The sequence below is a fragment of the Rhizobium sp. BK316 genome (assembly GCF_014193695.1).
Classification (GTDB): Bacteria; Pseudomonadota; Alphaproteobacteria; order Rhizobiales; family Rhizobiaceae; genus Rhizobium.
In genome coordinates, this window is record NZ_JACHZR010000001.1 from 37,309 (window position 1) to 94,979 (window position 57,671).

Genomic DNA, 57,671 nt, shown 5'->3' on the forward strand with positions numbered 1-57,671 from the left:
ACCGGTTCTTGCCGTCCAGACGGCCAGCCAGAACGCCACCGTCGGCTCGGCCTTCTCCTTCACGCTGCCGACGACCACCTTCACCGATGTCGACAGTGGCGAGACGCTGACCTATTCGGCAACGGCTGCCGATGGCACGGCACTTCCGGCCTGGCTGAGCTTCAACGCTTCGACGCGGACCTTCTCCGGCACCCCGACGACCGCCGGGACCTATGGCGTCAAGGTCACGGCAACCGATCTCGGCGGTCTGGCCGCCAACGAGACCTTCAGCATCGTCGCCGCGACAGCGCCTGTGACCTACAGCCTGTTTTCCGCCTCCAGCACGCCGGCCCAGACGAACCTCAATGACGGTCAGCAGCTTGAGCTCGGCGTCAAGTTCCAGTCGAACGTTGCCGGCGACATTACCGGCATCAAGTTCTATCGCAGCGCCAACGACAACGGCCAGAACGTCGTCGACCTGTGGACCTCCACGGGCACCAAGCTCGCCACCGCCACCTTCACCAACACCACGGCAAGCGGCTGGCAGACGGTGAACTTCGCAACACCCGTCACCATCACCGCCAACACCACCTATGTCGCCTCCTACCACACGACCGGTGCCTATGTGGCGACCGATGGTTTCTTCACCAACGGTGTCAGCAACGGTCCGCTGTCGGCACTGTCCAGTGCCGCCGCCGGTGGCAACGGCGTCTATGCATATGGCGGATCGGCTACTACGGGGCTCTTCCCGACCAGTACCTATGATTCAGCCAACTACTATGCCGATGTGGTCTTCCGGCCGCAGCTCGCGGCGTGAAGCATCGGACGAGGTCAGGGGCGGGTTTCGAATGAGGCCAAGATGAAGCAAATGCCGCTCGCGGCGGAGGGCCATATCAAAAGGATGCCGACAACCAAGATCGATCGGCTCCCGGTAACAGTGCTCGCCGGCTTTCTGGGAGCCGGCAAGACGACGCTTCTCAGCCACGTCCTGAACAATCGCGAGGGTCTGCGGGTCGCCGTCATCATCAACGATATGAGCGAAGTGAATATCGACGCCAGTCTCATTCGAGATGGCGGCTGCAACCTGTCGCATACGACGGAGACACTGGTTGAGCTCAGCAATGGCTGCATCTGCTGTACCCTGCGCAACGACCTGCTGACGGAAGTGCGGCGACTGGCCGAAGAGGGGCGATACGACTATCTGCTGATCGAAGGGACGGGTATCGCCGAGCCCCGCCCGATTGCGGCAACTTTTTCTTTCTGTGACGAAAACGGCGTTTCGCTCTCCGATTTTGCCAGACTCGACACGATGGTCACTGTGGTCGATGCCGCGAACCTGTTAGCCGACTACAGTAGCGTCGATCTACTTGCCGACCGTGGCCTGCAACGCGACGGTGAAGACCGGCGCACCCTCATCGATCTGCTGGTCGACCAGATCGAGTTTGCCGATGTCGTCGTGATCAACAAGATCTCGGACGCGACGGAAGAAGTCCGCGCGGAGATCCGCAAGATAGTCGCGTCTCTCAACCCGGATGCGCGTCAGGTGGAGACGGATCTCGGCAGGGTTTCTCTGGCAACTGTCCTCGATACCGGTCTCTTCGACGAAGAAAAGGCGGCCGCGCATCCTTTGTGGCATAAGGAATTGTACAGCCCGGGCCAACATGTTCCGGAGACGGAGGAATACGGGGTATCGAGCTTTGTCTACCGCACGAGGCGTCCCTTCGACCCCAAGCGGTTTCGCGCGTTCCTGGACGAGCCCTGGCCAGGGGTGCTGCGCGCCAAGGGCCATTTCTGGCTTGCCACGCGCCCGCGTCATGTGGGTCTGATGTCGGCTGCCGGGGTACAACGGCGCTGCGAACCGATGGGGCTCTGGTGGGCGGCCGTTCCGCGGCAAGACTGGCCGAGCCATCAGCAGTTTCATCAGCACCTGCAGAGCCGGTGGGACAGCGCCTGGGGCGACCGCCGGCAAGAACTGGTGTTCATTGGCGTTGGGATGGACGAGACAGGTGTACGAGCCGCATTGGACGACTGCCTCGCCAGCGCGGACCCACGCGACTGGTCAGCTCTCGAAGATCCGTTCCCGGCCTGGTAGCGCGGGGGTGCAATGTTTGCGCCACGAACGCAGTGAGGCGGTAGCTCACTACCTGCTGCCGAACGCTCTCAGTCGTCGAGATAGCGTTCGGTCAAGCGCGCCCACATCGCGGCACCCACCGTCAGGGATTTGTCGGCAAAGTCGTATTTGGCGCTGTGCAGGATCGCCGATTCCACACCGTTGCCGAGCCGCAGGAAGCTGCCGGGCTTGTGCTCGAGGAAATGCGAGAAGTCTTCACTGCCGGGGATGAGGTTGCAGAGGGTTACCTTGTCGGCACCGACGAGCTCTTCTGCGACCGCGCGGGCGAATTCGGTTTCCGCCTCCGAATTGACGACCACGGGGTGTCCGCGCGTGTATTCGATCTCCGCCGTTGCGTCGTAACCATCGGCAATCGTTTCGGTGAGCCTGCGGATCCTGGCCTCCAGCGTGTCGCGCACCTTTGGATCGAAGGAGCGGATGCTGAGCAGCAGTTTTGCGCTTTCGGGGATGACGTTCGCGGCCTCGCCGGCATGGATCGCCCCGACCGTGACGACGGCGGTCTGTGTCGGATCGATGCTGCGGGAGACGACCGACTGCAGGCTGACGACGAGGTTGCAGGCAACGACCACCGGATCGACGGTGAGGTGCGGCCGCGAAGCGTGGCCGCCCTTGCCCCTGATCATGATCTCGGCGCTGTCGGCAGCCGCCATCAGCGCTCCCGACCGCATCAGCCAGGTGCCTTCGGGCGCGCCGGGATGATTGTGCAGACCAAAGATAACGTCGAAGGGAAAGCGTTCGAACAGCCCGTCGGCAATCATGGCGGGCGCACCGCTGAGCGCACCCGCCTCCTCGGCCGGCTGGAAAATGAGATTGACGGTTCCGTTGAAGCGGCGCGTGCGTGCCAGATATTCGGCGGCACCGAGAAGGATCGTCGTGTGGCCGTCATGCCCGCAGGCATGCATCTTGCCTGCCACCGTGCTGGCATAGGGGCGACCGGTTTCCTCGGTGATCGGCAGGGCATCCATATCGGCGCGGATGGCGATGCTCTTCTTTCCGGCGCCGACCGTCATGCGCGCAACCACGCCATGGCCGCCGACATTGCGGGCCACCTCATAACCCCAGGATTCCAGCTTTTCGGCAACGAAACGCGCGGTCTCGGCCTCTTCGAAGGAGAGCTCGGGATGGGCGTGGAGATGCCGGCGGATGGCTGTCAGCTCCGCTTCCATCGGTTCGAAATCGGAGAGGCGGGCAAAATCATTGTCGAGGGACATGGCAATTCCAGTTTCATGGGCGCGGTATCGCCGGCTGGCTCACGGTAGAGCGAGCCCGCAGGGCAAGAGCATGGGGAGCCGCCGCGCTAGATGAAGCGCGACAGGAAGCTTCTGGTGCGGGGGTGCTGCGGGTTGCCGATTACATCCTCCGGCCTGCCCTGTTCCACGACCTTGCCGCCATCCATGAAGACGACGCGGTCGGCCGCTTCCCGCGCGAAGCCGATCTCGTGGGTGACGACGATCATTGTCAGACCCTGGTTTGCCAGATCCCGCATGGTGGCGAGAACCTCGCCGACCAGTTCGGGGTCAAGTGCCGAGGTCGGTTCGTCGAAGAGCATCAGCTTCGGCTTGATGGCCAGCGCGCGGGCAATCGCCACACGCTGCTGCTGGCCGCCGGAAAGCTGGCGCGGGTAGCTGTCGGCCTTGGCCGAAAGCCCGACCCGTTCCAGGAGCTTCAGCGCATTTTCGGTCGCGACTTTTCGGCTTTCGCCGTGGATGCCGACCGGCGCCTCGATGATGTTCTGCAGCGCGGTCATATGCGGGTAGAGATTGAACTGCTGGAACACCATGCCGATCTTTCGCCGCTGCAGGGCGATCGCATGGTTCGACAGCTGCAGCAGCCGGTCCTTGTGCAGGCGGTAGCCGATCTGTTCGCCGTCCACCTCGATCGAACCCTGATTGATGGATTCGAGGTGGTTGATACAGCGCAGGAATGTCGACTTGCCGGAGCCGGAGGGTCCAAGGACGACGACGACCTCACCAGGCGCGACGTCGAGATCTATCCCCTTCAGCACTTCCAGATCCGCGAAGGACTTATGGACATTGCGGGCCTTGACGAGGGGCTCGATGGTGGAGATCGCGTTCATTCGCCTGCCTCCGTTGCCTGTGCCATGACAGCTTCTTCTTTTGCCGGTTTGGCGGCGCCCGTGCGGCGATCGCTGCGGCTGTAATAGCGCTCGATATAGGTCTGGCCGATATTCAGGACCGACGTGATGAGCAGGTACCAGAGAACGGCGACGAGCAGCATCGGCACGATCTCGAATGTGCGGTTGTAGATGGACTGCACCGAATAGAGGAGATCAGCCATGGCGATGACGCTGACGATCGAGGTTGCCTTGATCATGCTGATCAGCTGGTTTCCTGTCGGCGGGACGATCGAGCGCATGGCCTGCGGAATGATGATACGGCGAAGCGCGCGAATGCGCGTCATGCCGAAGGCTTCTGCCGTCTCGAATTGGCCCTTGTCCACCGAAAGCAGCCCGCCGCGGATGACTTCCGCCATATAGGCGGACTCATTGAGCGCGAGACCGGCGATCGCGGCCGTCATCGGGCTGATCACCGAATTCGTATCCCAGCTCATGAAGGTCGGGCCGAAGGGAATGCCAAGAGACAAAGTCGGAAACAGCGTTGAAAGATTGTACCAGAAGATCAGCTGCACCAGCAGCGGGGTTCCGCGAAAGAACCAGATGAACAGCGAGGCGAGCGAGCTTGCCAGCCGATCCCTAGACATTCTCGCGACAGCCAGCACGAGGCCGAGCGCGATGCCGATGATCATTGCCACGACCGTGAGGCCTAGCGAGACGTAAAGGCCACTGATGACGGTCGGGTCGAAGAAATATTGAGCGACGACCGGCCAGCCGAAATTCTCGTTATGCGCGACGGACCAGGCCCAATAGGCGACGATCGCAAGCGTGATGCCCCAGGCCGCGACTCGGCCCTTGGGGAAGGGCCTGTGGGCATGCACCACGTCCCGGCTTCTCGCATCGCCGGAGGGCGATGCGAGTGTTTGCGTTTGTGTGCTCATTTCGGAAGCGTCCCACCGAGGTTGATACCGGGCTCCTTGATCATGTTGTTCTCAAGGCCCCATTTCTTCATGATCGTGGCATAGGTGCCATTGTCCATCAGCACCTTGACTGCATCGCGCAGGACGGGGCCGAGCGGCGAGCCCTTCGCGACGACCGCGCCCTGATAGAGGTTCTCGAAGCCGTTCTTCTGTCCCACACCGGTCAGTTCCAGCTGGCCGTTGGCCTGCGACACGAAATAGGTGAGCGGCGCCTGGGAGGAGAAGAAGGCATCCGACCGCTTGGAACGGACGGCAAGGATTGAGCTCGGCTGGTCGGTGAAGGACTGCACCTCGATCGCGCCCTTGCCATCGGTCTTGCACTTTTCGGCCTGCACCTGGATGACCTTTTCGGCCGAGCCGCCGGCCATGACGGCGATGCGGTTGCCGCAGGCGGTATCGAGCGAGGTGATGCCCTTCGGATTGCCCTTCTGCACCGAGAAAACCACGAATTCCTGCACCCAGTCGACGAAATCGTTGGATTCCTCGCGGCTCTTGAAGTCTCCGACGGGACCGAAGGCAAACTGGTAACGACCGGAATTGACACCGGCCAGCAGCGCCGGCAGGCCACCCACCGTCTCATGCTCGATCTTGACGCCGAGAACCTGACCGAGCGCATCGGTCAGATCGGCGCTGGCGCCGGTCATCTCGGTGCCCGTGACGATTTCATAGGGAGGAAACGAGCCATTGTTGACGGAGATCATCTTGCCGGACGTGCGGATCGCTTCGGGCAACTGCGCATGAAGTGCGTCGTTGACCGAAAGCTTGGGCAGGGTCGCATCTTCAGCGAAGGCCGTTCCCGAGATCACCACGCTCGTCAGAGCAAGGCATGCAATTTTCCTGATCGACATTATTTAGTTCCCCTGTTTGGTTTGAATTTATGCGTTTCGTGTTGCGCTCAACCGATGCGGCTACCGTCCACATCGAAGGAGAAGAGGTCTTCCGGCGTCATCAGCTGCGGCAGGATGCCCTGGACGTGAAGCTCGCTGGCGAAGTCGGCGATCATTTTGCGGTTGACCGCAAAGCCGCTAGCCTCCCAGCCGACTGGAAGCTCGGCCGCCGACTTCAGAAGCTCGTCCAGCATGAAAGGCGAGGTGTCGGCGTATTTGCGGCGTTTGCTCAGCCACATCTGCTGCGATTCATCGATCAGCTTGCTGAGCTCTTCGATCACCCACGGGTTCTCAGCGACGATGCCCGCCTTGATGCCGATCAGATGCATGCCGGGAACATAGCCCACATCATCGAAATATCGACGTTCAGCACCTCTGAAGTCGGAAAGGACCTGCCGGAACGGCGATCCTCCGCCGAAATAGCCGTCAGGCATGAAAGGTGTGAAGATCGCGTCCAGGAAGCCTTCCTTGAGCAGGTCGACCATGGGGCGCTCGCCGGGAGCCGCTTCAATACGGCCGGGCCGGCCGAATCCGTCCAGACGATCGACGATCGGATGCGCGTCCGTCAGGCGGCCCGCATACCACATGGCATCTTCGACGCCGACGCCCTCGCGGCGCAGCGCCGCTCTTGTCCAGGTGTTTCCGGAGTCGCGCCATCCGGTGACGCCGATGCGCTTTCCGGCGAGCTCGCCGAGTTCGGTGATAGGGCCGTCCTTGCGGGTGATGACGCAGCGGTGACGGAAGCCGCGCATAATGAAGTTCGGGATGCCGACGACGCTCTCGTCGCCGTCAATGCACAGCTGCGTATAGCGGCTGAAGGACATTTCTGCGACATCATAGTGGTCGCTCTTGCCGAGATGCGAGAGCAATGTGCCGACGCGGTCGACCGTGATGTCAAGCTTGGGAGAGGAGACATCGCCGAGAACCAGGGGCGTCATGTAGTCCCAGTCACGCAGGGCAAGTCGCAGGCTAAGGGGCATCGGCATTCACTCGCAAAGACCTTGTTTTCGGAACAATTAAATGTTCAAATTTGTCCGATCAAATGTTATTACGTTATTGAACATTAAAAGTGGTGATTAAATGAGCGATGTTGTCGATGCGGTATGGTTTGCCCAAAAATTGACCGATCGGACAATTCGGGGAATTGCAATTGAAACCAGTGCTTTGATCCGGGCCGGGGCACTTCCCGTCGGAACGAAGCTGCCGCCGATCCGCGATCTCGCCTTTGCGCTGGGGATCAGCCCGGCGACAATCTCCGAGGCCTGGAGCGAGCTGAGACGCCAGAAAATCATTACCGGCAAGGGACGGAACGGCACCTGGGTGAGCGGTGATCGTTTCGTGGCGAAACCCGAACGGCTCGGCAGTTCCGGCCGTTATGGAGCCGACGTGCTCGATCTGACATCGGCCGTGCCGGATATCAGGCTTTTGCCGAAGCTTACCGAAGCCATGGCCTACGGAGCGTCGGCGGAAAATCTCAACAGCTACGAGCGAAGCCGCATTCTTCCGGAACTCGAAGAGATTGTCCGAAAGACCTGGCCATACGAACCGGAGGCGTTCCTGGCGACGAACGGGGGCTATAACGCGGTCTACACGCTCATCCAGGCGCTCGTCATGCCCGGCGCGTCCGTTGCAATCGAAGACCCGACCGCGATGCGGCTTCTCGATATCCTGGAGGATCGCGGCGTGCAGATCCTTCCGGTCCAGTGCGATCGGGAAGGGCCTCTGCCTGCGTCTCTCCAAGCCGCAATGAAGCTGCGGCCCGTCGCCTTCATTTTCCAGCCGCGGCTTCACTCGGTAACCGGTCAGCACGTCAGCAGCGAGCGGTTGCAAAGGCTTGGAGACATTCTCGACGGTACCGACACCTTGATCGTCGAGGATGACGGTGTCGCCGATATTTCCACGGCTCCGCGTCATTCGCTCGGCGACCGGTTTGCCGACCGGACCATTCACATTCTCTCCTATTCAAAGACGCATGGTCCGGATCTGAGGCTTGCTGTGCTCTCGAGCTCGCGGGCGATCGTCGAACAGATCCAGTCCTACCGCAGCTTCAGCGCCGGCTGGACAAGCCGCATTCTTCAAGCGGCCACCGCATGGCTCCTGCGGGATCCCGCCACACAAACCTCGCTTGAACGCTCTCGCGAGGTCTATTTCCTGCGTCGGGCCGATCTGGTCGATGCCCTGGGTGAGCGTGGGATCGAGGCGCAGCATGGCAGCGGCCTGTGTGCCTGGGTGCCGGTCGCATCCGAACCCTTCGCGATGGTCACGCTGGCGGCGCGAGGTATTGCGGTTCATCCTGGTGCCAAATTTTCCATCCTTCCAAGCGCACATCTTCGCGTGGCGACGGCCATATTGTCCGATCGGGTAAACGACGTGGCCGACTCGATCGCCCTCGCCGCCAGCCCGGCCTAGTCTTTAGTGTCGCTCCAGTTATTCCAGCACTTCATGGTGTTTGGAGACGTCAGCAGATCCGCGGTACTGCGCGGCGAGCTTCCGGCAGGCGCGCAGGGTCAGGGCCATGACGGTCAAGGTCGTACCCGCTGTGCCGCCACCGGGAAAGGCGCTGGCATCGGTCACGAGAAGATTGGGCACGTCCCAGCTCTGGTTCCAGCCGTTGAGGACGGAATTTTCCGGCGAGGTGCCCATGCGCGCGCCGCCGCTTTCATGGATTGCCGCACCCATGCACATGGTCTTTCGGAACCATTTGCGGAACAGGAAACGGCTTAAGGGGTCGGCATCCGGGAAGGCCCCACGGCCCATTTCCCTCAGGCCAAGCGGCGATCCGATGAAGTCGAGCTCGCCGCCGGCACCTTTCACCATGTCGATCAGGGTCTTTTCCTGTCTGCGGATCAGCTCCTGCTCGGGCTCGTGCATGGTGCAGCGGATGTGCGGCACCGGAATGCCCCAGGCGTCCTTGCGGCTGGCATCAAGGGTAATACGATTGTCGGCATGCGGCAGCATCAGGCCGAAGCCGAAGAAGGCAAGGCTCGACGGCTCGTTGTCGCCCACCGGCGCGCGGCCGACACTGCCCTGATAGGCGAAGTCGCCGCGCGACGTCCTTCCTTCTACATTGTCAAAGCGCGGCACGAAGATCCCGCCTGACGGATTGTAGAATGGGTCCTGCGGCGCCGAATCGTCATGCGACCAGCCACGGGCGGGCGGGAAGGTGCCGAAGGCCAGGCAAGGCAACTGGTCCATGAAGTAGCGGCCGAGCGTGCCCGATCTGTTGCCAAGGCCGTTCGGGTGCTTTGAAGATGCCGAGTTCAGAAGCAGTCGAACGCTTTCGATCGGCGAGGCGCAGAGGACGACGTTTTCGGCACGCACAGCGTGAACGGCGCCGGAATTGCGATCGATATATTCTGCGCCCGTTACCCGGCCCGTCCTCGCATCCGTCGAAATGCGGCGCACGATCGCATCGTGACGGATCGTCAGATTACCGCTTGCGAGCGCCTCGCGCAGCGGGCGCGGCACGCGTTCGGCGTCCGGCGCGATATAGCGCCAGGAGACGACATGCCGCTCGGGCGCCTGGCTTTCGACGGTCTTCTTGAAGAGCTCTTCGGCCGGCGTCAGCTTGGCGGGGCGGGAATAGACGCCGTCCGGCAAGGTGGAGACATGGTCCTGGTTGCCGTAGAGGCCAAGATGGCTTTCTGCCTCGGCATAGAAGGGTGCGAGTTCGTCATAGGAGACGGGCCAGTCGACACCGCGACCACTGCGGCTCTCGATCCTGAAATCGTCGTCGCTCCAGCGCAGCAGCACGCGGCCGAAACTGTGCAGGCGTCCGCCTGCCTGCCTGCCGCGGATCCACAGGAAGGGTTCGCCGCGCGGCGTGGTATAGGGGTTCTTCCGGTCATTGACGAAGAAGCGGCTGAAGCGCTCGGTGAAGAAGGCGGCACGCGCCTGAACCGGCTGGCCCCTGATGGTTGCCCGTACCCGCTCCCAGATGTTGATGGCGCTCGCCGACGGTTTCTTGCGCGTGGGATCGAAGTCTTTCTTGCCGATCTCAGGCCCGGCTTCGAGAAGCAGGACGGATAGACCATTGGCCGTCAATTCCATGGCGGCAAAGGAGCCGGCCGCGCCGGAGCCGATCACCAGCGCATCATACACTTTCTCAGACATGTCGTTCAAAACCTGACTTCATCAATGGAATGGGGCGGCAGCGCGATCTCTCCACTGCCGGGAGAGCACGGCTCAGAGGCGATTGCCGTCCTCTCCGAAAAGAGATGCCTTGGAGAGATCAAGACCGATGCCGATGACATCGTCCGGCTGGAGCCCGAGATCGCCCATCACGCGCAGCGACAGGGTCGTGTCTTTCCAGGTGAGCCAGACGATCGTATCGGAGCCCATCGGCTCCAGGACTGAGACGGTTGCCAGAAGCGCGGCGTCCCCGGCATCCGGGCGAATGCCGAGATGCTCCGGACGCACGCCAAGCGTTGCAGGCCCTGGTTTCGGCGCAGAAGCGAAGCCGTAGTCGGTCATATCGAGGACAAGATCGCCCGCCTTAAACAGCACCTTGTCGCCGTCCCGTTCGATGCTGCCCTGGATGAAATTCATCGAGGGGGCACCGATGAAGCCGGCTACGAAGAGGTTGACCGGCCGATGATAAATCGCTGCAGGCGTGCCCAACTGCTGGATCACGCCGTCCTTCATGATGGCAATGCGGTCGGCAAGGGTCAGTGCCTCCACTTGGTCATGGGTGACGTAGATCATCGTGTTGCCGAGCTGCTGGTGCAGCTTCTTGATCTCGACGCGCAGTTCGTTGCGTAGTTTGGCATCGAGGTTCGACAGTGGTTCGTCGAACAGGAAGACGTCGACTTCGCGTACCAGCGCGCGGCCGATCGCGACACGCTGGCGCTGGCCGCCGGAAAGCTCGGCCGGGCGGCGGTCGAGCAGCTTTTCAAGATGGAGAAGCGATGCCGCCCGCTCGACCCGGCTGTCGATCTCCGGCTTCGGCAGGCCCGCGACCCTGAGGCCGAAGGAGAGGTTCTTGCGCACCGTCATGCGCGGATAGAGCGCATAGGACTGAAACACCATGCCGATGCCGCGATCCTTCGGCTCTTCCCAGGTAACGTTTTCTCCCGAGATCCAGATTTCTCCGTCGGTGATGTCGGAAAGACCGGCGATCGCGTTCAGCAGTGTCGACTTGCCGCAGCCGGACGGACCGAGCAGGACGAGGAATTCCTTCGGCGCGATATCGAGCGACATTTGCTCGATCACCGTATGGTCGCCATAGCTGATCTTCAGGTCTTTGATGGAAACAGCAGAATGCATCGGCTTATCCCTTGACGGCGCCGGCCGCGATCCCGCGGACGAACCAGCGTCCGGACAGGAAATAGATGGCGAGCGGAATGATGGCAGTGAGGATGGTGGCCGCCATGTTGACGTTGTAGTTGCGCTCGCCCATCGTCGTGTTGACGATGTTGTTGAGCTGTACGGTCATCGGCAGATTGTCGCGTCCGGCAAAGACGACGCCGAGCAGGAAGTCGTTCCAGATGCCCGTGAACTGGAACATCGAGGCGACGACGATCATCGGAAGCGCCATTGGCAGCATGATCTCGATGAAGATCCGCCAGAAGCCGGCGCCATCGACGCGCGCTGCCTTGAAAAGCTCTTCCGGGATGGTGACGAAGTAGTTGCGGAAGAGCAGCGTCACCAGCGGCAGACCGAACAGCACATGCACGAGAATGATGCCGCCAAGGCTGTTGTAGAAGCCCATCACCGCCATGGCCCGCACCAGCGGATAGAGAAAGATCTGGTAGGGCACGAGCGCCCCGGCCATCAGCAGGCCGAACATCAGTCGTCCTGCCTTCGGGCGCCAGAAGGACAGTGCATAGCCGTTGACCGCGCCGATCAGCACGGAGATCACGACAGCTGGCACGGTGATCTTCACCGAATTCAGGAAACCCATGCGCACGCCGGTGCATTCGCTGCCGGCACAGGCGCCGGCCCAGGCCGTCTGCCAGGCGGTAAAATCCAGGCGCAGTGGCAGCGCGAAGATCTGTCCCAGCCGAATCTCGTCCATGGTCTTCAGCGACGTGACGATCATCACGTAAAGCGGCACGGCGAAGAACAGCGCAGCGGAGATGAGAAAGGCATAAAGGCCGATGCGCGCTACGGTGATCTGCGTCGGCCTGGGGCCACGAGGATGGGTCATAGCGTACCTGCCTGCCGCCGGGCGCGGATATGTTGGGCATAGCGGAAGGGCGCGACGATGATCAGCACGGTCAGAAGCAGGATCGTCGCCGCGGCCGTCGCAAGGCCGAGATTCTGGCGCTGGAACAGATTGTCCATGATGAATTTCGCGGGTACCTCGGTCGCCGATCCCGGCCCGCCATTGGTGAGCGCCACGACGATATCGTAGGTCTTGATCACGCCCATGGAGAGCAGCGTGCCGGCCGCCGCAAATGCTGGCGTCAGTTGCGGCAGGATGATCGAAACATAGGTGCGCCAGACAGGAATGCCGTCGATGCGGGCTGCGCGCCACTGCTCGCCATCGATGCCGCGCATGCCGGCCAGCACAAGGATCATGACGAGGCCGGCACCCTGCCAGAGGGCCGCGATCACCACCGCATAGATCGCAAGGTCCCGGTTGATGATCCAGTCGAAGGTGAAACTCTGCCAGCCAAGCGCACGCACGCTGGCCTGCACACCGAGCGTCGGGTTCATCATCCATTGCCAGATCAGGCCGGTGACGACGAAGGACATGGCATAGGGATAGAGAAAGATCGTCCGGAAGGCGCTTTCGAAGCGCACCTTGCGATCGAGAGCGGCGGCAAGCAGGAAGCCGACAAACAGGCAGCCGAAGACGTAAAGCACGCCGAAGATGATCAGGTTCTGGAAGGAGACCAGCCATTTGGCGGTCTGAAACAGCTTGGAATATTGTTCGAACCCAACGAAATTCCACGATGGGAACAGCCGCGAATTGGTGAAGGAGAGGGTCACCGACCAGACCATGGTGCCGAGATAGACGACGACCACCGCAGCCCAGGTCGGGATGAGAGCGATGAGCGCCGCCTTAGAGCGGTTATGCTTCCGTTTCATCAGAGCGTCTTTGCAAGAGGCTTCGAAAGCCGCCTGCACCGGTGTTGCGGGGCAGGCGACAGGCTTGTCGATCTTACTCGAAGATCGCCGCGAACTGCGCGACCGATGCATCGATATCGGCGGACGGATTGGCCCAGTACTCGCCGATGAAGTCTGTCAGAGCGCCCACCTGCTCCGGCGTCGTGGTGATGGCGTGTTCGGGAACGATCTTGCCGTCGGCCATGAAGGCCATGCCTTTCTGGGTGCAGGCGTCGAATTTGGACTTGTCGACATCGATGCGGGCGGGGATCGAGCCCTTGTTGAGCGAGAACTCGACCTGAACTGCGGGGTCCATGACGACCTCGGCCAGCAGCTTTTGCGCTGCGTCCTGGTTGGCATCGTTCGTCTTCAGGTAGCCGAAGGCGTCCGCGATATAAATGAGGCCAGGGGAGGCGGGGGAAATGGCGCAGCCAAAATCCTTGTCGGCGACTTTGCCGGCTGCCGTGAACTCGCCCTTGGCCCAATCGCCCATGAACTGCACGCCGGCCTTGCCGGTGATGACCATGGCGGTCGCGTCGTTCCAGTTGCGGCCGGCAGAGCCTTCGTCGACGTATGTGCGCATCTTGCCGAAGATCTCGAGCGCCTTCTTGACACCGTCGGAGGTCAGGGCTGCCTGATCCTTTTCAGCATAGATCTTCATGAAGCCGTCCATGCCCACCTGGGACAGGAGCACCATGTTGAACACCTTCACCTCCTGCCAGCCTTGGCCGCCCCAGGCAATGGGCGTCAGGCCCGCGGCCTTCAGCTTGTCCATGTCGGCGAAGAAGGCGTCCCAGTCTTTGGGCTCTTCGGTGATCGCGGCTTTGCTAAAGGCGTCCTTGGAATAGAACATCCAGCTTTCACCGTGGATACCGGTCGGCGTCAGATAAACTTTGCCGTCATAGGTGATGTAATCATAGAGCGCCTTTGGAAGCGCATCCTTCCACTTGCCGGCTGCCGCCACGTCATCCATCGGGTTCATCAGGCCCTGCTCGATGAATTCGGCCGGGTCCTTACCAACGACGACTTGCTTGGCCGTCGGGGGATCGCCGGCGACGAGGCGGTTCTGGAATGCGGCATTGGCATTTTCGAAGCCTGCAATCGTGGAGCTCTCCCATACGCCGCCGCGCTTTTCGAATTCCTTCTTGATGGCGTCGACGGCGCGGCCTTCGCCACCCGATGTCCAGGAGGTGAAGACCTCGGCCTTCAGTTTGTCGTCAGCATTGGCAAGGCCGGCAGCGCCAAGCAGGATTGTGCCGGCAAGCAGCATCGTCATTCTCTTCATTGTTCCACCTCTTGAATAGGCCCTCTTTGCGGAGCCGTTTGGTTGCAAGGATCGGTTAGCGATAGATCGGCAGCAGCGCCTGCCGTACGAGTGTCAGGCCATTGGCGATGTCGCCGACGGGATCGGCTGCGGCGTCGAGTTCCAGGATTGCCCAGCCGCTGAACTGGCGATCGCGAAGCAGGCGGATCCAGGCCGGCCAGTCGACGCGACCAAGGCCGAAACCACAGAAGAAGGGACGGTGGCGCTCGTGGATGTCTGCGCCGATCGGCGTGTCGGCCGGCATTTTGCCGATCGCATCCTTCCAGTGGGCGATGATGACGCGCTCATGGTGTCGATCGACGAGCTGGATCGGATCGGAGCCCTCGAGAATGATATGAGCCGTGTCCGGGCACATATGTACGTAAGACGGGTCCGTCAGCAGCATCAGAAGATCGACGTCGCGGGCAGCGGCAAAGATGGAATGTGCTTCCGTATGCACGGCGAGCTTGACGCCCTTCTTGTAAAGGATGGCACCTAGCCGATTCAGGAAATCGGCGATGACCTTGGCTTGGTCGAAATCGCGAAAATGCACTGGCTCTTCGCCCGGTGTCTGGCGCATTGGCACACCAATGACCATGACGTCGCCGCCGCAGGCCTTGATGAAATCGGCATATTGTTCGGCCTTGGCGATGATGGCTGCCTGTGCGGCAGCCTCGGTAAAATCGCCGGAAGCCTCCAACTCCGCGAAGAAGCCGGAAGCCAGTTGAAGTCCGCGAGCGGAAAGCTCGGCGCTGAATGCCCCCACAGACCCGTAGGTCTTGATCGCGTCCTGCCAGTTGAAGGGGGAGAAGGTGAGCTCGACGCCGGTCACGCCCGAGGCTTGTACGCTGTCGAGGATCTTGTCCCAGAACTGCCGTGGCTGATCCTTCGCATGTTCGACGATTGCGTCATAGCTGTCGACGCCCCAGAAGCCCGGATGGAAGAAGGTGACCAGGTCGACACCAAAACGCAGATTATCGCTCACGGCCATTATTCAGTCCCTCCATTCAGACATAGCTCATCCGTCACGAGAGGCACCTCCCACGTCGAATTTTATTCAGAGAATTCAATGTATTGGCAATTGGCAATCGATTGCCATGCCTGGATATTAGTCAAGCCGATAAAATATGCAACGCTTTTCTTCGAGTTTTTGGCAATCGTTTGCTATAACGGGACTCGCGAGCCGAACAGGGTTCGGTTGCGCTGGGCTAAGTGGATGGAATGATGAAGAAAACTGTAGAGAGCCTATCCACAGAGGGATCATCTGCCTTGATGGCCGACGTCGCGCGCCTTGCCGGTGTGGCGACGTCCACCGTCAGTCGTGCTCTGGCCAATCCAGGGCGAGTCAACGAAAAGACCAGGGCAAGGATTGCAGCGGCAGCCGAACAGCTTGGCTACACGCCCAATGCCGCGGCCCGCAACCTGCGCATCGGCAAATCCAACGTAATCATGATCATCTTGCCGGGCTCGCTGCATTACGGCGCGTCCCAGATCATCCCCCAGGTTCTGGAGGCTGTAAATCGCACGGTCATCCGCAATGGCTATAATCTGATGATCGCCAACCTCGACCGCGACGAAAGTTCCGAGCGGCATATCCTCGATCTTGCCTTCGGAGGGACGGTGAGGGGGGCGCTGATCCTGTCGTCGCAGTTGCCGGTGGTCGCCAACAGGTCGCTTGCCGAGGCGGGGCTGCCGATCGTCTCGCTTTTGCTCGACATGAGCGACACTTCTGTTCCAAGCATCATCACCAATGACAGGCAGGCTGTGAAAGAGGCGGGCCGGGAGCTTCTGGCGCTCGGGCACCGCCGCTTCTTCTACATCGCCGGTCCGACGGGAAACTATCACGACATCGAACGCTATGCCGGTCTTCTCGAAGCCCTGCACGAGGCAGGACTCTCCGAACAGCATGTAACGCGCTCAGGTGGACAGTTCACCTTCCAGTTCGGTTTCGAGACGGGTCTGCAGGCGGCCGAAGACTTTGCAAGGCTCGATGAAAAGCCGACCGCCGTCGTGGCGACGAGCGACGATATGGCAATCTCCTTCATGAGCAAGGTTCAGAAGATGGGATGGCGTGTGCCTGAAGACCTGTCGATCGTTTCGTTCGACGGGTCTCCGGTCTGCGAATATTGCGCGCCCCCGCTCTCGACGATCAAGCAACCCATGGAGGCTCTCGGAGAGACCGCGACAGAATTCCTGATTGCCAGGATGGAAAAGTCGGATGAGATGCGGGAACTGCGCGTTGTGATTCCGAGCCGGTTCATTCGCCGTGAAAGTATCGGAGTGAACTCAAAGTTTGCGACATGAGCTTACTTTGACAGGAAGACGCATCCTGACCACTAAGCGCGACCGGGCTTCGGCTGAGCTACAGATCGGGCGGCCCAGGCAGAGATTTTCGTCAAGCCTTTTCCTGCCTTTGGCACGTGAGGGCGCCATCCCGGATGCCGGCAAGCTGGTCGCTCTGGCGTTAGCCATGAACAGCGATTGAGACACCAGCCGCAGCACCGATCAGTGCAGCTCGATATTCACGTCCGCGAGCAGCGGTTCCAGACCGGGAAGATCTGCATCCGTCGCCCTGCGCAGCTCCCGCGTAACCGCCGTCAAGGCCAGGTCGAGAGACTGAGCGCCGAGTTCGATCTTCAAATCTTCCGCTAGCGCCCTTGCATAGGTGATCATTCGAGCCAAAGCCACCAGCTCGTCAAGATTATCCATATCTGCCGCCGCTGCGTGCTGAAGCTTTCCCGACCCTATGACCGTCATATCAATTCTCCAGATTGCGTAGATGACCATAGGGACAGTTCGGTACTAAAGTGCGTGAAAAACGCGTGAAACACTTTATGGGTGCAATGGGATCTAAGCCTTTGAGCGGGCTAGTTGTTCTGACCAAAGCGTGGTTTTCCTGAATTCCCAATGGCGATTTCTGGACACGCGCTGATTAGCTGCGCCGCTCACAGCTTCGAGAAGCGCCAGAGCATCGATCCGCTTCTGATCGACCGTGCGGGCCTTCAGCATATCCAGCCAATACTGCTTCTGGGACGCCGGTATTGCCGCACATGCGCGAACGATGAGAGCCCAGCTTCTCTTCTTGAAGAAGAGGTTTGCAGCGGTTTGTTCGAGAGCCAGGCGAAAGGCTTTATCGAAGAACTGCAGTCGCTCCATCTCGTCCAAAGTGCTTCTCACATTGACCATTGGCACGGTCAGTGCATTGCCGCCCAGCTCCATCGGCTCGTGCAGAAGCGCGACATCGGCGTCGTCGACGATGGTTCCGCTGACATAGTCGTTGAAAATCCGTCCAACGCCGATCATGCCAAACGCTTGGCATTCGGCGGCACGCAAGGCGCCCATGCTGGCGGCGCCCAGCACCGTGACATCGAGCGAGAGCGCAAAGAGGATTTCCTTATGCCAAACCGGCGCGGTATTTTCAAAGCCGCCGTCAACCAAGCCTATGACGTTGGCGCCATCTTCCACCGCTCTTAACACATCGCCCTGAACAGCAGGTGGCCGGAGAACGATGTCGCCTGAGGCGTGGCTTGCCGCATCCGGCAAACTCGGGCCGATAAAAACGACCTTCACCAGCGCATCGCCCTTGCAAGGGCACGTTGGCCGAAACAATGGAGCCTGTTGCCCTCGGGGTTCTCAAGATCGGGTATGAACATCTTCACTACCGAAAATGGTAGGTTCGCAGGCGTCAGGGGGAGGGCAATCACTGAGCCGATTCCGCTGGCGCGAAATCTCGTCAGCAGTTCGTGCAACAGGACCGATATGTTCCCTGCTGGTCTTGTGATGGCGGCCGCAGATACCGGCGCGGGGACGGCAAGAAAGGCGCTACGGGTCTGCGCCGGAAGAGGCGTCGTGAACAATTCAGGCCAGACATCGTCACGGGCGCCGCTGATATAGGTCAGTCTCGACTGAAGCGCTTCCGTCACGGCTCGGATTGCCGCCCGCACGGCCCAGGGATGAGCGCCGCTTCCTCCGGTGACCTCAACGAACCGGAGCGGCGCCTTGCTGTTGACCGCTGATGGGGCGACGAGCGCGGTATAGCAGGGAATACCGATATCGCTCGTGATGTCGAAAAGTTTCACGACAAGCCCGGCCGCCTCGATCCTGTCGATCAGGCCTGTAAGCGCGGCGTCGGCAAAACTTCTCGGATCGACACAGCATGCATCACGCTTGGCATCGCTGACGATCTGCCACAGGACGTGGGCATCGCGCTCGATGCGCTCCAGGATGCCATGAAACATTGCCTCCTCCAGGGTATTGCCCGAGGCAAGTCCATCAGACGACATCCAGAAACGGTTATGTCTCGTTCGGTCGAGGACGGCGGCATCCTGCGGAACATGGATCGGCTGGTCGTGCAGCAACTCGGTTGCCAGGCTCCAGGCCAATTCCTCGTCTTCGCCCACGACCTGTTCGCCGCTTGCGATTAGGCAATCGAGCGGTTCGGCGCGATCGCCCCGGCGTCTGAGGTCTCGTGCCGACGACACCGTGGTGACGGTGATGGGGTCGCCCGCCACCGCACGTTCCAGGGCCTCCATCGCCGCCGAGACTTTGGCGTCGATATCCTCAAGTCCCTTGCCTTGGGCGATGACAATGGAGCGGGAGTTCGGCGTATAGGCGCACCAGACCGGAAGACCGACACAATCGAGATCGGTCTGTCGTGACAGGCGCGTGATGCCCATCGCCTCTAAATAAAGAGCGACACGGGACAACGTGTCCCGCGGCGCAATCGTTCGGTCAGAATAAGGATCGGAATGACCGGTCAGCGTCGCTCGCCTTCAGCCATCCACGTGGCCGGAGAAAACCGTCTGCGCTGACGAGACGGCGACCGCGAAATCGACATTCTTGATCAATGTGCCGCCGGCCTCTCGCTGCTTGACGGCTGCGGCCAGGTCGGTGCCTGCTGGCACCTGCAGTGGTGTCACAGTTCCCGCGTCAATGTCCACCAGCCAAAGTCCCTTGTCGCCCGATACACCCAATACAACAACTTTTGCCATCATATTCTCCGTTAGGTTTTTGAAAATCCGGCCTTGAAAAGACCGTCCCGGTAAAGCTCTTTTTGCCACTGCTCCTTGAAGGGCACCAAGGCGAGCCATTTCTCGACCTCGAAAGCAGGGTTGAGCATTTCGGCGCGTTGCCGATAAAACTGTGCCCGTTTTCGATCGCCGATCATCGCGCAGCTGGCTGCCGCGATGCGGTAGGCCGGTGCCTTGTCTTTCATTTGATCGACATAGGCGAGCGCCTCCTCGTAGCGTTCAAGGAAGTAGCTCGCCCCGGCCGCGCACCAGAGATAGGCGTCGGGTGCGATCGGATTGAGTGAGATCGCTTTCTTGATTTTCTCGAGCGCATCTTGCGGCCGCGACGCATGGACCAGCGTATCCGCATGGCTGTAGATGACGTCGGCATAATGCGGGCTGAGGCTTTCGGCGAGCTCAAGTGCCGCAACACTGTCATCGACAGCACCCTGGTAGAGCTTCGTCACTCCGAGTTCTCGATGCCCGGCTGCCGATTCTGAATCTCTTTCTATCGCCCGGAGCGCCTGATCTTCCGCAAGCTTCAGCAGGGCGGGATCGCCTTGCGTGGTCAACAGCCACTCGCTGGTGAATGTCCGCGACAGGCCTGTGAAAGCAGGGGCATAGTCCGAAGAAAAATGCAGTGCGCGCTTGAAGGATTTCCGTGCACGCCGGATATCCGGCAGGCTAAGCTTGGTGAGCAGGCCGGCGCCGACGAGATAGGCATGATAGGCTTGCGGGTCAGCCTCGTTGCGAAGGCGAATGCTTTCGTTTCGCCTCAATTGTCCCGAAACGGCGTCGGCAAGTTTCTGGGCGATCAAGCGCCTTTGCGTCGGCAGCGTCTCGACGGCCATTTCAAATCGGGCTGCCCACAAAATCTCGTCGGTCGGGAAATAAATGAGTTGCGCATAAAGCCCTTCTCCAGAAAGCCGTGTGTCCAGGAGGTAGGAAATCGAATGCCGTTGAACGATCGTGGCCTTGTCGGAGTCGCGGCGGATCTGCTCGGCTGTATGGGGTGCGACGACGGATATGTTGCGTAGCGCGCAGAGCTCTATCGTGACATCCTCGATAAGGGCGTCGGCAATTGCCGCCTGCCGCGTCAAGGCCGGTGCGCCTGGAGGCAAGAGAACAAGCCGTGGCGCTGGTGTCGCGGTTATGATCTGCGGCAGGGTGGTGTCTTGTTGCTCCGCGATGCGGCTGCTTGCGACTGCCACGGATCGCGTCGCCCGCAGGTGGCTTTGCGAATGATCATCCGCCGTGCCGCGAAGGATGGAGCGGATCTGCTCGTCGTTGGGAAAGGTTTCAAGAAGTTGAAGTCCCGAGCGGCGCAGAAGGCGACGTTCCTCATCATCGCGAATATGATCCGCAGCCCTGACGAAGATATCCCTCAGGGTGAGCACATGCAGCTGCCGTTCGCGCTCGATCCATCCATCGATCGCCTTGGTTGATGCGCTGAGACCGGGAATGAAGCCACGTTGCACAAGGTCGCTGACGACGGCCAGTTGCGCCACTGGCTGCTTTTTCGTTCGCAATATGTCGAGATCGACCGATATGGCGGCCTTGTTCAGGGTGACGAAAGGCGGCCCGAAATTCAGTATCTGTTCGTCGGATACGGTCGTTGTATCGCGAATGCGTGAAATCAGCTTCCGCAAATTGAGATCGGCAAGATGATCTCCGGTCTCGTTCCACAAGAACCGCGCAAGCTCTTGTCGGCTGCGCTGATGATCCGGCGAGCAACACAGATAGGCCAGCATCACCAGAGCCTTGACCGGATAGCGGATGGGCGCGCCCAGGCCATCTGTCAGTCGCAACTCGCCAAAGGTCTGGAGATGAATCACGAAAAGTCCTCAGGCGCCGGCCTCTGGATGGGTGACGTTATCAATGTCAGAAGTCGTGTTCCTGGCAAGGCTCTTGGCCAGGGCGATGAGCTTCTGCCTGATCTCTGGGCTCTCGATCGCCATGAAGGCGCGATTGAGAGCCTGGGCATCCTTCGACATCAAAAAGGCATTCACGTCATCACGGCCGTTGCTGACAAGGCTGTAAGCGGCAGGCTCGGTGTGATTTTCGAAGAAGAATTGAACGGGTACGCCCAATGTTTCGGCGATCGTTTGCAGCCGGCTCGCGCCAATGCGATTTATGCCTTTTTCATACTTCTGGATCTGCTGGAAGGTGACGCCGATCCGTTCGGCAAGACCGGCCTGCGATAGCCTGAGCAGCTTGCGGCGCGCTCGTACTCTGCTGCCGACATAGACATCAATCGATGTGGGCGATTTGGCCTTCATGGCTGGTACCTCCGATCATGGAATGATCATTGCGAGGTTTGCGCAAAAATGCAACCGAAAGTAATATAATAGTTTTTATGATAGGCGTCGCGGCGGATGCGTGAGCTATTTGGGGCACCAAACCTGTGCCAAGCCCAAGAGCGTGCACGGAGCAGCATGGCACGTATTGACCGGTTGGGGCTTGGCGAACCGGTTACCGTCTCTTGCGCCGCCTCTGCTTGTTTGAATGAATAGCGCCTTCCTTGACGATTAAATCCTAGCTTGTGCAACAAGCGAGAAGGTTGCCACTCCTTCTCGTTGTGCTGGATGTCTGAGATTGCGACGACGGTGCTTATGCTTTGCTCTTGTGAACGACCTCCGCAATCGTCACCTTCTTTGGGATCAGCCTAAGTTGGAAGAAGGTGTCGGCGATCGCCTGCTGCTGGGCGACGACGGAATCATCGAGGCTCTTGACGCCGTAAGACTGGCGCTCGAGCGCCTTGACGAGAACCGGTTCAGGAATGCCGACCGAAGGCGACAGTTCCGAGGCCGCAGCTGCGGTGTCGGACTTGGTCCATTCGTCGATCTCGGAGATCGCATCGATCAGGAGACCGATGACGGGCGCATGTCCATCGACCAGTGTCTTCGTGCCGAGATAGAATTGGTGATTGGGAACGATGCCTTCACCATTTCGGAGCTCGCGTGCCTCGATCGCCACTTCCGCAGCAGCCTGGAAAGGATCCCAGATAACCCATGCATCGACCGCGCCCTTTTCGAAGGCTGCGCGTCCGTCGGCCGGTGCGAGGAATGAAGGCTCCACGTCCTCATAGGTCAACTCAGCCTCTTCGAGCGCCTTGACCAACAGATAGTGTACGTTCGATCCCTTGTTGAAGGCCACCTTCTTGCCCTTGAGCTCGGCAACGGACTTGATGGGACTATCCTTCGGGACAAGGATGGCTTCCCCTCGTGGGGCAGGCGGTTCGTGAGCGATATAGACAAGCGGAGCATTCGCGGCCTGAGCGAAGATCGGCGGCGTTTCCCCGGTCGATCCGAAATCGACAGCACCGGCGTTCAATGCCTCGAGGAGCTGAGGGCCGCCTGGAAATTCTGTCCATTCAACCTTGTAGTCGATGGCTTCCAGTTTCTTTTCCAGTGTTCCTTTGCCCTTCAGGAGCACCAGGGTTCCGTATTTCTGGTAGCCGATACGAATGACCTTGTCGGCCGCGCCGGCTACTCGGACATGTGTTAGGGGTGTCGCGATGGCGCCTGCGACTACCGCTGTAAACGCTCGTCTTGTGATCTTCATCATACTCTCCGGACTAGGACGAGGCTAAATTAAAGTATCTCTAGATATTTACTAGAATATCTGTACCCAAAGACACGCCTGTCCCGAGTTGGCTTTTTCATTCTCGCCTGCCAGCGAGCAAAAGACCCGCATTCGAACCAGGGCAGAGCAAGGTCTCGCGCTGGCAAAGCGATCCCGTTGCACTCGGCTACATCTCTATCTGATCGCCTTGACCTACGCTCCTTCCACTGGCGGCGGCGAAGACTGTCAAATGGGTTACTGCGGCTATCGCGACAATTGAAATGGCTGCCTGCCGCGCTAGTTTAAATTGTCAAGCTGTTGGCGTCGATGCGTCTGGACGCGATGCGCATGCCGCCAGCTCCGCTGTGACTGAAGACACGGACACACCTGAATGATGACCGTCTCGGGAAACGTCCAGGAAAAAAGAGATCGCGATCATGTGCCCAACCGTTCGAATGACGCATGCCTGAAGATGCTTCATCGCCGCTGGGTTGACCTCATCATCGTTCGATGAACCGCCACACGGGGGTAGAAAATGTCCAAGCATGAACTGGTTGTCGTGGTGACGCTTGCATCTCTGTTTGTGGTTCAGGCTGCCCATGCAGACGGTCCGGGCGGTGTGGCCCGTGGCCTGAAGACGGCGCCGGTATTCAGCTATATTTCCGAAAAGCGCCGGACTGCAGCACCTTTTGCGCATGTGATGTTCTGCGCCCGAAATCCGGATGAGTGCAAGGCTCGCGGCGACCTGTCCGAAGTCTCCTTGAGTCCCCTTGCGGACAAGCAGCTTCATGCCGTCAACACCTCGGTCAACCGCTCGATCCGCCCGGTGGACGAACGGCCCGATCAGGGCGATGTCTGGCAGGTGAATGTCAAGGCAGGCGATTGCGAGGATTTTGCGCTGACGAAGCGCGACCATCTCATCGCCATGGGTTGGTCGGCGAAGGCACTGCGGATCGCCGTGACCAAGACACCCGCCGGCAAGGGCCACGCGGTTCTCGTCGTCAAGACCGATCGTGGTGATCTGGTGCTCGACAACCGCATGAATGAGATCAAGAGCTGGACGGATACGGATCTTCGGTGGCTGATGATCCAGTCAGGCGATAATCCGCGGATATGGTACGAACTTTAGATGCATCTGCATGTGTGATCTCCGGCCCGTATGGGCACGGATCAGCGGCCACATAGTACTGCTCGCCGGCCTGAAAATCGCATATCCGAATCCCTCGATTTCGGCCCGGACCAGTAGATACTCGCTTACATCGACGGTGTCACAAAGCTTCGTCAAAACAGCAGTCTCAGTCATCAATCAACCTCGGAAATTGGAAAGCCGGCAGCCAAGGAGATCGGCTGCCGACCGCTCGCTTATATGCCTGAGCTCAGGCCGCTGCACTCACCAGGCCGTTTAATTCAGTAAATTTGCTAGCCATCTGCCAAGGGGTGTTTCTCTGTTGCTGCAGCGCTCCAGATATTAGCGAGGCGCAGGCATGTTGATGCCAGGAAGCGCCAATTGAGGGAGACGTTCCATGACTGCACCGCATCCTCCGAGAACTCATATCGGCAATCATCCCCTGCATCCGGAAACCCAGATGCTGAACTATGGCTATGATCCGGAACTCTCCGAAGGGGCGGTCAAGCCGCCCGTCTTCCTGACGTCCACATTCGTGTTCAACTCCGCCGAAGACGGTCGCGATTTCTTCGATTACGTCTCGGGTCGGAAGGAGCCGCCGGAAGGAAAAGGGGCAGGCCTTGTCTATTCGCGTTTCAATCATCCAAACAGCGAGATCGTCGAAGATCGACTGGCGGTGTACGAAAAAGCCGAGAGCGGCGCGGTATTCTCATCGGGAATGTCCGCCATCGCAACGATGCTGCTCGCCTTCGTCCGTCCGGGAGATACAATCCTCCACTCACAGCCGCTTTATGGCGGGACGGAAACCTTGCTTGCGAAAACCTTCCTCAATTTTGGCGTTTCCGCAGTCGGTTTTGCCGATGGCGTCAGTGAAGTCTCGGTAAAGACAGCGGCCGAGGAGGCAATGGCCAAGGGCCGTGTCTCTGTCATCCTGATCGAGACGCCTGCAAACCCGACCAACAGCCTTGTCGACATCGCGATGATCCGGCGGATTGCCAATGTAATCGGTCAGAAACAGGGCCATACGCCTGTCGTCGCCTGCGATAACACGCTCCTTGGCCCGGTCTTCCAGCGCCCGATCGAGCATGGCGCGGACATTTCCCTCTACTCCCTGACCAAATATGTCGGCGGCCATTCGGATCTGATCGCCGGGGCAGCGCTTGGCAGCCGGGCGCTGATCAAGCAGGTGAAGGCGCTTCGCGGCGCAATCGGCACGCAGCTCGATCCGCATTCATGCTGGATGCTCGGGCGTTCGCTTGAAACGCTTCAGATCCGCATGGAGCGCGCCGACAGCAATGCCAAAGCGGTGGCGGACTTCCTCAGGCAGCATCCCAAGGTCGAAACGATCCACTACCTGCCATATAGCGATCCCGATTCCGCCGTCGGCGGGACATTTGCGGCCCAGTGCAGCGGCGCCGGTTCGACATTCTCCTTCGATATCAAGGGTGGCCAGCCGGCCTCGTTCCGGTTTCTGAACGCGCTGAAGATCTTCAAGCTTGCCGTCAGCCTCGGCGGAACGGAATCCCTGGCATCGCATCCGGCAACCATGACGCATTCGGGCGTGCCGGCCGAGGTGCGCCAGCGCATCGGCGTCCTCGATGCAACGATCAGGCTATCGATCGGTATCGAACATCCAGACGACCTCATTGCCGATCTCACCCTGGCGCTCGATGCAGCATAAGCCTCGTCGTCAACTCGCAACCGTATTGGGCCGCTCAGCGCCGGCCCGATATCGCTCGGCTGACGTGTTCGGGATTTGAGATGCAGACAGTGCCGCCACAGCCATCCCCTTGCGACCATCTGTTACTGCCCATCGATCGCGAGACACCTGTGAATCCTGACGGTCGGATCGTCTCGCAGCACTAGCCGCGCAAACTGTCGGGCCTTTCGATGAAGGCGTTGCCTGAGCCATCAGCGGCAGCTCTGCCACCCGACATCTTCTGCGCCAGGCGTTTGATCGCATCGCCGAGGTCGGCGATCAGGACGTGGCTTGCAGGAACGACGACGAGCGAAAAGACCGTTGAAACCAGCAATCCGCCAATGACCGCGACCGCCATGGGCGCCCTGAACTCGCCGCCGATCTCGTGGCCGAATGCCGCCGGCACCATGCCGGCCACCATTGCCAGCGTCGTCATGACGATCGGGCGCATCCGCTCGGCACAGGCTTCGATTGTCGCTTCGATACGTGACAGGCCCGACCGCTCGAGCTCGATTGCGAAATCGACAAGCATGATCGAATTCTTCACGACGATGCCCATCAGCATGAGGATCCCGATGACGACCGGCAGCGACACGGAATGGCCGGTGAGGATGAGGGAGGCAACGACACCTGAAAGCGCAAGCGGAAGAGGGGTTATGATTGTCAGCGGTGTGAGCGGGCTGCCGAACAGCAAGATGAGCACGACCACCACAAGGCTCAAGCCCGCGATCATGGCGAAGGCAAAACTCGCAAAAACGCTGTCCTTGGAATCGGAATCGCCGGTAGCCCGCATTTCGACTTCCGCTGGCAGCGCCCCGACGGACGGCAAGTTCTTGAGCGCTGCAATGCCTTCGCCTTGCGTGATCCCTGCTGCAAGGTCCGCGCCGATTTCGACCCGACGCTGACGCTCCATGCGATGGATGACGGACACGCTTTCGCTTTCCTCCAGGCGTGCGACTGCCTCGAGCGGCACGAGGGTCCCCGATGACGTCACGACCCGCAACTGTCGCAGCTTCTCCGACCGGTCTATCCCGGCATCCTCGACGAGCGTGCGGATTGGGATCAACCTGCCGCTGTCCTTGAACGATGGCAGCCTGGAATCGGCATCGCCCAACGTCGCGACCCTGATTGCTGTGGCGACCTCTCTCGCACTGACGCCAAGATCGGCAGCTTGCTCCGGCGACACGATCACCCCGAGTTCCGGCTGGCGTGTCGCCTCCGACGAAGCCGGATTGACGAACATCGCGTTGGAGCGCATTTCGGTCAGGATTGCCCGGGCGGCCCGCGACGCCTGCTCACCATTGGCACTCAGGATTGCGAACGATACATCCCGGCCGCCGCGGTCGTTGATGAATTCGAAGCGAAGGTCGGGAATGGCCTTCAACAGAGCTTCGACGCTTTCCTGGATTTGCTCAAGCCCAAGCTTGCGCTGGCGACGATCTGCAATGGACATCACGATGACCGACTTGCGGATGTCACGTACGCCGTCGGACCCTGATCCGGCGCGCACGAACACGGTCTTGATATCCTCGATCGCCTTGAGACGACGGGCAACCAGATCGCTCACCTCTTCATTGTCGGCAAGGGTCGAGCCTGGCGGCAGCTCGATCGAAACCGTCATCCGGCCGGTATCCTGCGCCGGCAGAAACGCGCTCGGCAGGAAACCGGCAAGCAGGATCGTCAGGGCAAAGAGGCCAGCCGCCAGCTCGGCTGTGATCCATCGCCATCTGATGGCCAAGCCGACAAGCCCACGATAACCCGCAATCATGCGCCCTTCCGCAGGCGCTTTGCCCGGTGACGTCAGGAAGTAGGCGGCAATCAGCGGGGTCACCAGGCGCGCGACCAGGAGCGAGAAGAAGACGGCGATCGCGACCGTCAGGCCGAACTGCCGGAAATATTGGCCTACTTCGCCAGGCATCATCCCGACAGGGGCGAAGACGGCAATGATGGCGGCCGAGATTGCAATGACGGCGAGGCCGATCTCGTCGGACGCGTCGATCGCAGCCTTGTAGGCGCTTTTGCCGAGGCTTTTGTGACGGACGATGTTTTCGATCTCGACGATGGAATCGTCGACGAGAATTCCTGTCACCAGGGTGATCGCAAGCAGGCTCAGCATGTTGAGCGAGAAGCCGGCCAGTTCCATGACCCAGAAGGTCGGGATTGCCGAAAGCGGCAGGCTCATGGCGGCAATGACGGTGGCGCGCCAGTCGCGCAGGAACAGGAAGACGACGACCACGGCAAGAATGGCCCCCTCGATGAGCGTGCTGCGGGCAGACAGAAAGTTGGCGAGCGTCAGCGTGACGCTGTCGTCGACGATTTTGAACTCCGTTCCGGGCCTTGAGCCGGCCATCTCCTCAAGAGCCGAGGCAACTTTTTCGGCAACGTCGACGTCTCCTGCGCCCGTCGCCTTGTAGACCGTAAAGCCGATCGCCGGCTCGCCGTCGACGCGCGCAAAATCCTGCCGCTTCTCCCTCGTGTCGGCAACCGCAGCGACATCGGAGACCGAGACGCTCTTTCCCTGCGGCAAGGCAAGACGAATGGCCCTGAGCTCGTCGAGGGTTGAAACGGCTGCCTTGGTTGCCACCGTCATGTCCTGCGCGTCGACACTGCCCCGCCCGGACGGCAGATTGAACTGGCTTGCGGCGATCTGATCGCTGACCGAGGCCACCGTCAGGCCGAGAGGAGCGAGCCTATCCGCCTTCAGGAGAACGTGGATTTCCCGATTGACGGTACCGACGAGTTCGACGCGGCCAATTCCGGCCAGTCCCTGGAGTTTTCTCACGACGACGTCGCTGACGAAAAAGGACAGATCTTCCGCCGACATCGAGCCGTTATGGGCCGAATAGGTGACGACCGGCTGGTTTTCGGGATCGATCCTGTCGATGACAGGTTCATCAATGGCCGCCGGCAGCCGATCACGGATCTTCGTGACCGCGTCCCTGACGTCGGAGACGGCTCGGTCGACCGGCACGCCGATTTCAAACTCGACCTTGGTCTCCGATCGACCTTCCGAAATCGTGGACTCGATATGCTTGATATCGGGAAGGGCCGCGACGCTGTCCTCGATAAGCCTGGTGATCTGGATTTCGATCTGATCGGGTGCTGCCGCGGATTCTTCGACGGTCACACCGACTGCCGGGACATTAATGGCCGGAAAATAGGTGATCGGCAGCGTTGCGTAGCTCTTCAGCCCGAGGCCTGTGAGGATGACGAACAGGAGAATGACGGGCAGCGGGGTACGGATCGCCCATGCGGAGATGTTCATCGGATAACCTCAGTTGCTTTCGGAAACCGGGCCTGCATCGGTCTGCACCACGACCGGGACTGCGTGATCGCCGGCCTCCATGAAGCCGCCCGACTTCGTCACCACCAAGTCGCCTTCGTCGACGCCGGAGCGGATCTGAACGAAACCGGCTTGGCGAAAACCGAGCGAAACCGGCTTTCGTTCGATGCTGTTGTCCCTGAGGATCTTGATCGACGGTTCCTCGCCGGAACCGGCAATCGCCGAGGCGGGCAGGAATATGCTTTTGCTGCTTCCGATCTCGACACGTGCCGAGGCAAAGGCGCCGATCGGTGCCGCCAATCCACGGGGCAGGGTGATCCGGGCGCGTCCGAGCCGTGTCCGGTCGGCAAGCGCCGGCGCGACGAAACGGACGGTGCCTGTCAAACCATCACGACCGTCGCCGAGAAAAACATGAGCGACGGCGCCGACGGGCACGACATCGAACTGGGCCTGCGGGATTTCCGCTTCCAGTTCGAGCTGGTCGTCATTTGCGATGACGAAAAGTTGCTCGCTGGATGAGGAAGCGGTCGCGCCGACCTTGGCGGACCGGTTGATGATCCGGCCGGCCACCGGCGCAACAATCGTCGCATAGCTCAGTCGCAATTCAATATCCTTGCGCTCCGCAGCGACAGTTTTGGCGGCTGCTTCTGCCGACTGGACAGCCTGCCTGCTGGCTCGCACCGTCACCTCTGCGCGCGCGAGCGCCTTTTGTCGCTGCTCAAGCGCTTCTTGCGACATCAACCCCTTGGGAACGAGCTTTTGCGCGCGCGTAAGATCTGCCTCTGCTTCCTCCTGCGAAATCAAGGCATTGTCGAGCGCGCTTGAGGCCTGCCCGAGTTGTGCTGCCGCGCTCGCCGCCTGCGCGTCGTTTTGCATAAGCTCGACATCGATCCTCGATGTATCCAGTGTCGCAAGCACTTGTCCGCGGTTGACAAGATCGCCTTCCTCGGCTGCGATCGAGACTATCCGGGCTCCGGAGAGATCGGTATTGACGAGCGTCGTTTCCCTTGCAACGACCGTGCCGACGACGGAAACGCTCTGTTCGAGAACCTGGGCTCTCGCAGCGATGACCGACACTTTCGGCGCCTCCATGTCAGCGGCGAAACCGTGGATCGGCAGCCCCGCGGTCGCAGACAGCAGGGCGATCGATACCAGGCGACCCGTTCTGGAGTTTTGGAACGGTCGGTCGCCCTGCGACAGGCAGAGCGTGCGAGAGAGCGGCATGAAGGAGGTCATCTATTCATTCCCTGCGCGATTCTTGTTTGATTGCCGGATATTCAAGGCCGCCGCGTCGGCGACCCCTTGGGTTTTGAACAGGATGCTTCGACCAGCCGAGTCAGAACCGGTAACCCAGCATCAGCATGGTTTTCGACTGAACCTTTTCCTTGACGATTGGGCTGTCTGCCGCGTCTCCGACCAGGAAGCCCACGCCTTGTTCACCCCTGACCACCCAGTTCTCGTTGATCAGGTAGGTGGCCGAGGCGGAGAGATCGACGCTCTTGATCCCAGCCCCGGCCTTGTATTGCGCATAGCCGGAACGGGCCGATTGGGCCGCGTCGACACCGAAATAGGCTTCCATGTAGTTGTCGTCCGCAAAGGTGGCAGAGGCCTCGGCGCCGAGGATGAGATGCTCGGACAGGGGCTGCGAGATTGCCGCGCCGGCGGTTGCGAGCAGGCCGTCGCTTCCGCCGATCGTCTTGTCGACCGAGACGAAGAAACTGGCGGGTCCAAACGTATAGGTGGCCTTGCCGCCGACCGTCACGCCGAAATCGATGTCGCCCATACCGCGCAGCGCGTCAGCATCGTCTTCGTCACGGCCCATGTCGTAGCCGACATTGACGTCGAGGCGGAAAGCATCCTTCTCGAAGGCCTTTATGTCGATGCCGGTCGGATCGATGGTGATCCGGTCGAAGAATTCGGCCGAAACGAAGGGGAAAGGCGAGACTTCAAACTCATCGCTTCCCTCATATTTCGGATTGAAGGAAGCGCCGGCACCGATGACGACGTGCCAATCGCGCAACGTCTGGCGGACCGGGCCGAAACGCTCCGGGTCCGGCGGTGGCGGTTCCTGCGCGGTCTGCCCGTCGCTTGTGAAGTCGGCGGCTTGCACGGCAAAGGGCGATAAGAACAGCGACGCCACGGCGATGGAAAGCAGCCGGGACCGATCGGCGGTCAGTTTGTTAGAGGCAGACATGAATGCTCCGAGGTTGACTTCGCGTGCATCCCCCGAGACCGACCTGGAAGCACGCCACGCCTCAGCAGTGCCATGCACGATGGGCATTGCGTGTTGGATGTTGTTAAGAATTGTTTCTGCTTGGGCGGCGGGTTCTGCGTCATAGAAACATTTCTTCACAATCGCGGGAGAGGACGGCCTCGCCCGTCATGATAAGGATGAGGCCGAAGAACGGAGGTGGCGTGATTGGTTGATGAGCGCGCACGAGCGGCCGTCGAACGGCCGAGGATCCTGATCGTCGAGGACGATCGTCAGATTGCCGAAATGCTGCGGGACAGTCTCGTCGAGCAGGGTATGGATGCGGAGCTCGCGGGCGACGGTGCAGCGATGGACGCGAAGATGCGTGCGATGCCCTTCGATCTCGTTGTCCTCGATGTCATGCTGCCGGGCGAAGACGGTTTCAGTCTCTGCCGGCGCCTGCGCGCAGGTGGCGGCATCCCAATCCTGATGCTGACATCCTTGAGCACCGACATCGACAGGATCGTCGGGCTGGAGATTGGCGCGGACGACTACGTCACCAAACCCTTCGTTCTGCGTGAACTCCTGGCCCGAATCAAAGGCCTCCTGCGCCGGTCGGGCTTGTCGGCACAGCGGGGGGCGAAACCCGCGCCGCGATTGTTGCGTTTCGAGGGCTGGCGGATTGATCCGGCCCGGCGTCAGGTCCACGATCCGGCCCAGGCCAGGATTGCCATGACCACCCACGAGTTCGATCTGCTTCTTGCCTTTTGCAGCAATGCCGGTCGGGTTCTGACGCGCGAGCAGTTGCTTGCGGTCACGCATGCGGGGCTCGCCGGTCCTATCGAGCGCAGCATCGACGTGCATATCAGCCGGCTCAGACAGAAGATCGAGAAGGATCCCCGCGATCCGCTTCTCATCAAGACGGTCCGGCTTGGCGGTTACGTGTTTACCGCGCGGGTGGAAGAGGCCGATGTTTAGACGCCTGCATCGTGTCACGATGACGATCCGCGGCCAGATCACCATCATCATTCTGGTTGCGCTGGTGACGATCATCACCATGGGTGATGCGGTGGAGCGCTGGGCCAGGGAAGATCTTGCCGCCCCGGATCTCGAGAATATCGCCGAAAAGCTGAACGCCATCGCCGAGCTTCTCGGACCCGCCTCGCCTGAAGATCGGCAGATCATCCTCGCCAACGCACGTCGCGCCGGCTGGGACATCGAACTCACGCCGAAGGCGACCGCGAGCCGGTTTGTACAGTCTTCGAGCCATCAGAGCTTTCTGGACATAGTCGCTGCGCGGTTGTTTCCACCAGACAACGAGCCGCCCATCGGCGGCTGGCAGACCTTCCTCGATGACCGGCGGGTGATTGCCGCGCGTGTCGACGACGGCACGATCGTCATCACCTCTGGTTTTCCGGATTCCATGCTGAGCAGCGCGTTCCTGGGACGCGGCCCCTATTACTTCGTCGCCTTTTTCGTATTGATCGGTTTTTTCTTCATATTCGCGATCAGAGCGATCACGGAACCCATACAGCGCATTGCCCATGCGGCGGCGGTTTCCGATATCACCACCGGTTCCCCTGTTTTCGAGGAGAGGGGAACGGTCGAGATCGTTGCATTGGCCCGGGCATTAAACGGCATGCGTCGGCGCATCCGTCTGATGATCGAAGCCCGTACCCGGATGCTGCGCGGCATCGGCCACGATCTGCGCACGCCGCTGACGCGACTGAAACTGCGTGTGGAGCGGATGGGCGACGGCGGTCAGAAAGACGCCCTGCTTTCCGACATCGATCGGATCGAGAGCCTCCTGGTGGAGAGCCTGAACTATCTTAGAAACGACTATGCGACCGAGATGATCGAGCTCGTAGACGTCGCCAGCATCCTGCAGACGGTCTGCAGCGAGTTTGCCGATATCGGCCACGCCGTCCGATACACCGGGCCGAACCGGCTTCTGGCCAGGTGCCGGCCGCTTTCCATCACGCGCGCCGTCACCAATCTTTGCGACAACGCCGTTAAATTTGCAGGCAAGGTCGAGGTGACGATGGCAGAGCGGCCGGAAACCGTAATGATCATCGTTGAAGATGACGGCCCCGGTATTCCGCAGGAACTTAGAGAGCGGGTCCTTGAGCCGTTCTTCAAGTCGGACCAGTCTCGTGCTGGAGGCGGCTTCGGCCTCGGTCTATCGATCGTCGCAGATATCGTTCACGCCCACCAAGGCACATTGGAGTTGCGACAGCGCAATCCCGTCGGTCTCAGCGTTGTTGTCGCGATACCGAAATGAAGGGCGAAGCGGCAATCTGCAATCTGCTATCTAAGGTTCTTCAATGATCGCCGTCCGACGTGCATGTTCGGTGTTGAAGATCGATCGGTCGCTTTAGGTCTACAAGTCCAGGCGTGATGAGCAGGCCGAATTGAAGCTCGGGATCAAAGACATCTGTCAGACACGGGTATCGAACTCCTTGCAAGGCTTTAGAAGCCGTTGCCGTTGCGAGCCAAATTGAAACATTCTCGTTGGTTCAATTATCTCTGATAGGAATTCGTTACCGATAGCCATAGTGCATTCGCAATTATGCTAATATTTAGTGTAGATTGCCCCTGGATTTATGTTGTTTGCCGCGGCAGCAATAGAAAAAGAAATGGAACATTCACCTCATCGCCTGCTGTTTGGTGAGAAGGTGAATGTTCGTTTCCATCTTTTTCTTCGTAGTCGAATTGTCTTTCTTTTTTCGGGAATTGGTGGTCTCGGGCGCAACTGTCTGTGCAGATGTTATTCTATCGCTGCGGGGAGGGCGGATGATGGTAAAACGACCGATTAGAGCGGGAACGCAGTCTCCATCTCTCACTCAAATACGTGCCGGAGGCGCCGGCACGAGCGTGCTGACGGACACGCCAGGCACAATCGCCGGTCCCGTGACCGGTATTGATTTGGGCACGATATTCATCCCGCGCCCGCTCGATTTTGTCGGCAATCTCTTTGAGCAAAACCGCCCGGGTGATGCGGTTGTCAGACCCGATGACCTGGTTGCGTTGCGCATCGAGACGCGCAATCTGACGATCGTTGCAGGGACTCCGCCCCGGCTGAAAAAGCAGGCATCGGGAGCTGCCAATATCATTTTGCATTTTCCGCCCCAGTCGATCACCGAGGAAACGTTTTTCGAGACCCGGCCCGCCGGAACTCAAAACCCTGCCGCGCAGCGGCCTGACGAGCAGGTAAAGCAGGACCCCGCGGGTGGTACCGAAACTCCGCGTGCGCCTCCGATAAGGGCGCGCATTGCCGGGGAATCGCGACTGGTGTTCCAGGTGCCGGATGGCTTTGACGTCCCTTATACATTGGAGGGCGTTCTCGACGCCTGTCAGGCACTCAGTCTAAACGTGGCGGCAAATGCGGGACCTCGCGGTGCGGGGCGGCGCGTATTTACCACGACCGATCTGTTCGATAGCCGCAGGTTGGCTGCCTTGCCGGCCGCAAAGCGTGCCGCCTTGGCCAGTTTCGCGATACGAAGCACCCAGATTGCTGCTGTCCAAAGTGATTTCGCAACATTGAGAGCGCGCCAGTTTTCGGGCGGCACTGCGCTTAAGGCGCTGCCACGGGATCGTTTCGATATCGATATTGCCGTGCCGGCCAGACCTCGTGCGCCTCGTCCGGCACTGCCCGCGGCGCTAACGACGTCGATCGAGTTGCCGTGGCGGCTGATCCTGTCGCCCCATGCCGCTGAAAAATGGCGCCATGCGGCAGCCCCTGCGACCTCGCCGGCCACAAGCCGCACTGAACTCTGGCACTCCAGGCTCGTCGCTCCCGATGCCAACGGCAAGACGATCGAGCCGCCCTATGACGATCCCAACCGCACCGTGCGGGCCATTTGGGCGCTGACCGGCGAAGGTTCGACCAAGTCCATGCAAAGCGGCTGGCCCGTCCCTGTTGCCGCCGCACTGCCGGCGCCCAGCACCGCTCCCTTCCGTATGCCGCTCGACGATTACGATCGGTTCCAGATTACGCATCTTTCATCGAACTTCTCGGTGTCGAACTACACGCCGCAGCCCGTCGATACCAATCTGATGATGCTGACCGCACTTGGCGGCTGGCTTGAATCACGCGGTAACTGGGATCCGCCGGGTCTTTCGGTCGAGGAGTGGGGTCATCGCGCCAGCATGGGGCGAGACCACTATGTGCGTGTCGTCTATCGCGGCTTCCTGTTCCCCTTTGGCCATCGTGTTTCCCTGGTCAAAGTCAGCGAGCGCAAGTTCCACAACGGCGCCAAGGACGGTGAGGGCAAACCGGTCATCGAGCAGATGCCGGGCAACGCTGCATATTTGCGTCAACGCTTGTTTCTCATCGTACGCGAACGCGAGCGCAACTATGCGGAGCCCGGTGCAGATCAGCTGCGAAACAATGCGGGAAATGTGTTCTATTCCCGCCAATTCCCATTCACCAGCATACGGGTTCTCACGCAGGTAACGCCAAATCTCGATCAGCCGACGGCTTCGGACGTCGCCGGATTCGGGCAGCGTATGTTCTGGCCCAATGTCAATGGCCAGCCATTTAAATTCCAGTTCATCGCAACCGATCTCGATGGGCGGCGCGTGGCTTTTGATCTGCCGATGATTTTCATGGATAACACGTTGGCATGTCCGCGTATTCTGAACCCGGGCAGCAGCAAGCTCGTTCCTGATTTTACCGCGGCGGAAACCAATGCAGCCATCGCGAACCAGAGCTATACCAATGCCGGCCCCAAACATACGGCTGGTCTCAATCTGCAGCGTGTTGCGATGGCCACGAGCGTCAAGGCCGGCGATACATCGGTCCAGGTCGAGGAGATCGATTTTGGCGGCGAGGTTGAGGCCAACAACCAGACACTGCGCAATTTCAGCAACGGGCTCAACCGGCCGGTATTTTTCCCCAAGGTCGCTGAGACACGGGCTCGCATCGGTGCGCTCGCCCATCTCAGCGGCAGCACCAAATCGAACGCTCTGGTCTGGAACGCGTTCTATCTCAAGAAGGGCTTCGACACCAATGTCGGCGAGGTCTTTGCCGACGTAAAGAACGATCCCAACATGGCCAAGCTCGATTTTTCGTCGCAAGGCGATCGGTCGGGCGGTTTTGTCCAGCCTAATTTGAAGCCGAACGCCTTGTCCCGTTTTGCCGGTCCGGTCATGGGAGATGTCGGCCAGTTTATCGAAGGCAAAGTGCCTGCCGGCGGTGGCTTCCCGACGTCGATCAGCGATCTGCCTTTGCCTTTGCTCTTCGGCTGCATTCCGCTCGGCGAAGTCATCGAGGCCGTTGCAAATCTCGTCGACTCGCCGGAAAAAATTCCGAAGTTCGGCAGCGAAGCCAGCACCCAGGTCGAATCCTTCATCAACGGCCTGGTGCGTCTCTATTCTTTCATTGAAGGCATCGCTTCGCAGCCAAGCAGCATCGGCGATGCTGCAATGTCGGCCTTCAAGGCATCGCTGAACGATCTGCTTGCGCAGGCAAAAGCCTATGCTGCCGCGCAAATTGCCCCTGTAGAGGCAGCCGCCAACCAGCTCATGACGGCGCTCAACGATGTCGCAGCCAAATTGCAGGCTCTCGCCTCGCTCGTCGTCAATGGCGCCGCCACAGCTCCGGATCTCACCAATATCCCGGTGAGTATCGCGACGGCCCGTGCCCACTTAGCCGACCTCAAGACCGCGGCTAACGCGAATATCGGCGGCGTCAATCTGCCATCAGGTATCCGCCAGAGCCTTCTCGGCTTTGTTGCCCAGCTCGATACGGTTCTTGAAGACCTTCAGACCCTGCCCGTGCTTGTGGCACAGGGAAAGGCGCTGTTCGACGCGCTGGAAGCCATTGTTGGCGATCCAAGTCAGATCGAAGCCCTGTTCTCCGATCCGGCGACGCTGAAAACCCGGGTCGAGGCGGTGGCTGCTGCCATCGGTCCGCTCAAGACGACCGTGAGCGGTTTCGATCTGCTTGACGGTGCCCCGCGCAAGGTCATTGTCGACGCGATGACCGCCGTCGAAGAGGTCCTCGGGGGCATTGCCGATCTGCTCAAACTGATAGAAGGGCTTGTCGGCGAGGAACTGACAATTCGCTTCGACTGGAACCCGGAAATCGACAGCTGGTGGCTGCCGGGAACGGCACACACGCCTGACAAGGCGCTGTTTCGAGCCAACGACAAACATGGTTTCCTGATTGCTGTGGAAGCCAAGGTCAAGAAAAACGGTGCTTCGGCACCCAAGATCAGTGTCTCCTGCGGCCTCAAGCATTTTGATCTCGTGCTGATTGCGCCTGCCAGCTTTCTCGAGCTGAACTTCGAGAAAATTGAATTTTCCATCGACAGTGCCGCCAAGATGGATGTCGATGTGCTGCTCAACGACATCAAGTTCGTCGGTCCGTTGAGTTTTGTCGAAACCTTGCGCGACCTCATCCCGCTCGATGGTTTCAGCGACCCGCCTTATCTCGATATCTCGACCAAGGGCATCGATGCCGGCTTCTCGGTCACATTGCCCAGCATCAGCATCGGGGTGATGAGTCTGAGCAATCTGGGTCTTGGCGCCGGGTTTACCGTGCCCTTCATCGGTCAGCCGCTCAGCGTCCGCTTCAACTTCTGCACCCGCGAGCAGCCGTTCTGCCTTACGGTCTACATGTTCGGCGGCGGCGGCTTCTTTGGTGTCACCATCGATCCGCACGGTGTCCAGATCCTCGAGGCGTCGTTCGAGTTCGGCGCCAGCATTTCCATCGATCTCGGTGTCGCCTCGGGTGGCGTGCATGTCATGGCCGGCATTTATTTCCGCATGGAACAGGACGCCGCCTCGCTCACCGGCTATTTCCGGCTCGGCGGCCATGTCAGCGTGCTCGGCATCATCACGGCCTCGCTCGAACTCTATCTGGAGCTTCGTTACGAGTTCCAGTCGGGCAAATGTGTCGGCAAGGCGCAACTGACGATCGAGATATCGGTGTTTATTTTCTCCGGTAGCGTAACGATAACCTGCGAACGCAAATTCTCGGGCGCCAACGGCGATCCGAGCCTGCGCGAGATGCTCGGCTTTAATCCCACTGTCCCGCTGGATCAGGAACTCGGCCAGATCGATGCCGATACTGAATATGCATGGCGCGACCATTGCGAAGCTTTTGCCTGAGCGGGGAGGATAATCGATGGCAACCCAGACACTTCTTTGGACGGTTCTGCCTCATGGGCGTTTTACCGACGGGCCGAATAGCGGCAGGCGCCGGGTGACGATATCTGTTTCTCCAAGGCTTCGGCCGCAGGCAGCCGACGAGCAGGTTCTCAAGGCGTTTCCGGAATTTCTCGACTGGCCGGCGCTGATGGCAGATGCGAAATTCGGGCTTAGGGTAGGGGCTGCCGAGGTTCCGCTGAGACCCTTGAATCTGGGTGATTCCGATCTCTGGAAGCAACTGTTCGGTACCGCGACCCCGGTGGCCGGCTTCCAGTTCAAAGACATGAGCAAAGTCAATCTGCGCTCGTTCCAGGTCCGCAACGTGCTCAAATTCCTCCGACGCCACTATGGGCGGCTTGCCGTGCAGGCGGCCTCGAACCATCCGACCCTGCTGCCCTGGAAAGACGCACATCCCGATCTCAAGGAGATGTTGACCGGCATTGGCACGCGAACGCAGAAATTCAATCTGGGCGATCGCCCGATTGAAGTTGCCTTGCCCGGATTTTCGCGCTTTTTCGGCGAGGCGGAAAACGGAAGGTCGATCGAGAACTTCCTGAATGATGCGGTTTTCGGACCCGGTGGACTTTACCGCACCCCGGTTGCCGCGATCGATGCAGAGGAAAGCGGAAGTCCTTCAGTGGCCGGGCAGGTCGTCCGGCGCACCCTGCCGGCCGACTGGTTCAACCCGCGGCCCGGCGGACCCAACACACCGCTTGTCGGCGCGCCGGACGCCTCGCTCATGGATCAGTTCGCCAGCGCGGACGAATATGCCTACTATCAAGCCAACCGTTTTTACAACCGTGAACCGCCGAGTGCTGCGGAGCGCGCCATGCGCCGTCCGTCCTATGCCGATATTCCGGCACCGCCGAAAGTGCCCGATTTCGATTTTCACCGGATCGTCGCTTCGTATGCAGACTATCCATCCCTGCTGCGTGCGCTCGGGCTTTTGATCGATTGCGTGATCGAAGACGATGGGCCATTCGACCAGGCCATCGCCGCCGGCGGCGGCATTGGCAAGGGGCTGATGTCGCTGCTGGTCAGCCTGCCGGGCGGCCACGACCCGAATGATGATACCACGCCACGCACGGCCTGGCAGGACGACAAGGAGCGCTTTTTCACCCGGCCGCGCAGCGGTGACTTCCAGCGCGGCCTGCTCAGGCTCGAGGCCTCGGACGATAACTGGGGTCTGGTTGAAAAGGACAAGCCCGGTCTGTTCGACGTCTATCAGGTCGACCCGGATGGGGCCGTGCACAAGACGGTGGGCTTCACTCTCAGCGCACAAAACCTTGTCGGCAAAAGTCTCAGCCTGCGCCAGATCGATGGCGAGGTGACCTATACGACCGGCGACAAGCAGGCTGTTGCTGCCTTGCGCTCCGGCGGCCTTGGTGTATCTCGTCACGGCCGGGCGGCACAAGTTGCCGCCGATGCCGCTGCCGCCGCCCTGAAAAATCAGGCTGTCGAATCGGCCAACGGCAACAAGATCGTGTTTTTTGCAGAGGACGTGATACGCGGCTTCCGGGTTGATGTCTCTCCCGTCAAGGATGAGGTTACGCCGAGCAAATGGTTCTCGCTTTGCGCCCGCGTCGGCGACTACCGGTTGATCAAATCCGGTACGTCGCTGCCTCTGCCTCCCGACGAAGGTTATGTCTCAGGCGCTTCGACAACAAGCACTGCGAGCGACGGAGTGGATCCCGACGATTATTATCTGCACGAGTCGCTGTTCCGCTGGACCGGCTGGAGCCTCAGCGCCCCGCGTCCGGGCCTGGTGCTGCGATCCGCTCCGGTCAAGGATACGCAGCTGCAAAGTGAACAGCACGCTGTGATCACCGACGAGGCAGCCGACGGCAATGGGATCGCCGCCCAGTTCAAGGCTGCCAAGGGCTCATTGCCGAAGTTGCGGTTCGGCCAGCTCTATCGTTTCAGAGCCCGCCTGGTCGACAGCGCCGGTAATAGCCTCGAAAAGGACGATCAGACCCTCGGTGAACTCGAACAGGCAACCGATGCCGTCGGTTACTGGCGCTTCGAGCCAATCGATCCACCGGCGCTGGTGCAGCGTCACCGGGTGAGCGAAGGCGAATCTCTCGAACGCATGGTGGTACGCAGCAACTTCGACAGCGACACGGATGCCTATCTCGGCACAGCGGATTTTTCCGCGGCCATCGCCAAGCCGGAATCGCAGGACTTCGAATATAGAGCGCTCAACGAGCGTCACTTGGTGCCGCCGAAATCCTCGCAGCAGCAATGTGAGCAGCACGGCCTTTTCGACCCTTTCTTTGCCGACCCCCTGACCATCAAGAAAGGCTACGAAATCGCGGCTCGTGAGGCAGGCACGCTTTACGATGCCGAAGCCGGCGCACAAGTCGAACTGATCACACCTACCTCGCTTACCGAAATCGCCAAGACCAACGCCGTGCCGCCGGCACTGCCCGGGCCGGACAATCCGGAAGGCGACCGCCTTTCCGCCGGCCAATATGTCATTCATCGTGAAGCGACGGTTGAAACCCCTTATCTGCCGGACGCGGCGGCGGCCGGTATCGCGCTGCGCGCCGCCGCCGGACACGTGCTGCCTGGCGTCGTCACCGAAATGATCCTCGGGCCAAGCTGCGTGGTGCGCCGCGCTCCCAATCAGGAACTGGTGCTCATGGTGGCGAACCAGGAGGATTGGCCGCACAGCCGCGGTTTCCGATTGATTGTTGCCGAGAGAAAGGCGGATCTGACGGAATTGCCTTGCAAGGAAGCATTCGTTGACGACGGCGCGCCGAAATGGGACGAGAACGAGAGAACACTGACGTTTTTTGTTGCCAAGGGACGGATCGTGCGGCTCGTCTATTCGAGTTTTGCAGATCCCCATTTGATCGAAACGTTCGGTGTGCCCCATTGGACGTTGAGCACGGCAGAGCGCAAATTCGCTTCCGGCATGGCCGTTATGGGTGCCAATTGGCTCCTGACGCCGTTCCGCAATCTGGTTATGGTGCATGCCACGCAGCAGCCGGTCTGCCTGCCCGAACTCATTGCGTTCTCCAACTTTCGAGAACCGGGCTCGAAATTCACCGATCTGCATTCCCGTATCGTTCGGCTGCACGGTCCTTCGACCGGCAAGTTCGAGATCGAGGCGGATTGGCACGAATGGGTCGACGATCTCAGCAAGCCCGAACCGGAGCGGATTGTCGGCAAGGGCCAGCTCGGCGAGATCCAGCTTGCCGAAAACCACGAGAATGAATTCAATCTCGATGATGCCATCAATAGCCAGGTCCATGATCCGGCTCGGCCGCGAGCCCCGGCGAACCGCCATGAATTCGGCGACACGAAATTCCGATTGATCCATTATCGCCTGCGTGCCACGACGCGCTTCCGCGAATATCTGCCACCGTCACTTTTCGCCGTCCGCGATCTTGTCACCCGCCTTGGCCCGGTCGCCACCGGCGCACCCGTCAAGCTTGCCGCTGACGACGATGCGGGAGCTCCGGTTCTTACCGATCCCGCAGGCGACACCGGCCAGACGCTCGTACTCGCCAGTGCCCCACCGGATGATCCGCGTGTGCTTTACGTCGTGCCGACGTTCCGCTGGACACGCACAACCACTGCCGCCGGTCAGCAGGTCACCCGCGTCGGCAACGGCCTGCGCGTCTGGCTCGACCGACCCTGGTTCACCTCCGGGGACGGCGAACTTCTCGGCGTCGTCATCTTTGGCGAGAATGCCCGCTTCACAGATATTCCGGCCAAGATGCAACCCGTCGTGACCCAATGGGGCCTGGACCCGCTCTGGGATACGGATCTGCCGAAGACCAAGACAAGTGCCAGCGACTTCGCAGCACGCGTGACGTCCGAGCAGCTCAAGCTTCAGGAACATCCGGACGGCAACTTTGTCGAAGTGATCGGCCATCGGGTCCACTGGGATGCAGACCGGCATCTGTGGTATTGCGATATCGAACTCGATCCGGGCGTTGCCTATACGCCCTTTGTCCGGCTTGCGCTGGTACGCTACCAACCCAACGCGTTGTCATCCGCCAAGATTTCAAAAGTGGTGATGACCGAGTTCGCGCAGGTTCTGCCCAGACGCAAGGCCAACTTTCAAATGACCGGCAACCAGATCAGCCTCAAGCTCACGGGCAGGGTGCCTCATTTTGGACCGATGAAGTTTCCTGTCGATTCGGAGTACACAAATATATCGTTTATCGGCGGCGTCCACGAGACCGGCCGCAACCGCGTCGAGCTGGTGCTTCAGACCCGTGACCCGGAGATCGATTCCGATCTGGCCTGGCGCGACCAAAGCGTCCTGGCGAGCGCGATCGTCGGTGGTGACGCGAGCGACAACCCGTTGGTGACGCCAGGCATCAATCCGGGCGGCATCTTTGCCCTTCCGGCCGCTGCTGCACCTGGCGCGCGGACGGTCGAGCCGCGTGCAGGCAGTGCCATCTCCCTGTCCTCGTCGCTGGACCTCTCGGCAGCAACAGATGCAGTGCTTGACCCCACCGTCATACTCCCCGGCTTCCTCGATCCGGAAATATGGTCGGTTTCGCTGACGCTGCCCGATACGGGCGGCAAACCGGCGCGGCTGATGCTGCGTGAATTCGAACGCTATTACACCGACAGCACCGTTCCGGAACGGCGCGGCAATGCGGTCTTCAATCGCCGGGTGATCGAAGAACGGCTGGTGTATGCAGCGCTGTTCGAAACAGGGGTCTGATCGGATGCTCATCGGCGGCACGCGATGGAGCGCCTCGGCTTCCGTTCCGTGCTCGCCCGCCCTCGCATAATATCGACAATGACGTGCGCAGCTCGGATGCGGGGAAATGCCCCTCCGACTCGCTGGCTTTTTCCGTCGACCGTTCAGCAATCGATCTGGTACCACTCACCAAAGTGGCCATTGCGGCAGCAGTATGCAGCTGGTTTTCAGTTATCGCGGTTCCGGTTTCTCAGTTCTGACTGCAAGCCACCGGGTTCAGGCATTCGGCGGGAAATTTGAACGTCAAAATACGGAGGGATTGTTCAATGGATATTGCGGTTGTGGGCCTTGGCTCGATGGGAATGGGCATGGCCAGATCGGCTCTGGCGCGTGGAGCATCCATACGCGGTTACGATATTCGAGCTGACGTCCGGGCCGCCTTCGAGGCCGCAGGAGGAAGGTCCGGTGATACATTGGCGAATGCGGTTCGGGACGCAGACGTTGTCTTCCTGGTTCTCGTTAACGCGAAACAGACCGAAGAGGTGATTTTTGGCCCTGAAGGCATCATCAGGGATTTGAACAAAGGCGCGGCGATCGTTTCCTGTGCTACGCTCGCGCCGAAGGATGCACGAGACTTCGCCGCAAGGGTTGAGGAAAAGGGGTTTCACTATCTTGATGCTCCGATCAGCGGGGGAGCCGCGAAGGCGGCGGAAGGCAGGCTGACGGTCATGGCGTCCGGATCTCCGCAGGCTTTCGCAGCGGCAAAACCGGCGCTCGATATGGTCGCCGAAACCGTCTACACGCTTGGCGGCGAGGCGGGTATCGGAACATCGTTCAAGATCGTCAACCAGCTTCTGGCGGGAGTGCATATTGCTGCGGCATGTGAGGCCATCTCTTTTGCCAAGAGGCTTGGTCTGGATCTGACGAAAGTCTACGAGGTCATCACCAAGTCGGCCGGTAATTCCTGGATGTTCGAAAACCGCATCCCCCATGTGCTTGACGAGGACTATGCGCCACGCAGCGCCGTCGGCATATTCACCAAGGATCTCGGCATCGTCGGCGACATCGCCAGAGAATTGCGGTTCCCGACGCCAATGGCAGCAGAGGCCCTGCAACTGTTTCTGATGACTGCCGCTGCGGGAATGGAGCAAGACGATGATGCCTCGGTCGCACGTCTCTACAGTCTGATCACCGAACGGCAGTGAAATCGTGGAAGCAATTGCGCGACACGGCCGACGGACGAGACACGGGGAACGATGTTGACGAGCTCGACCGGGTTGCTGCCACCGGCATGTTGATGCCACCGGCATGTTGATGCCGGCGGCAATTGTGACCCTGTGCCAATGGCATCTGTGTCGCTTATCTAGCGCTTTCGGGGAAGGCCGGCAGGCGGGAAATATGGGTGGGATCGTGCTGGATGACGAGCGTTGCGTTCAGCCCGGCTGCAATCGCCTCGAGGCGTTCCATCGATGCAAGTGTGTCGGCACGGTTTTCATTGAAACCCGGCACGCCGCGAGTGACGAGATTATCCTCGAAATGCACGACATCGCCGGAAAGCAGGACCGGCCCCATCTTTGCAAGCTTTACCAGGAGGGCGGCTTCCCCTTTCGTATGACCGGGCATCGACAGCATGATCACGGAACCGTCGTCGAAGACGTCACGGTCGCCTGTCACGAGGTCGAGTTTCGCCCTGCCATCGAGCCAGGGTTTGACGAGATCCGGTACGACCGCGAAGGGCGGAGGATTGTCGTGAAAAGTCTGCCAGTCGGCGGCGCCGATCATCAGCGTGGCTTTCGAAAAGGTCGCGGCCTGCCCGAGATGGTCGAAATGATTGTGGCTGATGCCGACGGTTGCGATTTGCTCCGGTTTGATGCCGATCTGTTTCAATTGGGTCGGGATGTCGCTATTGAGCGAGACGCCGATCGGTGCATCCTGATCCAGTGCCTTGCCGATGAGGCCGGCAGGAAGCCCGGTGTCCCACAGCAGGTAGTCGCCGCCGTGGCGGATCACGTAGCAGCTATCCGTCAGCACGCCCTTCTTGCCGGCAGAAGCGAAGGTGTCCGAAAACATCGACAAATCCTTGACGACGACGTCGCCGCAATCGAGACGCCAGAGTTCCAGGTCCGGAGCAGCGCGTGTCGGCGTTGAGGCGAAAGACAGCGATGCGACCGTTGCTGCGATCGCAAGCGCAAATTTGAAGGTCTTCATGAAGGTCTCCTTGTGTTGAAGACCCTCCTTGTGCCGTCCTCCGTCGCACGCTATGCGCCGGATTTGTGATCACTTGAGCCCGAAACGCTCACCCGCGGTATTTTTTCCTGCCGCGCCTTCTCATACATTGCGCTCATGAACTTGATGATACGCGACCGACGTTACGAGCTTTCCCACCGCCTGCTCGATCGACTCCGCCCCGTGGTGGCGGGAAAGCTCGATGTGGGAATGCATCCTTATGGCGAGCAGCTTTTCGCCTATTGTTGCTTCGACCGCGAACGGGTGGCAGCTCTTCGGCTTGATTGTCCCATGATCTGCGTCGTGCTTTACGGCCAGAAGGACGTGTGGCTTGGCGATCGCACCCGGTCCTTCCCGGCCGGCTCGCTCTTCGTGTTGCCCGGTGGTGTGCCGATGGACGTCGTCAACATTCCAGACGATAAAACGGGCGTCTACGCAGCGTTGCGGCTTGACGTGCCGTTCCTGCCGGAGGGCATTCCGCCGTTGTCCGTTGCGGAGCGCGCCCGTAGTGCCGTCGATCTCGACGCCGTGCCACTGAGTATCGATCTCGTCGAGACGATTGGTCACGCCGCCTCCACGATCGCCGATGTCAGCGTCGGCGAAACGATCAAACGGCTCAGGCTGGCAGAGGTTCTGGCGCTGTTGCGGCCACTTGCCGAGGCACGGCCACTCTTCAGACAAAGCCTGTCGGACGACATCGCCTGGCTGATCGCAACGGCCCCTTCGCAGGCTTGGAGCGTTTCTGACGTCGCAGGAAAACTCGGAATTGGAGCGTCCACGCTGCGACGTCGGTTGGCCACAGACGGCACCTCCTTCCGTGCAATCTTGCGGCGCGAGCGCCTGAAGGCTGCGCATCACGCAATCACATCCGGCGCTACTGCAATCGCCGCCGCAGAGGCAGCGGGCTACGTGTCGCGTTCGCACTTCTCCCGCCGGTTTCGCGAGAGTTTTGGGACCAGCCCAACAGGGCGGGAATAGCATCCAAAGTCTGTAAACTGCAGAGCCGTCCTGGGGGAGACGCGCCGTCGAAGGTGGACAGAGCCTTAAGCCCTGCAGCGCCTTGTGCGAACACGAACGCTGATGTCGCGACCGATCACTCGCATCTTCGGTCCAAACGGGCGGATTTCTGGATCGACTTCAGACCATGGCGAACGTCATCGTCACTTTCAGCGGTCTTTGCGGAGGCAGGAACCGTTGTCATGCGGGGCGAGCTCTAAATCCCTGACCCGTCGAGGTTCTGGTCGTCATCGCCTTCCCAGGGTGAGGGCATTGAGGTGCGATTGAGGTTGGCCGACGGCATCGGCATCCAACACTTCAATTCCGGCTCGGCATATTCGATGACCTGTCCGGGCGAAGAATCCGATGCGCGCCAGCCTTCTCCCGCAAACTGATCGCCTTTCGACCAATACGCGAGGTCAACTTCTGCCGGCCCCTGTTCGGATGGGCGTATCGTGACGAGGATTCGACTGCCGTCTTTTGGTGCGCTTGCCATATGGCGCCAACTGTCCGACTCGCCCATTGTTTTTCCTCCTGCCTTGCCACAGGTGCGAATGTCGCCTCGCCATCGGAAGCGGTCAACTCAAACTTTATACAACCCATCCCTATTGATTGGATATCGACCCCTATGGTTGACCTGCCCAATGGCATGACAGCCGGCAATGTCGGCTTTCACCAGCCTGTGGAGGCAGGCATCGACATCGAGGATCTGCGGGATGAGAAAATCATCTCTTTCTCCCGCCAGAATCTCTCCCACAGCGAGCGGTGTTTTGCGGAAAAGTTCGAGGAGCACGATCTGACCGACAATGTCACCTACACCTGCGACGACACCTTTTCGCTGGTGTCGGTGGTCTCCGCCGGCCTTCGTATCGGCTTCATTCGCGAATGGACGCAGGATCTACTGAACCGCGGCTCTAAAAGATCTCTTAAAGCAGCAGCGCCGAAGGAAGATTCAATCAACTCACCAGCACGCTCGTGACTGAAGCCCTCTTGAAGCGGAGCTTGAACGTCATCAATCCGTGGCCTCTCGGCTGACGATCACATCCGACATAACGCATTCGATTCAATAGGCGCCGAGCGCCCGACGCAGGTCGGCAAGCCTATCCTGATTGCAACCAGATTCCTTATCAAACACCGCTTTATAGTCGGCGATTGCACGCTTGTGCTCGCCGATAGCATCCAATACTTGCCCCCGGCGAGCGCGTGCCTCGTTGCAAACAGATTGATAGCTTAGAGCAAGATCGAAATGAAGTATCGCTCCGCGATAATCACGTCTCGCATAGGCCTCCGCGCCCAACAGCGTGTGAGCCGTTTCCAGCAGGTTGTCCCGCTCGTAAGAAATGTAGGCTCCAATTTGTTCCTTATCGGCAACGCCGTCGACAAATGCTTTTGCTGCCGCTGCTGCGTCCGCATTGGGTACGGTCGTAACAAACTTCCTCAAATCTCTTGCGGCATTCTCATACAGAGTGTCGGTGTTGGAAGAATATTTCCACCGCGACATTTCGTTGGCCGTGGACGCGAAAAACTTGCGGTAGCACTGCGGCTCGGCCAGGAGTGCGCGCGTTGAATTCTGCCAGAAGTCCGCTGCAGTTGCACCGAACTTGCGGGGAAGGGTGGCCAGCGAGTGAATGATGATCTGTCGTATTCTCAATCGGGATTGTTCGTCGCTCATGTCGAGACAGGCCTTGGCGGTCTGAAAATAGGTTCGACGTGTCAGCACAAAATCCGACCACGGCAGGTTCGACTCCTCGAAGTGCGGCTCGTCGCGGCCCATGACGTTCTCGAAATAGGCCGGTGAGTTAAAGTGGTCGACGCTTATCTGCGAATTTGTGTAGCCGCTCGTCTTAAGAGCCTGTTGCAGCGGGTCGATGGAAAGAGGAAAACTGAATATCCCCTGGCCGCGGTTGATGCTAATAATCGCCTCCTCCGCCTTGAGGTCAGCCTCCGTTTGAGCCGTCAGCTTCATATATGGAAAGGCGCCGTCTGGCACTGTCAGCAACCAGTGGAGCTTTGCAATCAATTGGTTCGTTTCGTCGCGATCGTTATTGTCGATTGCGCCGGACAAGAGGCTGCCAAGCAACTGCTTGCGCATTTCCTCTGCGAAAGCGTCCTGATTGGGACCGCGTGGCGGGATGGTTGCCCAGATCGCCGCCGTAGCCTGCGGACCCTTTGCCGCCTGAAGCAGCTGTCTCCAGGAATAAAAACCAAATTCGAGCTGAATGCGCTCCGCCGGGGTCGCGGTCCGATAGGCGTCGGCAATCGCGTGCAGCTTGCGCTGCCGCTCCATGGCCTCGGTCGCTGAAATTTCCCGCGGGCGCGGATCTTCGCGGGGATTGAGCAAGGCCTTCCCGAGCATCCGATCGCGGTTCGAGCGCAATCCTACGAGCCAGGAAATGTCGCTGATGTCACGCACGGTCACCGACGTCCCATTGCCTCGGCCGGCGAAGCCTTCTGCTTCGGCCTCGCGAACGCGAGCAAGGAAATCGAACAGGTCACCGGCAGGGATACTGTCGTTGTCCGCAACGCCTTCGAATGCCGAGATCACCGTTTCCGAGACGACGGCTTCCACCGGTCTATCGAGATCGTTACGGATCTGCCAACTCATCCAAAGATGGAGGGCAAAAGGGACAACCACGACCAAGGAGGCTGCAATTTCAATGATCCGGGCGATGCGCGCGGTGCGTTGCTGTCGATTTACGACAACGCTCAAACGATCCCTTCGGTGCCAAAGGAACAATTTGTCCGCGTCCATGACCCGCTTTATCGAAGCGCGGACAGCCAGCCGCGTCGAATAGGCCGCAATGACGGGCCTTGCCGTCAGCAAAAAGAATATGCTGACGAGCACCGCAATCAATTCAGCAGGCGTTGCCGCCTTGAGGCCCATTGCGGCCAGCAGCACCGTTACGCCCAGCAAGACCAGGCCCAGCCGCGTCCAGCCTGCTGCCACCAATTTCTCCGCGGGAACGAACATCGCCAGCCAGTCGAACCGAAAGGGCCACCTGCGCTGCCTGATGGCAAGATCGTGAAACGCGACCAGTTGTTCGCTGCCCAACGCAGCCAGGCGATCATCGTGCGGAAAAATCGGAATGCCGGTGGTCTGGTCGACATAGGCTGGCTTCCCGGCGGAACGACGATTGATGACGTCCCGCCCCGACTGCGCGTCCGCCAGCCATGAGAGATATGTCATCGCGGCGTCCTGGCCGCTGAGATCGACAAGCTTCCCCGGCTGTTCGGCGAACCGGCATTCCTGCTCGATTGCCTCGATCACGGCAGTCACACCGTGGCCGGCCGCAAAATCCCGCAGGCCTTCAAAAGTCCGCGTTCGCCCGTCGGGCAGAAAGTTGACGAAGTAGCGACCGATCGTGTCGTGAAACCGCTTATGGCTTTTCAGGTCGAGACTTGCAGCCCGGTTGAACAAATCGTTCCAGGTGCGCACGTCCCAGACATCGACATCTGCGGACATTCTGCCACGCCTGGCCGGTTGCATGATGTCGTCCAGCCGCCTTAATACAAGCTCCTCCAGTTCGCTCTGTGTTGGGATCTCATTGGGCTGGACTGCTCCGAAAGTCGGATCGACGGTGGTATTGCAGTGTTTCTCATACTCGGCTACGGCAAGGCGGTCATCGCGGTCGGCGCTCTCTCGCTGGACATCCTGAAGTTGCGATGCAGCAGATCTCTCGACGCTATGGTCAATCTCAGAGCGATCTGAGCTCGCGTCGCCCGGCTTTGGACGAGATCTGGATGTCGGGTCGGCCGCGTCTTCCCTCTTCTCTTCACTGATCTGCCGATTGGTTGCCGGCATTCTCGCGACCCAGGCTTCTGCCCAGGCAAGCGCAGCATCGCGCGCTCCAACCAGGCGCTGAAAACCTTCGGGATCTACATCAGGCCGAAAGACTTTAAGCCGCCGCGCATAAGCTTTGCGAATGTCGTCTTCGTCCCGTGTGGGTTCAATATCCAATAGAGTCCAAAAAGATTCGATCATGGCTGTCAGAAAACGGAGTGCTCAAACTGCGTTAACGCGTCTGCAAATTTCAAACGCAGCTCGTCAGGGTCGAAGTTCGACCGATCGTTCAGCGCCGTCTCGAATTCGAGCAGGAGCTGGCCGATGTGTTCGCGTCTGAGACCCAGCGCCTCGGCATAGAGTCGCTCCGCTCGTGCGATCAACGCCCGGTTCTCCTGCTGGTCGCGCGGCGCCAGCTTGATCGAGGCCAAAGCCGCGAAGCTTTTATCGAGCTCTTCGTCACTGAGATTCGATTGGTTACGAAAAACCTTGCGCTCCATATGACCGGTCGAGGTTACCTTGATCTCCACCTCGAGCGCCCCATTGATGTCATATGTAAAGCGCACGGCGACGCTCTCTCTCCCAGCGGGACCCGGTGGAACAGGAACCCGGATCGTACCTATCAGGACGTTCTGGGACGGGCGCATGTTCTCGCCTTGCAATACGGCGATATCGATGTGCCTCTGGCCGTTGTCTACCGTGCAGTAAAATCCTTCCCGGCTGATGGGAACGACCGCATTGCGTTCGATGATCGGCGACAGCACTGCGCCGTCCGGCGCCCGTCTGTCCACCACTGCCGTCCCCAACGTAAAGGGACAGACATCGGTCATGATGATTTCATCGAGTGCGCCATGGCGATGTTTCAAGCCGACCTGTACAGCCGCCCCGAGAGCAATGGCATGATCGGGTCGTGCATGCACGAGTGGAAAGCGGCCGAACAACCGGGTGACCAAGTTGCGCACGAGCGGCATTCTCGTGGCGCCTCCGACGAGCACGATCTGGTCTATCTTGCCGGGATCTATGCGCGCATCGCGAATGGCGCTTTCGATGGGTGCACGCATCCGTTTGACAAGAGGCACCGCCGCCTCTTCGAATGCGGTTCGGGTCAGTTCTCCCACGCACTTTGTCTGACCCAGCGCAAAATCGTATGCCGCGTCCGACCGCTCGGTGAGGTTGAATTTGAGCGTTTCGGCTTCGTGCAGCAACCGTGCCCGCTCAACGGGGGCGAGCGTCGTTGCGTTCAATTCATGACGCTTGATCAGGATCTCCACGATTATGTCGCGAAAATCATCGCCGCCGAGCATCGAGTCCCCCGCCGACGCCCGGATCTCCATGACGCTCTCGTATTTGTGCAGAAGAGAAACGTCGAACGTTCCGCCTCCGAGATCGAGGATCAGAAAACGTCCTTCGCCTTCAGCCTCCAGGCCATGCGCAAGTGCCGCCGCCGTCGGCTCGTTGATCAGGCGATCGACCTTGAGGCCCGCCAGCCTTGCCGCGTCCAGCGTGGCTTTGCGCTGCGGGTCGTTAAAATAGGCCGGGACGGAAATCACCGCCTCGGCGATTTCCTCGCCCAGCCTGGCCTCGACGTCCTGTTTGAGCGTCTTCAAGACCAGCGCCGACAGCTCTTCGGCGCGCCAGGTCCTGCCGGCCAGTTTCGCGGTGTTGGTGCTGCCCATCCAGCGTTTGAAGGAAGCGACCGACCGCTCCGGATGCGAGATCAGGCGATCGGCCGCAGCACGGCCGACCAACACGACCCCATCATCGGCAATACTCACTGCGGATGGCGTCAAGCTCTCACCGAGGGCGTTTGTGACCAGCTCCGCACCCTTCTCCGTCCAGACGGACGCCACCGAGTTCGACGTGCCGAGATCAATACCGACAATTGCCATTAAAACCCCTGACTTAAAAAAAGAAGTGCGAAGACACGGGCGAATGGGTCGCTGCGTGGTGGCTGCGGGACCGGCTGTTGCAGGATTACTAAGGCCAGGATTCGCTAAATTGAAATTTCCGCGTAAATCTCATCCGTGTATAACATCTCGTTACGTTGCCATAATCGGATCAGAAATGTTGAAAGCGGCAAGCAATCTTGGTGAATCTGAGTTATCGACGGGCAGTGGTCGGGCCTTAGAAGCGTAGAAATGCTTCACGAATTCTTCCGGCATTCGTACTTTATATTTCTCCACCCAATTTAATAACACGCCATCCCAAACATATACACCATCTGATAACGCAACATTTCTGACGAGGTCATCATGGCAGTACGGATCTGGCGTTGGGCTTATAAACTCGATGAGAATCAATCCGCGTCTGAGGTAGGCAGCAACTTCTTCAGCAAGCGCGCTGGGCATGGCATTCATGTTGTCCTCAATACTCGGAGAAGTTGGTAATCGATTTGAGTATCGTCTCTCTTTGTATAAAATTAAACGCTTAAGATTTTCCATAGTGCTTTGGATAAAACATCTGCTTTTTTACTTAATAAATTTTTGCTCCAGAAACGCAAAAGTTTTTAGGTCGAAATATGAAATAAATCCATCCCAGTGCTGTGCACATAACCTCTCTTCTTCAATCCATACATACATTATATAGCTTGCGTTCGGCTTCTTAAGGTTTTCTTGTCCGATGACAGTCAATTTTGTACCCTCAAACTCGGTGAGCGGATATCCTTGCACACTGGATGCATTCCGCACAACAAAGTTTAGAAAACCGGCATCAAGAAGCTTATCCCCCATATCAGAGGAATAAAGATCAACAGTTCCGTTTGGCAGCTCTAACCGTGCGTGTGGAACAAAGCTATTTAGTTCATTTATGAGCTTATCTGAGAGGTTTAACATCAGCCCATCCATCATCAACACGATCTAAGAGTTGGAACTGAGTACCGCCACCTGGACGACCAAAGTTCGGATTAACCTCACCGGTTCTTATCCTTATACCAGCTGGCGGCTGTATGGATGTAACACCAGTCGGAATTTCGGGAAGCGCGAATTTATCTGCTATCTGTTGAGGTGTGAGTCCCTCAATATCGGATTGACGCATAATCCATTGTCCGCCAGGGCGATTGCCCGAAACTACGCGGACAAACATCTGATTTCCATCCGATACAAATTCTCTGACGAACGTACCCGGAGTGTATGGCGGCGAATATCCATCGGGAAACTGGCTATTGGCCCAATTTGCGGAGCGGGTCCGTCCGCCTTCAATCAGTTCTTCCAGTGTCTTAATGGACGCGCCGACGCCTTCACCCTTATCGGTCGACTTTACAGTCCCTCTCGGCCTTGATCCACCTTCGATTAACGCCGCCGCAGCTGTTATCCCAAGAGCCACAGGTCCTTTGAGCGCATCTTGCACCTGCTTCGGTGAGCCGGTTGCAATCAGAATTGCTTGCGGATCGCTTAGCTTATCGAGCATATCTTGAGGAAGGGTATAGGTATCCTTTTCATCGGCATACGTCGCAGCGCCGACAAAGACCATATGACGCTCGCTGTAGTAAAGGGGACTTGTAGGGTCTACCTTTCCTTGCCGGGCAAGCTCCATGTATTCGGCAGCAGCATAGCGCAATTCGGCACGCGCTTTCTGGCAGGCGATACTATAATCACCCTTGCATTGATCGAGTTTCTCATCTCTTTCATCTGAGCGTGTCCGCAATTCGTCTGCGGTTTTGCAAGCTTTTTGATCACCGTTGGTGCAATCGGCCCGGGCTTTATCAAACTCCTCCCGCTCGACATGCATCAGGTAATTGTACTGATAAACATTCCCCGCATAAGCCGCACCTGTTGATCCTGCGACGCCGCCGATGCCGGCAAGGATGGAGCTGGTGACGGTGTTGATCATGAACTCGGCGGCCGAGCCGGTCAGGCCCGACTGACTGACGAAGTCGGCGACCAGTTCGCGCACCTTCGGCCCGAGCAACGAGGAGGTTCCCCCGCCGAGCGCGCCGGCGAGCACGCCCTGCCAGTCGGTGACGCCACCGAGAAGGCCGCCGGCGATGGCATGCAGCGCCGCGCGGCCGGGACCGCCCTCCTTCCAGAACTCGTATTCCGCCTTGCCCGCTTCGCCCTTTTCCAATGCCGCCTGCGCCAGCTCGCCGGCCTTGTCGCCGATCAGCTTGGCGGCGCGTGCCGCCGCAGCGTCATAAAGCTGCTGCGTCTTCAGCTGTTCGGAAAGCTTCTTCTGCAGGTCGGGAATGCCGGGCAGCGAGGTGTTGGTGTCCGTCGTGTCGCGACGCAGCCCGTCGATGTTCTGCTGCTGGTGGGCAGGGTCGGTGATGATGATCCCGCCGGGCGAGATGGCGGAGAGCGCCTTGCCCGTCTCGCTCTCGCCTTCCTTCTGGTGCGGCGAAAGGAGGGGGCCGGCACCGGAGATGCCGCCGCCGAAGGTTTCCGCCTTCCACCTCGAATGCATGTCGATGTCGGTAAATTCCAGCGTGCCGGTTTCGAGGCGGTTGTTTCCGGATCCCGCCCTGCTGGTGATCAGGCCGCCTTCGAGCTTCGTCTTGCCCTCGACATCTATGTCGAAGCCACCCTTGCCGGCGTGGATGCCGGACTGCTCGGAGACGATCGCCATATCCCCCTTGGCTGTCTGGTAGGAGCCGGAGATGCCACCCGCGACGCCGCCGGTCGGCGCCGCACCGACGTTGCCATTGACATTGAACTGCCTGGCTTTTTGCGAGGCGGTATCGAGCTGGCTTTGGATGTTGAGATCGCCGCCGACATCGGCAATGACAGTCTCTCCGGTGACCGTCGCGCCGCGAAGGCTCGTGTCGCCGCCTGACTGCAGATAGACGCCGCCGATGCCGTCCAAATGGGTGTTGAGGTTGGTGAGCGTCGAACCATTGGCCTTGCCCTGGCCGAAGTTGAAGCTGACGCCCTGATTAGCCAGATCGATACTGACGCCGCCCGAGACATTCTTGCTGGAGTTCTGCGTCGTCGCCTGCGCGCTCGTCAGATTGATCTCGTCGCCGGCGATGAGGGAAATATCGCCGCCCCCGCCCGATAGCGTGCCATCTGCCTTATATCCCGCGCCGATCTGCGCGCCGACGGCGTTGATGTCGCCGGTAGCAGCCTCGATCACAACCGTGTCGCCGGCATTGATCGTGGTTGGAACCGGCGTCGAGGCCGACCCTTGAGAACTACTCTTCTGGTAGTCGAACCCGAGCGAGAGTGACGTGGAGAGAAGCGGGCCGTTCTTCAGGAGGTCGCCTGGCTTTGCTTTGCTCAGCGCATCATAGGCATAATAGCCGTTGATGGCGGCAATCGCGCCCATTGCGATCGATTGGCTCGAACTGCCCTCGCCGATGTTCTTCGCGGCGCTCACCACGTCCTGCGCGGCCCCTACCACGCTCGACGACACTGTCGCCTTCACGCCGGCGAACAGTTCTTCATGCATGGTGGCATAGTTGGTCTTGTTCTGCGCCGACAGAAGATTGACGTCGCGCTGTGCCAGAATGTCGACCGTCGAATCAGCCTCGACCCGCGCCGCCTGAAAATTGGCGTCACGGCCAGCGGTGACGATGACGTCGCGTCCGGCCGACAATGTGGACATCGCGTTGGTCTCGGCGGATTGCGCGGTCTTGTCGACCGATTTGCCGTAGCCGATGCCGATCGACGCGCTGCCGTTGCCGGCCGAGAAGGCGATGCCGAAGCCGGAGCGCTTGTCCTCCTTCGACTGCGAGGCGCTTTCGGCACCCGGCGTGACATTGACGTCGCGGGCGGCGTCGAGGGTGATGTCCTGGCCGGCCTTGACGCTGGAGCCGATGACATTGACGTCGGTCTCGCGCGCCTTGAGCGTCACATTCGTCCCAGCCGAAAGCACCGAGGCGACGTTGAATTCGGAGGCCTGGCTCCTGTCCTTCTGTTCCTTGCCCCAGAGCGAGATGAAGCCGCTGCCGGAACCGGCGAACAGGCCGGATTTCTTCTTGCTGCTTTCGAGCTGGTGCTGTTCCTCGGCGCCGATGACGGAGACGCTGTCGGCAGCAACGCTGATCGCATCGCCCGCTGTCACCTTCGAGCCCGCGATGACGGCGTTTCCGGTGGCGTTGAGATTGACGTTGCCGGATGCGGAGAGCGCGGAGGCGACCGTTGCTTCGTCATAGCTGTGGAGCGTCGAGCTTTTCTTGGACAGAAAACCCTTGCTCGAGGAAGCCTGTTCGAACTCGTTCGTGTCCCTGCCGGAGGCGATCAGCAGATCACCGCCGGCAGTCACATTGATATCGGCCTTGTTGGTGTCATCGCCGGCCGTCACCTTCGAGGCGGAGATGACGGTGTCGCCGCCGGAGGTGATCGCGACGCCCTTGCCGCCGCTGACCGACGATCCGACCAGCGTCTGGGTCTCGGCATGGCTGGTCGTCTTCTTGCCGCCGCCGAACAGGCCGCCCTTCTTCTTGTAGCTGTAGTCGGTCGTGGTGGTCTCGACGGCTTCGGCGATCGTCACGTCGCCGGCCGCCTTGAGGCCGAGCGTTCCGTCGGCTGAAAGCGTGCTGCCGATGACATTGAGGTTGCCGCCGGCCTCGGCGGTAATCGAACCGCCGGCGGTGATCTCGGAGCCGGTCGCCGTCGTCTCGACGGTGGTTGTGGTGCTGCGCCGGTCGCGCTTCGTCCTGGTCGTCGTCTCGCCCGTCGCGGAGATGTTGATGTCGCCGTTCGAGTTCAGAGCGAGATTGCCGCCGGCCGCCACTTTCGAGCCGGCGACGAGAATGGCGTCATTGCCGTTGATCGAGAGATTGCCGCCTGTGGAGACCGAGCCGTTGACAACAGAGACGTTGTCGGCAGCAAGGCTGGCGTTGCCGCCCGCTTTGAAGCTCCCGCCGGTGGCCGCGATCGACGTGCCGGAGACGGCAAGATTGCCGTTCGAGGCAACCATTCCGGAAGTGGCAAGCACGCCGGCATCGATGGTGACGTCCTTGCCGGCGATGACAGCACCGGCCGAGGCAAGCCGCTCCTTGTCGCCAGGGGCAAGGTGCAGCACCGGGGCGAGCACGCTCTTGCCGTCCACCACCTGCCATTCGTAGACGACGATGGATTGGGTGAGGCCGGCGATCTCGTCTGCCGTCAGCGGCTCGCCGAGTGCATGCTGATGCGCTCCGAGATAGTCGGCCCCGTTGTCGAGCAAACGCTTTATCTGGGTGACCGTATCATCGCCGGCAAAGCCGGAGCCGGTCACCTGTCTCAGCTGCTGCTCGACATACTGGTTCTCGAAATAGGCGTCGCCGAGGAACAGGATCTCGCTATCCGGCTTGTAGCCGATGCGGTTCAGGAAGTAGCTGGAGCCGTAGAATTTCGACACGTCGAGGAAGGCCGCACGGGTCTCGAACAGAAACGCCTGGCCGGGGATGGTGCCGCCAAAGCCGCCGGATTGCGGGGCTGCAACGGCGCCAAGCGTGAACAGAGCCCCGCTCGCCGTCATGCCAGCCAGCAATGCGGTCGGATTGCTGGAGGGCGCAGGCGAGGCAACGGCGACATGGTCGGCGATCGTTCCGGCAAGGGCGGTATTGTTGACGGCGGCAAAGCCGCTGATGCCGAGCGTTCCCCCTGACTTGATCGTCGCTGGAACACCGCCGATCGCCGTCACACTTT

The 57,671-nt window shown here is 59.9% G+C and carries 40 protein-coding genes and 1 pseudogene (1 of these 41 running past the window's edge); 13 read left to right on the forward strand and 28 right to left on the reverse strand.

The genetic code is table 11. From position 1 onward, the window contains the following. Together FHT87_RS31055 and FHT87_RS00150 are read left to right on the forward strand one after the other, a co-directional pair. A partial coding sequence (locus FHT87_RS31055) for a DUF4082 domain-containing protein (RefSeq protein ID WP_246699542.1) occupies positions 1 to 796 on the forward strand: 796 nt, incomplete at its 5' end. 51 nt (positions 797 to 847) lie between these two features. After that, positions 848 to 2,071, forward strand: coding sequence for a GTP-binding protein (locus FHT87_RS00150; protein ID WP_183800931.1), 1,224 nt, complete (start codon positions 848 to 850; stop codon positions 2,069 to 2,071). Between the two features lie 68 nt (positions 2,072 to 2,139). Here FHT87_RS00150 and FHT87_RS00155 read toward each other — a convergent pair whose 3' ends face one another. From FHT87_RS00155 to FHT87_RS00175, 5 genes are all read right to left on the reverse strand, one after another. Continuing rightward, positions 2,140 to 3,321 carry a M20 aminoacylase family protein gene (locus FHT87_RS00155; RefSeq protein ID WP_183798484.1) on the reverse strand — a complete coding sequence of 394 codons (1,182 nt, stop codon included), beginning with the start codon at positions 3,319 to 3,321 and terminating at the stop codon, positions 2,140 to 2,142. 86 nt (positions 3,322 to 3,407) lie between these two features. After that, complete coding sequence (locus FHT87_RS00160) at positions 3,408 to 4,187, reverse strand: amino acid ABC transporter ATP-binding protein (RefSeq protein ID WP_183734155.1); 780 nt, start codon at positions 4,185 to 4,187, stop codon at positions 3,408 to 3,410. After that, entirely contained in the window at positions 4,184 to 5,125 is a 942-nt protein-coding gene (locus tag FHT87_RS00165; RefSeq protein ID WP_183798487.1) for an amino acid ABC transporter permease, read from the reverse strand. Before FHT87_RS00165 ends, FHT87_RS00160 begins: the two co-directional genes overlap by 4 nt. Next, positions 5,122 to 6,012, reverse strand: a complete 891-nt coding sequence (locus tag FHT87_RS00170) for an ABC transporter substrate-binding protein (RefSeq protein ID WP_183734151.1) — start codon at positions 6,010 to 6,012, stop codon at positions 5,122 to 5,124. The genes FHT87_RS00165 and FHT87_RS00170 overlap by 4 nt, the downstream gene beginning before the upstream one ends. A 47-nt stretch (positions 6,013 to 6,059) precedes the next feature. Further along, positions 6,060 to 7,031 carry a nitrate ABC transporter substrate-binding protein gene (locus tag FHT87_RS00175; RefSeq protein ID WP_183798490.1) on the reverse strand — a complete coding sequence of 324 codons (972 nt, stop codon included), beginning with the start codon at positions 7,029 to 7,031 and terminating at the stop codon, positions 6,060 to 6,062. 100 nt (positions 7,032 to 7,131) lie between these two features. Here FHT87_RS00175 and FHT87_RS00180 point away from each other — a divergent pair, with 100 nt between their 5' ends. Then, complete coding sequence (locus FHT87_RS00180) at positions 7,132 to 8,460, forward strand: aminotransferase class I/II-fold pyridoxal phosphate-dependent enzyme (RefSeq protein WP_183798494.1); 1,329 nt, start codon at positions 7,132 to 7,134, stop codon at positions 8,458 to 8,460. A gap of 18 nt (positions 8,461 to 8,478) precedes the next feature. Here the strand turns inward: FHT87_RS00180 and FHT87_RS00185 are convergent, their stop codons facing one another. The 6 genes from FHT87_RS00185 to FHT87_RS00210 all read right to left on the reverse strand — a co-directional run bounded on the left by FHT87_RS00185 (position 8,479) and on the right by FHT87_RS00210 (position 15,398). Next, positions 8,479 to 10,164: a GMC family oxidoreductase gene (locus FHT87_RS00185; protein ID WP_183798497.1), complete on the reverse strand. Its 1,686-nt coding sequence runs from the start codon at positions 10,162 to 10,164 to the stop codon at positions 8,479 to 8,481. A gap of 72 nt (positions 10,165 to 10,236) precedes the next feature. Further along, positions 10,237 to 11,316, reverse strand: a complete 1,080-nt coding sequence (ugpC, locus tag FHT87_RS00190) for a sn-glycerol-3-phosphate ABC transporter ATP-binding protein UgpC (protein WP_183798500.1) — start codon at positions 11,314 to 11,316, stop codon at positions 10,237 to 10,239. Positions 11,317 to 11,320: 4 nt separating this feature from the next. Further along, positions 11,321 to 12,199, reverse strand: a complete 879-nt coding sequence (locus FHT87_RS00195; protein ID WP_183798503.1) for a carbohydrate ABC transporter permease — start codon at positions 12,197 to 12,199, stop codon at positions 11,321 to 11,323. Beyond that, positions 12,196 to 13,086, reverse strand: a complete 891-nt coding sequence (locus FHT87_RS00200; protein ID WP_183798505.1) for a sugar ABC transporter permease — start codon at positions 13,084 to 13,086, stop codon at positions 12,196 to 12,198. The genes FHT87_RS00195 and FHT87_RS00200 overlap by 4 nt, the downstream gene beginning before the upstream one ends. A gap of 73 nt (positions 13,087 to 13,159) precedes the next feature. Then, the gene (locus tag FHT87_RS00205; RefSeq protein ID WP_183798508.1) at positions 13,160 to 14,389 is read right to left on the reverse strand and encodes an ABC transporter substrate-binding protein; all 1,230 of its coding nucleotides are present in this window, start codon (positions 14,387 to 14,389) and stop codon (positions 13,160 to 13,162) included. Between the two features lie 55 nt (positions 14,390 to 14,444). Then, positions 14,445 to 15,398 (reverse strand): sugar phosphate isomerase/epimerase, encoded by a 954-nt coding sequence (locus tag FHT87_RS00210; protein ID WP_183734136.1) that lies wholly within the window; start codon positions 15,396 to 15,398, stop codon positions 14,445 to 14,447. A 281-nt stretch (positions 15,399 to 15,679) separates the two neighbouring features. On the opposite strand from FHT87_RS00210, the gene FHT87_RS00215 reads away from it, so the two are divergent. Next, the gene (locus tag FHT87_RS00215) at positions 15,680 to 16,711 is read left to right on the forward strand and encodes a LacI family DNA-binding transcriptional regulator (protein ID WP_183734134.1); all 1,032 of its coding nucleotides are present in this window, start codon (positions 15,680 to 15,682) and stop codon (positions 16,709 to 16,711) included. A 201-nt stretch (positions 16,712 to 16,912) separates the two neighbouring features. Here FHT87_RS00215 and FHT87_RS00220 read toward each other — a convergent pair whose 3' ends face one another. The 7 genes from FHT87_RS00220 to FHT87_RS00250 all read right to left on the reverse strand — a co-directional run bounded on the left by FHT87_RS00220 (position 16,913) and on the right by FHT87_RS00250 (position 22,980). Then, positions 16,913 to 17,194: a hypothetical protein gene (locus FHT87_RS00220; RefSeq protein ID WP_183734132.1), complete on the reverse strand. Its 282-nt coding sequence runs from the start codon at positions 17,192 to 17,194 to the stop codon at positions 16,913 to 16,915. Between the two features lie 63 nt (positions 17,195 to 17,257). Further along, positions 17,258 to 17,977, reverse strand: a complete 720-nt coding sequence (locus FHT87_RS00225; RefSeq protein WP_183734130.1) for a TfuA-like protein — start codon at positions 17,975 to 17,977, stop codon at positions 17,258 to 17,260. Then, a complete protein-coding gene (locus FHT87_RS00230; RefSeq protein ID WP_183800934.1) occupies positions 17,974 to 19,131 on the reverse strand; it encodes a YcaO-like family protein in 1,158 nt (385 codons plus the stop codon). Before FHT87_RS00230 ends, FHT87_RS00225 begins: the two co-directional genes overlap by 4 nt. 48 nt (positions 19,132 to 19,179) lie before the next feature. Beyond that, a complete protein-coding gene (locus FHT87_RS00235) occupies positions 19,180 to 19,398 on the reverse strand; it encodes a hypothetical protein (RefSeq protein WP_183734128.1) in 219 nt (72 codons plus the stop codon). Positions 19,399 to 19,409: 11 nt separating this feature from the next. Continuing rightward, positions 19,410 to 21,251: a peptide antibiotic resistance protein gene (locus FHT87_RS00240; protein ID WP_183734126.1), complete on the reverse strand. Its 1,842-nt coding sequence runs from the start codon at positions 21,249 to 21,251 to the stop codon at positions 19,410 to 19,412. A gap of 9 nt (positions 21,252 to 21,260) precedes the next feature. Further along, complete coding sequence (locus tag FHT87_RS00245; protein WP_183734124.1) at positions 21,261 to 21,695, reverse strand: helix-turn-helix transcriptional regulator; 435 nt, start codon at positions 21,693 to 21,695, stop codon at positions 21,261 to 21,263. Positions 21,696 to 22,026: 331 nt separating this feature from the next. Then, positions 22,027 to 22,980: a sulfonate ABC transporter substrate-binding protein gene (locus FHT87_RS00250; RefSeq protein ID WP_183800937.1), complete on the reverse strand. Its 954-nt coding sequence runs from the start codon at positions 22,978 to 22,980 to the stop codon at positions 22,027 to 22,029. Positions 22,981 to 23,515: 535 nt separating this feature from the next. Between FHT87_RS00250 and FHT87_RS00255 the strand changes: the two genes are divergently transcribed. Both FHT87_RS00255 and FHT87_RS00260 read left to right on the forward strand, forming a co-directional pair. Next, positions 23,516 to 24,109 carry a transglutaminase-like cysteine peptidase gene (locus tag FHT87_RS00255; RefSeq protein ID WP_183798511.1) on the forward strand — a complete coding sequence of 198 codons (594 nt, stop codon included), beginning with the start codon at positions 23,516 to 23,518 and terminating at the stop codon, positions 24,107 to 24,109. A 394-nt stretch (positions 24,110 to 24,503) separates the two neighbouring features. Then, a complete protein-coding gene (locus FHT87_RS00260; RefSeq protein ID WP_183798514.1) occupies positions 24,504 to 25,787 on the forward strand; it encodes a cystathionine gamma-synthase family protein in 1,284 nt (427 codons plus the stop codon). Positions 25,788 to 25,968: 181 nt separating this feature from the next. Here the strand turns inward: FHT87_RS00260 and FHT87_RS00265 are convergent, their stop codons facing one another. From FHT87_RS00265 to FHT87_RS00275, 3 genes are all read right to left on the reverse strand, one after another. After that, complete coding sequence (locus FHT87_RS00265) at positions 25,969 to 29,070, reverse strand: efflux RND transporter permease subunit (protein WP_183798518.1); 3,102 nt, start codon at positions 29,068 to 29,070, stop codon at positions 25,969 to 25,971. A gap of 9 nt (positions 29,071 to 29,079) precedes the next feature. Further along, a complete protein-coding gene (locus FHT87_RS00270; protein ID WP_183798522.1) occupies positions 29,080 to 30,324 on the reverse strand; it encodes an efflux RND transporter periplasmic adaptor subunit in 1,245 nt (414 codons plus the stop codon). A 100-nt stretch (positions 30,325 to 30,424) separates the two neighbouring features. Further along, positions 30,425 to 31,282: a MipA/OmpV family protein gene (locus tag FHT87_RS00275; RefSeq protein ID WP_183798525.1), complete on the reverse strand. Its 858-nt coding sequence runs from the start codon at positions 31,280 to 31,282 to the stop codon at positions 30,425 to 30,427. Positions 31,283 to 31,507: 225 nt separating this feature from the next. Between FHT87_RS00275 and FHT87_RS00280 the strand changes: the two genes are divergently transcribed. From FHT87_RS00280 to ltnD, 5 genes are all read left to right on the forward strand, one after another. Continuing rightward, the gene (locus tag FHT87_RS00280; RefSeq protein ID WP_183798528.1) at positions 31,508 to 32,257 is read left to right on the forward strand and encodes a response regulator transcription factor; all 750 of its coding nucleotides are present in this window, start codon (positions 31,508 to 31,510) and stop codon (positions 32,255 to 32,257) included. Next, the gene (locus tag FHT87_RS00285) at positions 32,250 to 33,560 is read left to right on the forward strand and encodes an ATP-binding protein (RefSeq protein ID WP_183734110.1); all 1,311 of its coding nucleotides are present in this window, start codon (positions 32,250 to 32,252) and stop codon (positions 33,558 to 33,560) included. The genes FHT87_RS00280 and FHT87_RS00285 overlap by 8 nt, the downstream gene beginning before the upstream one ends. A 593-nt stretch (positions 33,561 to 34,153) precedes the next feature. After that, positions 34,154 to 38,395, forward strand: coding sequence for a hypothetical protein (locus tag FHT87_RS00290; RefSeq protein ID WP_210277776.1), 4,242 nt, complete (start codon positions 34,154 to 34,156; stop codon positions 38,393 to 38,395). A 16-nt stretch (positions 38,396 to 38,411) separates the two neighbouring features. Beyond that, positions 38,412 to 43,121, forward strand: coding sequence for a hypothetical protein (locus tag FHT87_RS00295; RefSeq protein WP_183798531.1), 4,710 nt, complete (start codon positions 38,412 to 38,414; stop codon positions 43,119 to 43,121). Positions 43,122 to 43,426: 305 nt separating this feature from the next. Next, positions 43,427 to 44,305 carry an L-threonate dehydrogenase gene (ltnD, locus tag FHT87_RS00300; RefSeq protein ID WP_183798534.1) on the forward strand — a complete coding sequence of 293 codons (879 nt, stop codon included), beginning with the start codon at positions 43,427 to 43,429 and terminating at the stop codon, positions 44,303 to 44,305. A gap of 154 nt (positions 44,306 to 44,459) precedes the next feature. On the opposite strand, the gene FHT87_RS00305 is transcribed toward ltnD, so the two are convergent. Further along, a complete protein-coding gene (locus tag FHT87_RS00305; protein WP_183798537.1) occupies positions 44,460 to 45,308 on the reverse strand; it encodes an N-acyl homoserine lactonase family protein in 849 nt (282 codons plus the stop codon). A 135-nt stretch (positions 45,309 to 45,443) separates the two neighbouring features. Between FHT87_RS00305 and FHT87_RS00310 the strand changes: the two genes are divergently transcribed. Beyond that, positions 45,444 to 46,304 carry a helix-turn-helix domain-containing protein gene (locus FHT87_RS00310; protein ID WP_183798540.1) on the forward strand — a complete coding sequence of 287 codons (861 nt, stop codon included), beginning with the start codon at positions 45,444 to 45,446 and terminating at the stop codon, positions 46,302 to 46,304. A 235-nt stretch (positions 46,305 to 46,539) separates the two neighbouring features. On the opposite strand, the gene FHT87_RS00315 is transcribed toward FHT87_RS00310, so the two are convergent. Continuing rightward, positions 46,540 to 46,845, reverse strand: a complete 306-nt coding sequence (locus FHT87_RS00315; protein WP_183734098.1) for a hypothetical protein — start codon at positions 46,843 to 46,845, stop codon at positions 46,540 to 46,542. A 162-nt stretch (positions 46,846 to 47,007) separates the two neighbouring features. Between FHT87_RS00315 and FHT87_RS00320 the strand changes: the two are divergent. Then, a pseudogene (locus FHT87_RS00320) lies at positions 47,008 to 47,232 on the forward strand (LysR substrate-binding domain-containing protein); the annotation flags it as partial. Between the two features lie 153 nt (positions 47,233 to 47,385). Here the strand turns inward: FHT87_RS00320 and FHT87_RS00325 are convergent. The 5 genes from FHT87_RS00325 to FHT87_RS00345 all read right to left on the reverse strand — a co-directional run. Further along, positions 47,386 to 50,304 (reverse strand): J domain-containing protein, encoded by a 2,919-nt coding sequence (locus FHT87_RS00325; RefSeq protein ID WP_183734094.1) that lies wholly within the window; start codon positions 50,302 to 50,304, stop codon positions 47,386 to 47,388. 5 nt (positions 50,305 to 50,309) lie between these two features. Further along, complete coding sequence (locus FHT87_RS00330; RefSeq protein ID WP_183798543.1) at positions 50,310 to 51,992, reverse strand: Hsp70 family protein; 1,683 nt, start codon at positions 51,990 to 51,992, stop codon at positions 50,310 to 50,312. Positions 51,993 to 52,142: 150 nt separating this feature from the next. Further along, positions 52,143 to 52,460 carry a hypothetical protein gene (locus FHT87_RS00335; RefSeq protein WP_183734089.1) on the reverse strand — a complete coding sequence of 106 codons (318 nt, stop codon included), beginning with the start codon at positions 52,458 to 52,460 and terminating at the stop codon, positions 52,143 to 52,145. A 111-nt stretch (positions 52,461 to 52,571) separates the two neighbouring features. Further along, positions 52,572 to 52,934 carry a hypothetical protein gene (locus FHT87_RS00340; protein WP_183798546.1) on the reverse strand — a complete coding sequence of 121 codons (363 nt, stop codon included), beginning with the start codon at positions 52,932 to 52,934 and terminating at the stop codon, positions 52,572 to 52,574. Then, positions 52,915 to 57,671, reverse strand: the 3' portion of a protein-coding gene (locus tag FHT87_RS00345; RefSeq protein ID WP_183798549.1) for a hemagglutinin repeat-containing protein. 2,647 nt of this gene lie beyond the right edge of the window; the window shows 4,757 of its 7,404 coding nt (coding positions 2,648–7,404); its start codon lies beyond the right edge, outside the window; the stop codon is at positions 52,915 to 52,917. The genes FHT87_RS00340 and FHT87_RS00345 overlap by 20 nt, the downstream gene beginning before the upstream one ends.

What these genes read in the sequence shown, in the direction of transcription:
- FHT87_RS00265 (WP_183798518.1), bottom strand. Translation starts at nt 29,070, where the DNA reads ATGAACATCTCCGCATGGGCGATCCGTACCCCGCTGCCCGTCATTCTC.
- FHT87_RS00295 (WP_183798531.1), top strand. Translation starts at nt 38,412, where the DNA reads ATGGCAACCCAGACACTTCTTTGGACGGTTCTGCCTCATGGGCGTTTT.
- FHT87_RS00255 (WP_183798511.1), top strand. Translation starts at nt 23,516, where the DNA reads ATGTCCAAGCATGAACTGGTTGTCGTGGTGACGCTTGCATCTCTGTTT.
- FHT87_RS00180 (WP_183798494.1), top strand. Translation starts at nt 7,132, where the DNA reads ATGAGCGATGTTGTCGATGCGGTATGGTTTGCCCAAAAATTGACCGAT.
- FHT87_RS00205 (WP_183798508.1), bottom strand. Translation starts at nt 14,389, where the DNA reads ATGAAGAGAATGACGATGCTGCTTGCCGGCACAATCCTGCTTGGCGCT.
- FHT87_RS00270 (WP_183798522.1), bottom strand. Translation starts at nt 30,324, where the DNA reads ATGACCTCCTTCATGCCGCTCTCTCGCACGCTCTGCCTGTCGCAGGGC.
- FHT87_RS00210 (WP_183734136.1), bottom strand. Translation starts at nt 15,398, where the DNA reads ATGGCCGTGAGCGATAATCTGCGTTTTGGTGTCGACCTGGTCACCTTC.
- FHT87_RS00160 (WP_183734155.1), bottom strand. Translation starts at nt 4,187, where the DNA reads ATGAACGCGATCTCCACCATCGAGCCCCTCGTCAAGGCCCGCAATGTC.
- ltnD (WP_183798534.1), top strand. Translation starts at nt 43,427, where the DNA reads ATGGATATTGCGGTTGTGGGCCTTGGCTCGATGGGAATGGGCATGGCC.
- FHT87_RS00310 (WP_183798540.1), top strand. Translation starts at nt 45,444, where the DNA reads ATGAACTTGATGATACGCGACCGACGTTACGAGCTTTCCCACCGCCTG.
- FHT87_RS00260 (WP_183798514.1), top strand. Translation starts at nt 24,504, where the DNA reads ATGACTGCACCGCATCCTCCGAGAACTCATATCGGCAATCATCCCCTG.
- FHT87_RS00220 (WP_183734132.1), bottom strand. Translation starts at nt 17,194, where the DNA reads ATGGTCATCTACGCAATCTGGAGAATTGATATGACGGTCATAGGGTCG.
- FHT87_RS00165 (WP_183798487.1), bottom strand. Translation starts at nt 5,125, where the DNA reads ATGAGCACACAAACGCAAACACTCGCATCGCCCTCCGGCGATGCGAGA.
- FHT87_RS00315 (WP_183734098.1), bottom strand. Translation starts at nt 46,845, where the DNA reads ATGGGCGAGTCGGACAGTTGGCGCCATATGGCAAGCGCACCAAAAGAC.
- ugpC (WP_183798500.1), bottom strand. Translation starts at nt 11,316, where the DNA reads ATGCATTCTGCTGTTTCCATCAAAGACCTGAAGATCAGCTATGGCGAC.
- FHT87_RS00175 (WP_183798490.1), bottom strand. Translation starts at nt 7,031, where the DNA reads ATGCCCCTTAGCCTGCGACTTGCCCTGCGTGACTGGGACTACATGACG.
- FHT87_RS00245 (WP_183734124.1), bottom strand. Translation starts at nt 21,695, where the DNA reads ATGAAGGCCAAATCGCCCACATCGATTGATGTCTATGTCGGCAGCAGA.
- FHT87_RS00215 (WP_183734134.1), top strand. Translation starts at nt 15,680, where the DNA reads ATGGCCGACGTCGCGCGCCTTGCCGGTGTGGCGACGTCCACCGTCAGT.
- FHT87_RS00170 (WP_183734151.1), bottom strand. Translation starts at nt 6,012, where the DNA reads ATGTCGATCAGGAAAATTGCATGCCTTGCTCTGACGAGCGTGGTGATC.
- FHT87_RS00285 (WP_183734110.1), top strand. Translation starts at nt 32,250, where the DNA reads ATGTTTAGACGCCTGCATCGTGTCACGATGACGATCCGCGGCCAGATC.
- FHT87_RS00335 (WP_183734089.1), bottom strand. Translation starts at nt 52,460, where the DNA reads ATGAATGCCATGCCCAGCGCGCTTGCTGAAGAAGTTGCTGCCTACCTC.
- FHT87_RS00275 (WP_183798525.1), bottom strand. Translation starts at nt 31,282, where the DNA reads ATGTCTGCCTCTAACAAACTGACCGCCGATCGGTCCCGGCTGCTTTCC.
- FHT87_RS00185 (WP_183798497.1), bottom strand. Translation starts at nt 10,164, where the DNA reads ATGTCTGAGAAAGTGTATGATGCGCTGGTGATCGGCTCCGGCGCGGCC.
- FHT87_RS00235 (WP_183734128.1), bottom strand. Translation starts at nt 19,398, where the DNA reads ATGGCAAAAGTTGTTGTATTGGGTGTATCGGGCGACAAGGGACTTTGG.
- FHT87_RS00305 (WP_183798537.1), bottom strand. Translation starts at nt 45,308, where the DNA reads ATGAAGACCTTCAAATTTGCGCTTGCGATCGCAGCAACGGTCGCATCG.
- FHT87_RS00340 (WP_183798546.1), bottom strand. Translation starts at nt 52,934, where the DNA reads ATGTTAAACCTCTCAGATAAGCTCATAAATGAACTAAATAGCTTTGTT.
- FHT87_RS00150 (WP_183800931.1), top strand. Translation starts at nt 848, where the DNA reads ATGCCGCTCGCGGCGGAGGGCCATATCAAAAGGATGCCGACAACCAAG.
- FHT87_RS00325 (WP_183734094.1), bottom strand. Translation starts at nt 50,304, where the DNA reads ATGATCGAATCTTTTTGGACTCTATTGGATATTGAACCCACACGGGAC.
- FHT87_RS00155 (WP_183798484.1), bottom strand. Translation starts at nt 3,321, where the DNA reads ATGTCCCTCGACAATGATTTTGCCCGCCTCTCCGATTTCGAACCGATG.
- FHT87_RS00200 (WP_183798505.1), bottom strand. Translation starts at nt 13,086, where the DNA reads ATGAAACGGAAGCATAACCGCTCTAAGGCGGCGCTCATCGCTCTCATC.
- FHT87_RS00330 (WP_183798543.1), bottom strand. Translation starts at nt 51,992, where the DNA reads ATGGCAATTGTCGGTATTGATCTCGGCACGTCGAACTCGGTGGCGTCC.
- FHT87_RS00195 (WP_183798503.1), bottom strand. Translation starts at nt 12,199, where the DNA reads ATGACCCATCCTCGTGGCCCCAGGCCGACGCAGATCACCGTAGCGCGC.
- FHT87_RS00250 (WP_183800937.1), bottom strand. Translation starts at nt 22,980, where the DNA reads ATGAAGATCACAAGACGAGCGTTTACAGCGGTAGTCGCAGGCGCCATC.